We start from the raw sequence: 57,671 nt of genomic DNA, 5'->3' as shown, positions 1-57,671 counted from the left end.
CTTTATCAGGTATTGGTTACACTTAAGGATAGCAAAGGAGCATTACACAAAGTAAAACAGAAGTTCGGTTTTCGTACAGTGGAGCTACGAAAGAATGATGGCTTGTATGTTAATGACGCAAAAATTATCCTAAAGGGAAGCAATAGACATAGTTTTTGGCCTGAAACCGGCCGCACGCTGAGCCACAATGTGCATACACTGGATGCTAATCTTATGAAAGAGATGAATATGAATGCAGTTAGAATGTCTCATTACCCACCTGATCAGGATTTCCTTGATGTATGCGACTCTATAGGTCTGTATGTTCTAGATGAACTTACCGGATGGCAGCAAAAATACGATACAGAAGTTGGCAAGAAGCTAGTTAAAGAGCTGGTTGTAAGAGATGTTAATCACCCTTCTATCCTATTTTGGGACAATGGAAATGAAGGCGGCTGGAACACTGAGCTAGATAATGAATACAAATTGTATGACCCTCAAAACCGTACAGTTATTCATCCTTGGGAAAAGTTCAACGGAACAGACACTAAGCACTATCCTGATTATAATGCTATCGTTAAAACTTCAGCTAGCGGTCAGGAAGTATTTTTTACTACTGAATTTATGCATGGCCTCTATGACGGAGGTGCGGGAGCGGCCCTTGATGATTTCTGGTCGGAGATGTTAAAGCATCCTCATGCCGCCGGGGGGTTTATCTGGGCCTTCATCGATGAGGCAGTAATACGTACAGATAAGAATAATATTTATGATTCCGATGGAAATCACGGCCCTGACGGGATCGTCGGACCGCATAGAGAAAAAGAAGCTAGTTTTTTTACCATCAAGGAGATATGGTCGCCGATTTATGTAGCTCCGATGTCGATAGATACTTTCAATGGCACTATTCTGCTGGAAAACCGTTACTCGTTTACCAATCTGAACCAATGTACTTTCAAATGGAAATTGGTTAATTTTCCAAATGCAGGAAACAAATCAACTCAAGCATTGACGAAGTCCGCTGGAAATATTAAGCCTATAGATCTGAAACCCGGAGAGAAGGGCAACTTGCGTCTAACGCTGCCGGCAAACTGGAATAAAAACGAAGCATTTTATTTAACGGCATATGGACCAGACAATAAAGAGATTTTCAGCTGGAGTTGGCAAATTAGTCAGAAGCTGGTAACACCCGCCTTGCTGAGCGCAAATAATCAAAAGACTAAGATAAGCGTAAAAGACGCCGAAGGCATATTTGAGTTGAATTGTGATGGCATCGTTTACTATTTTGATAAAAGTACTGGATTTTTGCAAAAAGTGCTTAAGCCATCTGGAACTGTTTCGCTGTCCAATGGACCTATGCTTGCTGGAGTGAAATCCAGCTTGAGAAACTGGACTTCCAGGCAAATTAATGATCAATGGGTTATTAACGCTGAATATGGTGGTGAGGGATCACTGAATGCTAAATGGACATTTTCAACTGGTCAGCCGGTTAAACTGGAATACAATTACAGCCAAATGGGGGATTTCGATTACACGGGAATCACTTTCAATTATCCGGAAGAAAAAATAACTGGGATGAAGTGGCTGGGTAGAGGACCGTATCGTGTTTGGCAAAATAGGTTAAAAGGGCAGCAATTTGGTGTTTGGGAAAAAGCATATAACAACACCGTTACAGGGGAGACCTGGCAATTTCCAGAGTTTAAAGGTTACCATTCAGATGTCAATTGGGTAACCATTCAAAATGAGGAATCTAATTTCACGGTTTACTCGGGCAACAAAAACACCTATTTTCAAATGCTAAGACCTGCGAGAGAAAAAGATGCCTTAAGCAATAACAATGTGGAACCAGCCTTTCCAGATGCTTCTATAGGTTTTATGAACCACATTAGTGCGATTGGTACTAAGTTCCAGTCGGCTAAACAAATGGGGCCTCAAAGTCAAAAAGCACAACTAAAAGGTGAGAAAATAAGTGGAATACTTTGGTTTGATTTTACTAGATAGCCCAAATTATTCAAAATAAACACACGCAATGAAAACGAACAAATTTAAATTATTAGCTGTAATTGGTTTCGGACTATCACTGAGTTCTTTCATAGATCCAGCAGCAATCACGCTAAAAGTGCAAAGTGTGGCTGCCAATCTGCAAGCACCGACTGCAATGGCATTTCCTGGTAATGGACGCGTTTGGATCACCGAACAAACAGGAAAGATAAGGGTGATGAAAAATGGTAAACTCAGTGAAGTACCCCTGCTAGATCTTGGAAATCAGATGCCAAAGCTGAATAACGGGTATGAAGAACGCGGACTTCTTGGCATTGCATTACATCCGAAATTTAAAACAAACAAGAAGTTCTACGTCTTTTACAGCGTTCCTTCCTATGGAAAATTTAATCATAAAGATGTTATCGCTGAATATAAACTTGCTGCAAACGAAGAAAAGGTGGAAGAGAACAGTGAAAAGATTATTATAACAGCGGACAAACCAGATGGTAACCATAATGGCGGTTCGGTCCAGTTCGGTCCAGATGGCTATTTATATATTTCCTTTGGAGATGGAGGTGGACAAGGTGATAAACATGGTGAAACTGGCAATGGGCAAAATCTAAACACCCTGCTTGGAAAGATTCTACGTGTTGATATAAATACAGACTCTGCATATCGCATTCCTAAAGACAATCCTTTTGTTGGTAAACAAGGAACTAGAGGAGAAATATGGGCTTATGGCTTTCGCAATCCATACAGAATGTCGTTTGATAAGACATCAGGACAACTGTTCGTAGGAGATGTAGGCCAGGATACTTGGGAAGAAGTTGATATCATCAAGAAAGGTGGAAACTATGGCTGGCGACTTGTCGAGGGTAATCATTGTTATAATCCAGCGACAGGTTGCGATATCAAAGGAATTATCAAGCCTATTGCAGAATACAATCATAGAGAAGGCGTTTCCATCACAGGCGGTTACGTTTACAACGGAAAATCGATCCCCGTTTTAAAAGGTAAATACTTCTTCGCCGATTGGACAGGCCCAGCTTTTTACCTCAAGAAAATTGGGTCGAGTTGGCAAAGGGGTAGAGTGATTTTTAAGAATCTACCTGAGGGTATGAAAGTCACTGGATTTGCTGAAGACTCGATGGGTGAATTGTATATGCTAACTAATCCAGATACTGGCCCTGGTAACAAACAAGGTAACGTTTACAAAATTATCAAAAGCTAACTAGTAAAATTAGAAGGCCATATTGCTGACTTGACACTTAAGCAGGATCATCATCGGGATTTTCGAAATCAGCCTCTCCCTCAGATGATCCGCTTTTCTGCTCCTTTTGTTTGGAACCTTTATTCTCGCGGTCGATAGCGTCATCAAGTCGAGTGCCTTTGCCATCCGCGTATTCTGACTCACCTTTACTATAACCGGCGTTGTTTTTGTTGTTTTCAGTATTTTCTTCTTTGTGGTTTTGATCCTGGATTTCCATAATTTCAAAGTTTGTTATACAGCTAAAACAGGATAGCCAGGAATTTGTTTTTTCCTTATAAAGAATCGAGCGTCGCTTGGATTGTCTTTTCTAAGGCAGTTAACAGGGCATTTTTGTAAACTAGAAAGTTGTTCTGCGTTGATTCATCAGTTTCACTTTCTTTGAGGACCTTACGACCATCTTTTACTTTTTGTAATTCCACCTTATATAGTTCTTCAAAGGTTTCTGGTTCTTTGTTTTTCAGGATTCTTACCGTATGGGAATATTTCTCATGACCATCAACAAGAATTGCGAGATTCTTTTCATCGTAAGTATTGACCGTTTTAATCTTTGTTGCTAGCTGTTCAAGCTTTCCTCTTTCTTTTGCGTAACCCATAGTGGCAACGAATATACCAGTTCTCCAGAGAAATATGCTAAACGCCTATAAAGTCTTATTTTTGCCATAATACAGCAGTGTTTTATTTTTGTCAGTTTCGAGCGGCATCTTTGCTAAATACAGACTTGAAACCTCATTTAGTAATACCAAATGTTTAAAACTCTAGGCAAAATACTTTTCTCTACCCGAACTACGGGTATAATGCTGTTAATTTATGCTTTTTCCATGGCCATGGCCACATTTGTAGAAAACGATTATGGTACTCCTGTAGCAAAGGCGCTGATCTACGATTGTTGGTGGTTTGAATTGGTAATGCTTATCCTAATCTTAAACTTTGTTGGAAATATTAAGAGGTATCAGTTAACACAAAGAAAAAAGTGGCCTTTACTGGTTTTTCACATTGCATTTATCATTATTTTCATTGGAGGATACATTACAAGGTATGTTAGTTTTGAAGGTTCCATGCACATTCGTGAAGGTGAGGCAAGCAGCGATGTAATTTCAGATGCTACTTTCTTCAAGGTTCAGATTGCGAAAGGGGAGGACGTGCTAGCTTATGATGACGTTCGTGCTACACTGCTCTCAAACAGAATCCCAAGCTATTTAAAAGCATTTAAAAAGACTTTTGTTTCAGAGTACGATTACAAAGGAGAGCGAGTGAAATTGAAAGTTGTTGATTTTTATGCGAGAGCTCAGGATACATTAATGCGCAATACTTCGGGAACTGCAATATTACACATGGTGGTTTTGGAGAACGGAAAACGTGTAAATAAGTACATACCCACAGGAAATGTTCAGTTGATGCAAAATATGCTGGTTAGCTTTAATAAGCCTACTCCTGGAGCCATTAATATCGACAACACCACGGGGTCATTCCGCATCTCGTCTCCTTATGAAGGTAATTATATGATCATGGCCACACAAGAACGTAAGGTGGTAACAGGAGATGATGTTCCTCAACCTTTCAACCTTCGCAGTCTATATACCTACGGTAACCTGGCTTTTGTAGTTCCCGAACCAGCGGTTAATGGTAGTGTTGAATATTTTGAAGGTGATAAACGCACGCACCAGAATGATCTTGATCTGGTGAAGGTGGAAGTTACTACCCCAACTGCAGTAGACACCGTATCATTTTCCGGAGGTAAAGGGATGACTAATTTTCAGCACCAGAGCGAAGTTGGTGGGTTAAAAATCTCAATAGCATACGGCTCTAAAGTTTATAAAACACCTTTTGCTTTAAAGCTAGCTAAGTTTAAAATGGAGAAATATCCAGGCAGCAATAGTCCCGCCGCTTATTCATCTGATGTTATCATTGAAGACGGAAACACTCAAACTCCCTACAAGATCTTTATGAATCACGTATTGGATCACTCAGGTTATCGTTTCTTCCAATCCAGCTTCGATGAAGATGAAAAAGGAACCATTTTGTCTGTCAATCATGATGAATTGGGAACAAGAGTTACCTACATAGGGTACACGCTTTTATTTCTGGGGTTGTTCGTCACCTTATTTTGGAAAGGAACCCACTTTTCTAAATTGAACGAACAATTAAAATCCCTGTCGAAATCTAAAGCAGTTTTATTGTTGTTGTTCTTCCTTCCCGTGGGTGCGGCATTTAGTCAGGAAATCGATATGCATGGCAAAGACGGAACTGAGCACGTTCACAAGCCAGGCGAAGTACATGATCATGGTCCGGCGCAATCTGCTACAGCATCACCTGCGCGACCATTCAGACCAATGGAAAATCAGAACCCTGCAGATTTTGCATCAGCGCTTAAAATAGATATAGCGCATGCAGATAAGTTCGGGCACTTGCTCGTTCAAAATATTGACGGTAGGATCGAACCATTGAACACAATGGCATTAGAGATATTGAGGAAGTTGCATGGAAAAGATCGTTTCTATACACTCAATGCCAACCAGTTTTTTCTATCTATGTCTACTCGTCCTTTCAGCTGGATAAACGTGCCGATATTTAAGGTGAGCACGAAAGGCGGTAAAGATATCCTCAAATCCGTAAATGCAACTCCAGAAGGCTATACTTCCATGGTTAACCTGATTAGAATGCACGATGATGGCAGTGCCGAGTTTGTACTGAAAGACGAATACATGACAGCCTTCGCTAAAAAGGCATCAGAGCAGGATAGTCATGATAAAGATCTTATTGACCTGAATGATAAATTGGAGGCAATGGGACAATTGATCCGCGGACAATACCTGCGTGTGTTCCCTATAGTAGGCGACAAAAATAATACCTGGGAAGCAATGTCTACCATAAATATGGACAGTACAGCCACCCCAAATGCCTTTGATCGTTATGTTGGCGCCGTCAACCGGGGTCAGGCGACAGGAAACTGGCAGGCCGCAGATTCCGAACTTAAAAGCATTGGCGATGCACAACAGAAATATGGCAAGAACGTAGTGCCTTCCGCGACGAAGGTCGCTTTCGAAGTAAGCTATAACTCCTGGAATCTCTTTTTGAACCTCATGATTTGTTATGCGTTATTAGGAACATTAATACTCTCGCTGGCATTTTTAAAGCTCTTCAAAACCTCAAAAACCTTAAATAAAGTTGTCACATTTGTTTTAGTACTTATCGCAGTAGCTGCGCTATTACAAGCAATAGGCCTAGGTGTTCGATGGTATATTTCAGGTCACGAACCATGGAGTAATGGATATGAAGCTGTACTGTTTATCAGCTGGATTGGTGTACTTTCGGGCTTATTGATGTATAGAAATAGTAATGCATTTATCCCTGCTGCAGGTTGTTTGATTGCAGTAATATTGATGGGGTTTGCTCATGGAGGCTCTCAGATGAACCCTCAAATTACGATGCTGGTTCCAGTACTTAAATCGTACTGGTTGATGATTCACGTAGCCATTATTACATCCAGCTATGGTTTTTTTGGCCTGAGTGCACTGATCGGAACAGTAGTATTAATCCTATTTATTATTGACAGCGATAAGATCAGTTCCAAGGTAAAGGCCTCTGTAACTGAGCTGGCAATAGTTAATGAGATGTCGCTGACTATCGGGTTATTTCTTCTTACTGTAGGCACCTTTTTAGGCGGGATCTGGGCGAACGAAAGCTGGGGAAGGTATTGGAGCTGGGATCCAAAGGAAACCTGGGCATTTATCTCTGTGATTGTTTACGCATTTATTTTACACACCAGGCTGATACCCGGGTTACGAAGCAAATACATATTCAACTTGCTTTCCCTAATTGGATTTTCGACAATCATTATGACGTATTTCGGAGTAAACTACTATTTAACCGGTTTACACTCTTATGCACAAGGCGATCCTGTTCCAATTCCATCGTGGGTTTATGTAACGCTTGGTTCTGTATTTGTGTTGGCAGTTGTGTCTTATCTTCGGTTTAAAGCTCGAAGTAAGGATTCTAAAGCTTAATTCAACGTTCCAATAAGATATAGTACGAATCTTCCGGACAAATGATCTTAAAGCCTCCTGACTTGAACTCCAGGGGGATTTCTTTGATGGAATAACCTGCAGCATCCAGTTGCGTGGCTTTTTTAATAGATGAGTTTTGAACACTGATAACAGTTTTGATCAATGGCATTCCCAGCCATGGCATCTTACCAGTATTGAGAATCTTAAACCCATTCGTCTCTTTGTTATTTTTTTTAAAAGTGGATGCCTCTTCCTTCCAATCAGTAGGTCTAAAAATAGTCCCGACCTGTAAAAGTATCTTCTTGGAACTCTCGATATCTTTTCCATCCATGCTCACCAGTTCGATTGTCGCATATTCATTGCCTGATTCGATGCTCAGGTTTTTGCCGATATTGAAAACCGTCTTTGCTTTTAGAAAGCCCGAAACTGCTTTCGCTTTCGGTGTGTTTAATATAAATATTCCATTCCCATAATCGAGTTGCTGTTCTGAAGTGACAGAGGTAACGGTCTCATTCTTCGTATCGATTAACCTTACCAGATCGCCTTTGACGTTAGTTTTTTTTGCCTTAGCCTGGTAAGAAGTAGCAACTCCACCAGTAAGAAAAGTTAGTGGAGAAAGTTCTCTTTTACCTTCATTTGCCGGATCAGCAGATACAAAGTCCCTGTTTGGATCGAAAGATTGTTCTTCAAAAATTTCGGGAACTTCCCTATTGTATAGGCTCTTTAAACTGCGCTGTTCTGTTACTGATCTTGCCGATTTTACATACCCTAACCTATGAATGAGTGCATTTGCCGGGAACATTCCCATTTCTCCCGGGGTAGAGATACTCCATCTATTTAGAGGATGTTGACCGTCTAAATTTACAAAATTGAAGTATAACTGATTGGCAAAAGTAGGTGCGGTGGGGCTAAACCAGAAGAAGGCATCTAAACCAGTCAAGCCACCGTAAGAAGCAACAAGCAACGCCCCTTCCGTCTGATATTTGTTAGGTAGGTTCCAGGCACTCTCTGTTACCATCATTGGATGCCCCTCTACATGCTTGATATTAGTTGGTAGATTAGTAGGATTTTTTAGTGCAGAAGGCGCAGCGTAAAAGTCTAGTGGGTCAATGCGCCAGCCTTCATTTGTTGAACCATGATGCTCAGGATCAAAATACTTATTTACTGCCATTACATCTACGCCGCTATTCGTCCAGCGTTCTAAATCAAGCAGCCGGCTCTGAGAAGCTGTGCGCCAGTTATTTCCATTGATGAGTTGCTTGCAACTCAAATCCCTTCGATAATAGGTAGCCATGCCATCATAGAATGACCGTTGCTTCCAGGCTACAAATTCTGTCTGATCTTTTAGCCTTACCGAATCGTATCCCTTTGAAGAAATAGTTAGTTCATAGATAGGGTATAACCCAACTAATCTGTTGCCAAAGTCGTCACCTTTCTTTCCGGTGGCACTACCCCAATGAACCATCAAACTTTTAATTGATCCATATTTTTCTATCAGCCATTCTGCAAATTCGCCTCGAATTTTTTTGTCAAGCTCTGGTTTAATATTCGAGAATGTCCAGAAGAATGCGGAATCCTCATTTTCAATCTGGATGACTGCTAGCGCTGGTTCATCTTTCAGTGCGATACCTGTATAGGGATTTGGAAGTGTATAAAGTTGCTTAACCCATGCTTTGTAGGCCTCCTGAAGTTTTTCATCAAAATATAATACCGCCCAAAGATCATCCTGTCCTGAATAGCCATCAATACCCCATTCTTTAGGAACCCATCCACCCATATGGCCGTTGTGAGGCCAAAAAGGAGAGATGACCGTATAAATGCCTTGCTTCTTCATGGCGGCTACGCAACGCCAAATATTGTTAAGCTCTTTGCTATTGACATCTGTTAGCTTAGAATTCTTTCCAGTGGGATTTATGGCACCGTGGTATCTAACAAGATTCACCCCCGTTTTTGCGAGAAACTTAGCAAGAGTGTCTAACTGAAGGTCATTAAACTCTCCTGCCAGTCCTCCGCCATTACTGGCCCAAAAGCGGACTTCCTTTCCATTTCCGTTTAGAAAAGAGTTGCCATCAGCACTTAACTTGATAAAACCATTCTCACCGGCAGACTTTTCGTTTAAATAGCGCAGGTTTAATAGCCCGCTGTCCAGCGACTTATAATTGGGGTAATTGAAGGTCCACCAACTTTTATCTGGATTTTGTGCTTTGCTGACCACGCAGTAATTCAAGATAAAAATGATCAGTAGAATAACTTTTCTCATTAACTGATAGAATTATTTGATTTTTAAACTAAAGATAACACTAGTTATATTACATAAGAAATATAATCTATAACTTGTCCTCGACACTTACCAGACAATTAAAAATTCCAACCTTTAAAATGTATAATTTTCTTAAATATCTGATCATTACTTTCCTAATGGGACCCGTGTTTTGCTTTTCGCAATCTAGAGATTTACCAGCAGAAGTCATAGTTAACTTGGGCAAAATAAAGGCTCCTATGAAGCCTGTTTGGGCATGGTTTGGTTATGATGAACCGAACTATACGTACATGAAGGACGGCAAAAAGCTCTTAACTGAGCTTGCCGCTTTAAGTCCGGTTCCTGTATATGTCCGCACACACAGTCTGCTAGTTACCGGTGATGGTGTAGCTGCACTTAAATGGGGATCGACAAATGCGTACACAGAGGATGCTAGTGGAAAACCTATTTATGATTGGAAAATCATTGACAGTATTTTCGACACCTATGTGAAACGGGGGATGAAACCCTTCGCTCAAATAGGATTTATGCCTCAGGCTCTATCGACTCATCCGGATCCTTATAAACACTTCTGGAAGCCTGGAGATCCTTACGGCGATATCATGACTGGATGGACCTATCCACCTAAAGATTATAAAAAATGGGCAGATCTGGTTTACAACTGGGTCAAACACAGTGTGGAGCGGTATGGTAAAAAGGAAGTGGAGAGTTGGTATTGGGAAGTCTGGAATGAACCAAATGGTTATTGGAAGGGCACACAACAAGAGTTCTTTAAATTGTATGATTATGCGGCAGACGGTTTGAAACGCGCGCTCCCTACTGCAAAGATTGGAGGATTGAACATCGCTGGTACCTCAAGTAAAGGCTCACAGCAATGGGCAAATGCCTTTATTAAACATTGCCTTACTGATACCAATTACGCTACTGGAAAAATAGGCGCGCCATTAGACCTATTTAGCTTCCATGCTAAGGGCTCACCCAGGGTTGTTAACGGAGTGGTACAGATGAATGCGGCTCCGCAGCTGCGTGATATTGCTATGGGTTTCAAGATCGCAGCATCTTATCCCGAGACTAAAAATATACCCCTTATCATCGGTGAATCTGACCCGGAGGGTTGCGCGGCATGTGGCATGGCGACCAATAAAGAAAATGCCTATCGAAATGGAACCATGTATTCTAGCTATACAGCAGCAACTTTTGCGCGAAAGTATGAACTGGAAGATCAATATGGCATAAATTTCAGAGGTGCGGTTTCCTGGAGTTTTGAGTTTGAATACCAACCCTGGTTTTACGGCTTTCGCGATCTGGCCACTAATGGTGTGGATAAACCGGTGTTGAACGTATTTAGGATGTTTAGTAAAATGAGTGGAAATCGTGTAGATGCCAGCAGTAACAGAATGTATCCTTTAAAGTTGGTAATGGATTCAAGCGTTAGAGGTAAACAAACAGATATCGGCGTTTTGGCTTCAAAGGATAAGCATTCAGCCGCAGTTATGATATGGAATTATCATGACCTGGATATTAAAGGCAAGGCAGAAAAAGTGCAGATAAAGATCAATGACATTCCTTCGCGAAAGATTAGCCTGACACACTATCGAATTGACGACGAACATAGCAATTCGTATGAGGTCTGGAAAAAGATGGGCTCACCTCAAAACCCAACTAAAATCCAAGTAGTAGAACTAGAAAAAGCAGGGCAGTTGAAAATGATGGAAGGCACTAAGAAATTGACCTTAAAATCTGCTACCGCCACGCTGGATATAGCTCTTCCAAGACAGGGCGTATCTTTGATAAAAATAGACTGGTGATCCAACTATGCCCCAAATGATAAATTGAATACTACTCTTTGTCCCTCTGGGGTCAAGCATTCAAATCGCATAATTCCGTTAGTAGATGCTTTGAAAATATTTACTATATCACCCACACTGTTAACACGGTAACCATTCACACTTAGAATGATAGAGCCGCTCTGGAGACCAATCTGCGCTAAAAGACCATCAGCTTCAACTTTGCTTATTCCCAATCCGCTAGGTAACCCATAGCGTTGCTTAAATGCTGTTGACAGCGGTGCAAATGAAGCCCCTAGTTGTGAGGTTATAGCGTCAGCATCTGTCATTCGAGATGATTTTGGTGCGGCCTCCTGTGCTTGAAGGGTAACATTCGTTGTTGCGTTCTGTTGCCCACGTTTGTATTTCAACTTTACAGCGTCGCCCGGACTATGCCTTGCAATGCGCTCAGAAAGTTCTACAGAAGAACTAATTGTCGCGTCATCTATCCCCTGAATAATATCGCCTGCTTTTAAACCTCCTTGAGCAGCGGCGCTTCCTGGTTGAACACTGGTTATGTACGCACCCAGAACACTTCCTGGTTTGATTCCTTGTTGAATTAAAAACTGGTCTTCTGTAGAGGGCGAGGGAAAGCTTACACCCAGCAATCCACGCCTCACTTCGCCATATTTGATAAGGTCTTTGACAATTTTGTCTGCAAGATTAACAGGAATCGCAAATCCATAACCTTCATAGCTACCACTTTGAGAAGCTATAGCGGCATTGATGCCAATTAGCTGACCGCTTGTATTAACCAACGCCCCGCCGCTGTTGCCAGGGTTTATGGCTGCATCTGTCTGAATAAATGCCTCTACCGCCGAGCCCATTGTGGTCGCATTACCCAACTGTCGGTCTTGTCCCTCTTCTTTCTGACCAATAATTCCAATGCTCCTGCCTTTCGCGCTCACAATACCTGCGGTAACCGTGGTATTGAGTGAAAATGGATAGCCGGCAGCCAAAACCCACTCACCAACCTGTACCTGATCAGAATTACCAACTGTGATTGCCTTTAAGTCTTTTGCATCAATCTTTATTACTGCAAGATCTGTATTTGGATCTGCGCCGATTAACTTTGCTTCAAAAATTCGTTTATCAGTAAGAATTACTTGAATTGCAGTTGCACTATTAACCACATGATTATTGGTGATGATGTATCCATCAGCACTAAATATCACTCCCGAACCAGAGCCCATTACCGACTGTGGTTGGCGGGGACTATCATAATAAGGGTCATACCTGCCGCTCCCGGCAGCGCTTCTGCTGACCATAACTTTTATATGAACAATGGATTGCGTGACCAACGCCGCAGCATTTATAAACTCTGGGGCTTCCGCAGTTATTCTGCCCTTTGCGCTGGCAGCTGTAACACCGAAATTATTGTTACCATCGTCAGGAACAAACTGAGAGGTTGCAAATTTAAAAGTACCAAAACTTACCAAAGCTGCGACAACAGCTGTCATTGCAATTATTCCAAACTTATTCATACTAGTAAAACCCCTGAGAAATGGTTTTGTTTGAGCTTGACTTTGCTACCTTTGATGAGTAAGAGATTGTGCCAACAAGATATTAAACAAAGCAAATTAATGAATAAGACTATTGTTGATACCTACAAAAGATCTTTTAGCGGCTTAAGTCGCGAAACCTGGCTATTAAGCACAGTGATGATGTTCAACAGGTTTGGTAACATGGCCGTACCGTTTATGGGGCTTTATGTTACACAGAGTTTACATCGATCAGAAATTGATGCAGGCTTGATTATTATGCTGTTTGGTATCGGTTCAATAATGGGCTCTGCAATGGGAGGTAAATTAACCGACATGATTGGTTTTCGACCAGTGCAAATCTTATCGTCAATCATTGGTGGCTTACTTTTCATGCTCTTCTCTACCATCACTCACTTTTCAACGCTTTGCATACTAACAGTTGTCATCAGCTTTTTTTCTGAAGCCTTTAGACCTGCTAATTTTACCGCAGTAGCTAGCTATGCAAAGGAGGGAACCACTACGAGATCTTATTCTTTAAACAGGCTTGCCACTAACATCGGCTGGTCGGTTGGCATAAGCATGGCAGGAATTGTTGCATCCATAAACTATAAGCTCCTGTTTATTGTAGAAGGTACGGTAGGTATTCTTGTCGGTCTTTCCATCTTTTTCCTTCTGCCGATGGTTAGCGGCTTTATGAAAAAGGCCAAAGAAAACCGCAGTAATATGGTGATCATAAAGCCTTGGCAGGATACCTTTTACGTGAAGTTCATTCTGCTCACGACTGTATTCATCACCTGCGCTTTTCTAATGTTTAGAGTAGTTCCGGTTTTCTTTAAAGAAAAATGGCACATTGATGAATTTGCTATCGGAATAATTATGGGCTTAAATGGCGCTGTAATCGCATTATTTGAAATGATTCTTATTGATAAAATCGAAAAGAAGCGGTCACCAATATTTTTCATATCCATCGGGTCTATATTCTTTGCGATTTCCTATCTTATTTTGAGCGTTCCATTTATGTTTCATGTGGCTATGGCAGTACTGACAGTTTTGATTTTCACCATAGGGGAGATGTTCGTCCTCCCTTTTATAAACGCTGTAGTGATCAGTCGAAGCAATGAGCACAATAGGGGATTGTATGCCGCAGCGTATACTTTGAGCTGGTCCTTCGCTCAGGTAGTCGGCCCGTTTACTGGCTTTGCTATCGCTAAACACTTGGGGTACAACTGGCTGTGGGGAGGAATTGCACTTCTTTTAATGCTCTCCGCCCTTGGGTTCAATTTATTAAGCCGTCGAGTTTCCGCACCTCTACAAAACGTTAACATATAAATCAGTTATTGCCCAATTAATTATCCTGCGCAATATTGAATTGAGGTTGTTACTTTAGCTAACCTTAAAAATCATGATCTCCACAGCCAATGGCCAAACGTATTAATGAAATCGCAGACATCTCCTTTTCTGACCGTTTCTCTGCTCTAAAGAATCTACCCGCCTTATTCAGGCTGGTGTGGGCCAGTAGTCCTTCTAAAACAGTTTTAAGCTTTTGCCTGCGTATTGTTCGCTCAGCTATGCCGATAGCTTTACTATATGTAGGAAAGCTGATTATCGATGAAGTAGTCAAATTGAATCAGCAGGGTGGGAGCCAGCAGGAATTGTGGGAGCTAGTGTTCATTGAATTTCTGCTAGCGATGGTTACAGACGCCTTGAACCGAAGCATCATCCTTACGGATAGTTTATTAGGCGACCTCTTTTCTAACCATACTTCTATAAGAATCATGAATCATGCTGCAAAGCTTGATCTGGAACAATTTGAAGATTCTATATTTTATGATAAAATGGAGCGGGCCAGACAGCAAACGGTTGGCCGTAGTGCCCTATTGACCCAGGTAATGACACAGATTCAAGATTTAGTATCCATGCTCTTTTTACTTGCAGGAATAATCGCTTTCAATCCCTGGTTGATCGTATTACTGATCGTTGCTATTCTTCCATCGTTTCTTGGCGAATCACATTTCAACGGTCAAAACTATGCGCTCACAAGGAGTCAAACACCTCAGCGTCGTGAGTTGGATTATGTACGATTCCTAGGTGCCAGTGACGAGACAGCTAAAGAAGTAAAGATATTTGGTTTGTCTGACTTCATCATTACCAGATTCAAATCTATCTCAGGTAAGTTCTATAAAGACAATAGCAAATTGGCTGTAAAGCGTTCCCTTTGGGGCGTGCTATTCTCGGTAGTTGGAACGATAGGCTATTATGGGGCGTACGGACTGATCATTAATCAAACTATAACTGGCATTATCACAATTGGAACACTTACGTTTCTGGCAGGCTCCTTCCGGCAGTTGAGCAACCTTATGGAGGCGATGCTAAACAGGTTCACCATAGTGTCGCAGGGTGCGATCTACCTGAATGACTTCCTTGAGTTTTTCGAGATTAAGCCGAGGATCAGTATTACCGGAAAACCTTTACCATTTCCTAGCCCCATTAAACAGGGTTTCGTTTTTGAAGATGTAGGATTTAAGTACCATAATTCTGAGCTATGGGCAAACCGCCATCTTAGCTTCAACCTGCATCCGGGAGAGAAGCTCGCCTTAGTTGGAGAAAACGGCGCAGGGAAGACCACATTAGTAAAGCTCTTAGCTCGCCTATATGATCCTACTGAAGGTCGGATTCTGCTGGATGGCCATGACTTAAAACAATATGCGATTGAAGATCTTAGGTTTAATTTGGGAATTATATTTCAGGATTATCTGCGTTATCAAATGACCCTGTCACAGAATATCGCCGTTGGGAATATCATTGAGATCGATAACGAACACTTGATCAAAAGGGCGGCTAAGGAAAGTTTGGCTGATTCGGTGGCGAAGAAATTACCAGGTCATTATGAACAGTGGCTGGGCAGGCGTTTTAATAATGGGGTGGAATTGTCTGGTGGAGAATGGCAGAAGGTAGCTCTTGCCAGGGCTTATATGAAAGATGCGCAGTTGCTGATCTTAGATGAACCTACCGCGGCTCTTGATGCGAGTGCGGAATTTGAAGTATTTCAACGCTTTGCCGAGTTGGCTAAAGGGAAATCGGCGGTACTGATATCTCACCGCTTTTCGACAGCCAGACTTGCGGATCGGATATTGGTCTTGCAAAATGGGGAAATCTTGGAAATGGGAACGCATAAAGAACTGCTGGCTAGTAAAGGGAGGTACGCAGAATTGTTTCAACTGCAGGCGAGGGGGTATCAATAATGATTGTTGGTGAGGAAGAGATCAACAAATCTCTCAATGTGCTAATTGTAGATTACTTTCACCTAGTATCTGGCTCTTCAGTGAGGTATAGTAACAATATGGAATATTATAATAACTTTGAATATACTCTAATCATAAACTAACTTCAGGTTAGGATACCTTTTGGGTTTCAATACGTAAGTGATAAATCATGAAAAAGGAATACATTGATACTGAGGGGTTAGTTATTGGTAGGGAAAAGAAAGAAGAGCAACGGTTAAAGTTGCTGGAATCTGTAATCAACAATACAACTGATGCGATATTGATTACAGAAGCAGAACCTTTTGACCATCCAGGACCAAAAATCATTTATGTTAACGAGGCTTTTACTAGAATGACGGGTTATACTGCTGAAGAGATTGTAGGCAAGACTCCCAGGATTTTACAGGGACCTAAAACTGACAGAGCGGAACTGCGCAGAATGAGGGTGGCAATGGATAAATGGGAAACCTGCGACATCACGGTTATTAATTATAAAAAGAACGGTGAGGAATTTTGTATACAATTGACCATTACTCCAGTAGCAGATGAAACTGGTTGGTTTACACATTGGATTTCTGTAGAAAGGGATGTTACGGAGCGCATGAAGATCCAACATGAGTTGAAACAAATCTTCGAGCTGGCACCTGATGTCATTTGTACCATCGGTTCAGATGGCTATTTTAAGAAAATTAATCCAGCGATGTGCCAGTTATTGGAATATACAGAAGAAGAGCTTTTGGCTAGACCTTTCAAAAAAATTATTCATCCCGATGATCAGGTAAAGGTAATGACGCAATTGGAAATTTCTAATAAAGGAACCTCTACCTATTATTTTGAAAATAGATGCATTACCAAAACCGGAAAAATAAAATGGCTTGCCTGGACCTCTACTCCAGCAACAGAAGATGGACTTATCTTTACTGTAGCTAAAGACATTACTGATAAAAAAGAACTAGAGAATTTACTGCATAAAGCTACTAATTTAGCTGGTATTGGCGGCTGGGACCTTGACCTTGTAAATAATACGGTTTTTTGGTCTAATATGACTAAAAATATTTATGAAGTTGATGCTTCCTATCAACCGAACTTTAAAAATAGCCTACTTTTTTTTAATGGTAGACAAGCCCAAAATGCCATAGTCAAACACATCCAGCTTTCCATCAAGAAATGTTTATCATTTGATGTTGAAATGCAGATAACAACGGCAAAAGGTAATCTTAAATGGGTAAGGATAGTTGGAGAGCCTGAATTCGTTGCTAAGCAATGTACGCGTATTAGTGGAAGTTTTCAAGATATTGACGTTAGAAAAAATGCAGAAATTCTTGCCAAGGAAGCGTTAAAAGAAAAAAAGATTATTTTGGAAAGTATTGGGGATGCTTTTTTTGCTGTTGATCGAAATTGGATTGTTACTTATTGGAATAAGATGGCCGAAATTGTACTTCAACGGTCAAAGGCAGAGGTGATCGGTCGAAATCTTTGGGATATATTTTATGATGCAATTGACTCTGAATCTTTCAAAAATTATCACCTGGCAATTGCTACCCATCAACCGGTTCACTTTGAAGACTTTTACGAACCCTTGCATAGATGGTATGAAATTAGTGCTTACCCATCGGATAACGGTCTTTCTGTGTATTTTAAAGATGTTACAGAGCGTAGACTAAGTGAAAATCTTTTAATAGATTCAGAGAAAAGATATAGCGAACTATTTCAATATAGCCCTACACCGATATGGGTATACGACCAGGAAACGCTCGCATTTCTAGACGTTAATAATGCCGCAATTGAACATTATGGTTATACACGTGAGGAATTTTTAAGCATGACCATCAAAGATATTCGCCATGAAGGCAGTGTGAAAGTTCTGGATGAAGTTTTAGAAATGAATCGAGGAAAAAAAAACTTTATGAAGCAAGGGGTTTTTTCCCACCGAACAAAAGTAGGTAAATTGATAGAAGTAGATATACAAAGCAATCCCATAAGCTTTAAAGGTAGGCTTGCAAAAGTCATCATGGCCAATGATATCACCGAAAGATTGGCTTACATCAAAGCTATTGAGGAACAAAATGAGAAGCTACGAGAAATCTCCTGGCTCCAGTCGCACGTTGTTAGAGCCCCTTTGGCAAGAATTCTTGGCTTGGTTGGATTGCTGACCAACTGCGAGTTGGATGTACAAGAAAGTGTGCAACTGCTGGAACATTTGCAGAACTCGGCAAATGAGCTGGATAATGTGATTTTGGAGATTACCAGAAAGACAAAACATTAAGCTTGATTTTTCATAAGGCAATAATTTGCAATTGTAAATTTTTAAGTTACCCCATAATGATGACATCCATGAAATTTATATTAACGTTGCTTGTGGCAAGCCTGGTTGAGATGGATCTTTATATTAAACTAATCGCGATATGAGCAAATCTAATCTCCTATTTCTTCTTGTCTTTTTTCTGGGCTGCAAGAAAAAGCAAAATACCATAAAACCTGTTCTATCAGCAATAACCGAATCCGTATATGCCTCCGGTGTGTTAAAAAGTGAGGCGCAATACCAGGCCTTTTCTAGCGCGAACGGTGCCATCAAAGATATATACTTAAAGGAGGGAGCAAATGTGGAAATAGGCACTCCAATATTATCCATTATGAACGATCTACAGTTGCTAAATACCGAGAATGCGAAGCTTGCTGAACAATATGCCGCATTATCCAATAATCAGGGTAAACTTACGGATGCAAGAAGTCTGATCACAATGCAGTTGCGCAAAATGAAAAATGATTCGCTATTATTAAAGAGGCAACAGAACGTCTGGGAAAGTGGCGGTGGTACCAAGGTTGAACTGGAGCAAAGAGGATTGGATTATGAAGCCTCTAAAGTTGCCTATCAGACAGCTATGTCGAAGTTCGACGAACTGAGAAGACAACTTGATTTTGCAGCACTTCAATCGAAAAAGAACCTGCAGATTTCAAAGAAATTAGCAAGTGATTTTACACTGAAAAGTGAAATAAGTGGTGTTTTATATCAACTCTACAAAAAAGCAGGAGAGTCAGTTAACCCACAGATGCCATTGGCGTTGCTAGGAAGCAACAGAAAGTTCGTAATTGAAATGCAGGTTGACGAGAGAGATATTTTCAAGGTCGTGAAGGGGCAACTGGTTTTAGTAACGCTTGACAGCTATCCTGGGAAAGTATTTGAGGCAAACGTTACGACAATCTCACCTATGATGAACGAATCTTCTAAAACCTTTCTAGTGTCAGCTGCTTTTATAGATCCGCCAAAAGCGTTGTATCCGTTTATAAGTTTTGAGGCGAATATTATTATCCAAACCAAGCCAAAAGCAATGTTGATCCCGATTAGCTATCTTTTAAATGATTCAACGGTGCTCCTTAGCAACGGTAAAGTGACTAAAATTAAAATAGGGTTAAAAGATTATAAAATGGTAGAGGTACTCAATGGTATTTCAGCAACTGATGAGCTTGTAAATCCTATCCAATGAATCTAAAATTAATATTGGATATCGCTTTTTCGCTACTAAGGGCGCGCTGGTCGCAGACTTTGGTAGCGGCTATTGGGGTTACCTTCAGTATTACCATGTTTATTGCTTTGCTCAGTTTTATGTCTGGCCTAAACGATCTGCTGGATGGGCTAATGTTGAATAGAACACCACATGTACTTTTGTATAATGAAATCAAACCAGCGCTTCGGCAACCGGTTCAGCGATCTCTGAAGTACCAGAATAGTTATCATTTTATCAGTTCAATTAGGCCTAGTAAGTCATTGCCACAGATCCATAACAGCATTGCTATTATTGAAGCGTTACATCATGATAAAAGAGTGCATGGCGTTGCACCTAAAGTGTTTGTACAGGTTTTCTACAACGTGGGTACAGTCCATTTAACAGGAGAAATTAATGGTATTTCGCCAGCAGATGAGAACAAGTTGTTTTCATTTGCCGATTATGTAACTGAAGGAAACTATATGGACCTTAACATCATTCCAAATAGTATCATACTTGGAAAAGGTGCGGCAGAAACCATGTTGATTGCCCGGGGAGATGCGGTAGAGGTTACCACAGTCAGGGGCGATCGCTTACGACTCAAGGTAGTTGGCTTTTTCCAATCTGGAATCTCACAAATAGATAAACTGCAAAGCTACGTCTCAGTAGCAACGGCTCAAAAGTTACTTGGCGAACCAAGTAACTACATCACCGATATACAATTGAAGCTCCATGATATGAAGCAAGCGCCATTCTTGGCAAAGGAGTTCGAAAATCGTTATGACTTAGATGCACTAGATATCCAAACCGCAAACTCGCAGTTTGAAACTGGTAGTTTTGTGAGGACAATCATTTCTTATGCGGTCGGTATTACCTTATTGGTGGTTGCCGGATTTGGAATATATAATATTCTGAATATGATGATTTATGAAAAAATGGATTCTATCGCCATACTAAAAGCTACGGGTTTTTCTGGCAAAGATGTGAAGCTTATATTTTTGGCTATATCATTGTCCATTGGTGTATTTGGAGGAATTACCGGACTTATTTTCGGTTTTGGGTTATCAGAACTTATTGACCAAATGCCCTTTGAAACTGCTTCATTACCAACGGTAAAAACCTATCCCATACATTACGATCCGTTTTTCTATCTCATCGGGGGTGTTTTTTCTGTAGTTACGACCTATTTAGCAGGATCATTTCCGGCACGAAAGGCCAGTAAGGTAGATCCGGTCGAAATCATAAGAGGAAAGTAGCAATGAAAGATAAAATTTTAGAAGCGGTAAACATTAACAAATACTTTCACGATCCGATTGACATAAAGGTGTTGAAAGGTATCAGCTTTCATTTAGAGAGGGGCGAATTTGCATCTATTATCGGAAAATCCGGATGTGGTAAATCCACGCTGCTTTATATCCTTTCTACTATGGACACAGATTTTCAGGGAGATCTGCTAATAGATGGTATAAGCATGAGGAATAAAAAAGAGACGGAACTTGCGTTGGTGAGGAATGAAAAGATAGGTTTTGTATTTCAGTTTCATTATCTTTTGAATGAATTTTCTGTTCTTAGAAATGTAATGCTGCCTTGCGAAAAGTTGGGCAAAATCTCTCTGCAGGAGATTGAAAGCAAAGCTTATGAAAAGCTAAAGATCCTCGGTATTGCTGACGAAGCGTTAAAGAAGCCTAACCAATTGTCGGGCGGAGAGAAGCAGCGGGTTGCAATTGCCCGTGCGCTTATTAATGATCCTTTAATCATCATGGGAGATGAACCTACAGGAAATCTTGATCGGAAAAACGCTGAGGTCGTCTTTGATATCTTCGCAAGATTAGCGACAGAATATCAACAATCGTTATTGATTGTTACACACGATAATGATTTTGCCAACAAAACACATCGGATTATTGAAATGGAAGATGGGGTAATTACCTCAGATAAGTCCCGCAGATGCCAGGCTGTTACATTTAACGCGGTGCAATAATGCTTGCTGGGCCGCGACTATGTTCAAATCTTTCCCATCCCATATTTCTAAAGCCGGCTGTTGCAATGCCCTTCCAAAGGAAAAACTAAGGTTCCATGGCAGATCTGATCCGTAATCTCTATTCATCGCATTCAATCTGGCCGATGCAAGTTCAGCCGGTTGCCCACCTGATAGAAATGCAATTCCTGCAACTGTATCTGGTACAACATCTAAAAGACATTTAACAGTGGCTTCGGCTACAACAGCAACCGGGTCGTTGAACATAGCTTCTAGTCCCGGTAGTATCATATTCGGTTTCAAAAGGATCCCTTCCAGTGAAACACGTTGCTTATAAAGTTGTTCAAACACGACCTGAAGCAATCGACTTGTTACAGTCATACAGCGTAGCAGGGAGTGCCCGCCGTTCATCAAAACTTCAGGTTCTACAATGGGCACGAGCCCTACTTCTTGGCACATTGCAGCATAGCGGGCTAAGGAATGCGCATTGGCTTCTATACAGCCTTCACTTGGAATACGATCTCCAATAGTAATTACTGCCCGCCACTTTGCAAAACGCGCACCCATCTCACTATATTCGACCAATCTGCTGCGTAAACCGTCCAAGCCTTCTGTTACCTTTTCTTCTGGAAAGCCTGCCAGCTGTTTAGCACCAAGGTCAACTTTTATCCCAGGAATAATGCCTGCATCAGTTAGCACTTTTATAAATGGGGTGCCATCTGCTGTTTGCTGTCTGATGGTTTCGTCGAACAAGATTGCTCCGCTGATCCCTTCGTTAAGCTGAGGAGTGGTAACGAGTAGTTCCCGATACTTTCGTCGCATTTCTACAGTTTGCGGTATACCTAATGCCGCAAAACGTTTATTGCAGGTGCCAAAACTTTCGTCCATGGCTAACAATCCCTTATGACCATCCATAAGGGATTTTGCAGTTCTAATCAGCTGTTCAGATATCATTAACATTGTTCCATTTCCAATTTAATATTTCAGGCATATCCTCTCCATGTTTATTTATGAAGTGCTTATGCTGGATCAATTTATCCTTCATCATCTGTTTAAGATAGTCCCCCTTAGCGCCCAGGTTGGCGACACGGTCAACAACATCCTGCACTAAATTAAATCGGTCTAGTTCATTTTGCACCCGCATATCAAAGGGGGTGGTGATGGTGCCTTCCTCTTTGTACCCTCTAACGTGCAAATTGCGATTCTTGCGACGATAAGTTAGGCGATGCACCAACCAGGGATATCCATGAAACGCAAAAACAATATGTTTATCTTTTGTAAATAGCGAATCATAATCCTGATCACTCAAGCCGTGCGGATGTTCACTTGCAGATTGCAATTTCATCAGATCGACAACATTAACCACCCTTACCCTTAAATCTGGTAAATGTTCTCGCAGAATGGATACGGCTGCTAATACCTCTAGTGTTGGCGTGTCGCCGCAACTGGCCATCACTACATCTGGTTCTGATTCCTGATCATTACTAGCCCATTGCCAAATGCCAATACCTTCGGTGCAATGAATCACAGCCGCGTCAATAGTTAACCACTGAGGCAATGCATGTTTTCCTGCGACAACAACGTTTACATAATTCCTGCTTCGCAAACAATGGTCAAAAACTGAAAGCAGACAATTGGCATCAGGTGGTAAGTAAACGCGTACTATATCTGCTTTCTTATTGATTACATGGTCGATAAAACCGGGATCCTGGTGAGTGAAACCATTATGGTCCTGTTGCCAAACATGAGAGGACAGTAAGTAATTTAATGAGGCTATGCTACGCCTCCATGGCAATTCCTTAGTCACTTTTAACCACTTGGCGTGCTGACTAAACATGGAATCCACGATCCTAATAAAAGCTTCATAACTATTGAAAACCCCGTGTCTCCCTGTCAGCAGGTAACCTTCTAACCATCCTTGACACTGATGCTCGCTAAGCTGAGCATCCATTATCCTTCCTGATGGTGCCAAATATTCATCGTTCTCTGCTGTTTTGGCATCCCATTGGCGATTACTTGCTTTAAAAATGGCTCCCAATAAGTTGGAAAGCGTTTCGTCTGGTCCAAATACACGGAAATTCTCCTGGTTAAGATCGATAATATCTTTTAAAAAATTTCCTAAAACGGTGGTGTCTCCAGCCTGCACTGCACCTGCTGAGGTGATATCCAGGGCATGCCGCCTAAAATCGGGCATTTGAAGATCGCGTAACAGTAATCCACCGTTGGTATGCGGGTTAGCGCCCATGCGCCTGTTGCCTATCGGAGCCAATTCTGCAAGTTCCGATCTCAATGCACCATTTTCATTGAACAATTCTTCTGGTCTGTAGCTTTTCATCCAGCTTTCCAATTGGTCTAGATGTTCCGGATGTTTTGCGTCTACCAAAATCGGTACCTGGTGAGAGCGGAATGTTCCTTCATTAGGTAATCCATCAACTTCTTTGGGTCCAGTCCATCCTTTTGGTGATCTCAAAACAATCACTGGCCAACGAGGACGAGTATTATCGTTATTGTCTCTCGCATTTTGCTGATATTTCTTGATATCGTTGATAGCCTTATCAAATATTCCAGCCATTAGTTGGTGCATCGTTTCAGGATCGTCTCCCTCAACAAAATATGGCGTCCAACCACAACCCTCTAGAAACTTTTCTAATTCCTCATGTTCAATTCTTGCAAGAATAGTGGGGTTGCTTATTTTGTATCCGTTTAAGTGTAGTATGGGTAAAACTACTCCATCAGTAATTGGGTTTAAAAACTTATTTGAATGCCAGGCGGTTGCCAGTGGCCCAGTTTCGGCTTCCCCATCACCAATTACACAGGCTACAATGAGGTCTGGATTATCAAAAGCGGCACCAAAGGCATGACTAAGCGAATAACCCAGCTCACCACCTTCATGGATTGAGCCTGGGGTAGTAGGTGCTACATGACTGGAAATACCACCGGGGAACGAGAATTTAGTGAACAGTTTTTTCATCCCAGCTTCATCTTGCGTGAAATCTGGATAAACCTCACTCCAGGTACCTTCCAAATAAACATTTCCAACTATTGCAGGACCCCCGTGACCAGGACCTGCAACATAGAACATATCCAGATCATATTTCTTAATGATGCGGTTCAAATGCACATATATAAAATTTTGCCCGGGTGTTGTACCCCAGTGTCCAACCACCAGAGGTTTAACATGGAGGAGTTTTAAAGGCTCACGCAAAAGCGGATTATCATACAGATAAATCTGACCGACAGAAAGGTAGTTCGCTGCTCGCCAATAGGCATCCATCTTATGTAATAATTCTGGCGATAATGTTTCGACCTCAGGATTGATTAATATTGGTTCCATTGTATTTTATTTAATATTGTGATTTGTCAAGCTAAACCGAATTCCTTTAATTTGGCAACCGTAGTATCGTAATCACTATGGCTGATTCCCTTTATTCCAAAACCTTCAGCAATTCCAACAAACATAGGCTGATTATCTATGTAAAGAATTTCACTTGCATTCACCTGTGCGATATCCAATGCAAGGCTAAAAATATCGGCGTCTGGCTTTCTTAATTTTACAAAAGAGGAAGAAATAAAAAAGTCGATAAAGCTGTTAAGTTTAAATTTCTTTATCCTATAATTATTGAGTTCCCGGCCTTCATTGCTAACCACGGCAACTTTTAGACTATATTTCATTTTCAAATGAATAAAAAGTTTTATCATTTCAGGGTGAGATTGGGATTGCTCGTACATAAATGTTTTAAATTCATCTTTAGAGAAATTTCGCGGTTTATAAAATATTACGCGATCTAAGTAAGTATCGAGCGTCATTTTCCCCAATTCATAGGTTTCGAAATTTAGGTGGTGCCTTTCATCCATATCTTGATGATTGAGATGAAACAGTTTGGTTGCAGCCTGTCTTGAGTTCCGGTTCCATCCGTCAGTAAGCAAAACGCCGCCGATATCAAGAAATAGGGTAGATATGTGATTTTCTTCAGTCATGTTATTTTGCACATGGTTGTACTCATATGGAATAACAAACTAACATAGCTAAATGTTATCATTACTTTTGCGGTGAAGAACCATTATCCCCAATATTAGAAGCTACCTTTGGAAGGATTCTTCTACCACAAATCGATACTAATATTTATGGCCAGAGAAAGATTAAACAGCGGTAATGAACGCGGTATAGAGTTGCCAAAGGCAAAACTAAATAGGGAAACACTGGGCCATGTGTCCAGATTGCTCAGCTATCTGAAGCCCTACCGTGGAAAATTCATTGCTGCGCTGGTCTGCCTGTTCCTCACTAGCCTGGTCGGTCTTGCTTTTCCATCCTTCGTGGGTGCGCTGATCGATACTGCCCAGGGTAAGCGAACCGATGACTGGCTGCCTGCTACGATCCCCGGGATATTGGTGCTTGCCTTTGTGGTACTGGGGCTGCAGGCGCTTATTTCTTTTTTTCGTATTCTATGGTTTGTTACCGTGGGAGAAAGGGCGCTGGCTGACATTAGGCGGGACACCTATCTCAAGCTGATCACCCTGCCTATGAACTTCTTCGCGGGTCGAAGGGTGGGAGAGCTCAACAGCAGGATATCTGCTGACCTTTCACAGGTTCAAGATACGCTCACGACTACCATCGCAGAGATGATCAGACAGGCCGTGCTGCTGGTGGGCGGTATTGTATTCATGGCCATTATTTCTAAAAAGCTCATATTTGCACTGTTAGCGGTGTTGCCGATACTGATCGTGTCGGCAGTCTTTTTTGGCAGGTTCATCCGCAAGATCTCTCGGGAGGCACAAGACAAGCTCGCAGAGTCCAATACGATGGTCGAAGAGACCCTGATGGGGATCGCCAGCGTAAAGGCATTTGTCAATGAACCATTCGAGGTCAAGCGTTATGGTGGAGCCATTGGCGAGGTGGCAGCGATCGCCATCAGGGGAGCAAAATTCAGAGGAATGTTTTCCTCATTCATTGTACTGTGCATTTTTGGTGGGATATTGGGGGTGATTGGATACGGTTGCGTGCTGGTCAGCCACGGTGAGATTACCTTCGGCGAACTCTTAAAATTTTCACTCTACTCCATGTTCTTGGGTAGCTCTTTGGGCAGTTTTCCTGAGCTATTTGCTAATGTGCAGAAAACGGTTGGCGCAAGTGAACGGGTGTTGGAGATCCTTGCTGAAAAGGGAGAAAATGTGTCAACTAGTGAAATGGCGGATCCTATTGAGCAAAAGATTAGAGGTAACCTCTCCTTCAGCCATGTCAGTTTTTCCTACCCTTCGCGTGCCGAGGTTGAGGTATTGAGGGAGGTCTCATTTGAGGCTAGCGCAGGTCAGCGGGTGGCCATTGTTGGTCCGAGCGGATCTGGAAAATCCACCACTGCCGCATTGATATTACAGTTCTATAGTCCGCAGAGCGGAGAAATACTTTTTGACGGCAAGCTAGCAAGTCAATATTCACTGACTGATATTAGAAACCAGGTAGCTATTGTTCCCCAGGATGTCCTGCTGTTTGGTGGTACGATATTAGAAAACATTGCCTACGGAAAATTGAGCGCCAGTAGGGAAGAGGTTGTGTTAGCTGCGCAACGCGCGAATGCCCATCAGTTCATCATTTCTTTTCCCGAAGGATATGAGACGGTAGTTGGTGAACGCGGTGTCAAGCTTTCTGGTGGGCAACGCCAGCGGATTGCCATCGCCCGTGCATTGTTGAAGAACCCTTCGATATTGATACTGGACGAGGCTACCTCCTCGCTGGATTCCGAATCGGAACGCCTGGTGCAGGAAGCCCTGGAAGAGCTAATGAAGGGCCGTACCTCTATCATCATTGCGCACCGGCTTTCCACCATCCGGGAGGCAGATAGGATTTTGGTGTTGGAAAAGGGTCAGATCGTTGAATCGGGTACGCACCAAGAGCTCATCGCTAACGAGCAAGGGCTTTATAGGTACCTCAGCGGGCTGCAGTTCGATGTAGCTTAGTTGTAGATTAGGTTCCTGCACTAAACGCAAAAACCTTAGATCTCATCGAGGTTTTTGGTAATCAAACTGACCTGCCTTCCCATCTTTTTTTGAATAACCTCAAAATGATGTAGCTCACTCTCGCTGACCAACGAAATGGCATCGCCAAAGACATCTGCACGACCGGTTCTACCAATTCGGTGAATGTAATCTTTTGGTGATCGTGGCAATTCATAGTTAATTACGAAAGGAAGAAAGTTAATATCGATTCCCCTTGCCATTAAATCTGTAGACACTAACACCCTTAACTTCCCTGATTTAAAATGCGCTAAAGCTTCAGTTCTGGCTCCCTGACTTTTTTTACTGTGAATAGCTTTTGCGTCAATCTTATTTTTACGGAGTTTGTTAACAACAGCGTCTACCTGCTGTACGGAAGAAGCAAAAACCAGTACTTGTTTCATTTCGTGATGATTGATCAAGTAACGCAAAAAAGGTCCTTTTTTTTCTGCTGAAACAACATAAGCGACCTGTCTGATCAGATCTAATGAAGCCTCTTCAACTGCTATCTTAATCACCAGAGGCTCATGAAGCAAGACCTGATGAATTTGTTCAAGATCATCAGTCAGTGTTGCCGATAATAATATATTTTGACGTCTCTCAGGCAAAAGTGCTATGATTTTGTTGAGCTCATCTTTGAACCCCAAGTTAAGCATTTTATCTGCCTCATCTAATACGAGTGTTTCAATACCCGATAAGTGTACAGAATTTAAACTGACTAATTCCAATAACCTCCCGGGTGTAGCAACTAATATATTTATGCCTTGTAAAGCCATCATTTGTGGATTGATGGACACACCACCATACACAGCTATTATTTTAACAGATTGAGCTAGTGGCTCACTAAAAGTTTTAAAAACATCTTTGACCTGTTCAGCCAGCTCACGGGTGGGAACTAAAACCAGCACATTCGCATGGCGATTTTTCAACCCAATTGATCCTTCTAAATTCATTAATAGCGGTAAAACATAACTAGCGGTTTTCCCTGAGCCTGTTTTAGCAATAGCTAAAACGTCTTTTTTACTTAAAATGGCAGGTATGACAAGTTCCTGGATTGGTGTTGGGTCTGTGAAACTCTGATCTGCAAGTGTCTTTAATAAAATAGGGGATAAACCAAGGGAACTAAAGGGCATAGAAGTTAGTTTTAATAAGGCACCAAGATACAATTATATGTTTTGCTACCACCAATTCCCAGTGCCACTATATCGGCAATAAATAGTATATTCGAATTACCAAATGTACTTCAATGTTCAAATCGCTCGTTACGCTGCTGTTAGTATTCCCAGTTATCGCTTTTGGACAAAAAGGGGTCACTATTAAAGTAGAACAACTTGAAAAGCCAACCAGCTTGATTAAACTTACGGCTACGGAGCGGATCTATCATGAGATGATGATGACAGACGCTGACCTAAGTGTATTTGAAGTTGAAATCAAGCTGGTAAAGTAAAATTAGTCGTCAAAAATCAAGGCATTTTGCTCGAAGATCCAGATAGTCCCTGGGAAAAAGCTTTCCCAAAATTCACCAGTCAGCTGGATGCTTTTGCAGGCAAAGAACTCAGTAAAGTGGCAACGGCTAATTTCTCCACTACTACGTCTGTTTCCAGGGCTGCTTCACAGCTCACCTTAATGGAAGCAGTAAAGCCTTACTTCGCGTTTGTGATGATTTACATTAAATGCGGCATTCCCGAGATTACACTTGAAGGTACGCCTAAAGACTGGCGGATGGTGCTAGACAAAACGCGTTATTTAAAAAAATATGAATTGAGCTGGTGGATCGATGAAATAGAGCCGTTATTAAAAGAATTTGTCAAAGCATCTAACGGAAATGCAGACAAAGATTTTTGGAGGAATATGTTTAAATACCATACCTTGAAAGAATATGGAGCACCAAAAGTAATCGATGGCTGGATTGTTAAATTTTTCCCTTACACCAAAACAGGTAAGAGAAATACACTAAAATCTTTATCTGGTATGGATGGATTGCCTTCAGAAATGGTAAAGGTGGATCTGGATTTTCTTACTGTTTCTAATGAAGGTACGGAGACTACCCCCTTAGAAATGTGGGCGGGATTTACCGGGCTTGAGCAGAATAGCAAGACTTTTGCCCTGAAGCCTGCGATTGGCTGGATGATCAGAAAAAAGGATTCTGAAAATGACAAGCGCCTTGCGGAAAGAATAAAGAAAAACTATGCAGATGATCCATATTTCGGGATTAATATACAAGTGCAGACTGTTCCAAAGGAGATATTGGAATTAAAGGAAATTAAAAAACTGACCATCTCTTTTATTGATAAAATAAATATCCCCGACGAAATGGGAAAAATGAAGATAGAAGGTTTTGCAATGGACGGTAGCATCGATGAAGCAGGTATCAAAAGAATCTGTAAGTTACTGCCCAATACCCGGTTATGGATTAATAATAAGATATACACCGAATAAGCTCTAGGAATTGTACCAAATATATTAGCTTTTATTAAACCGAATGTCATTTATCATTTTTACCTTTATTTGTTAAAAATCTAATATGACTGAGATTGCAAACCTTAAAGAGAACGGCTTTGAATGGATAGACCTTGTCAATCCGGATGCCGAAGAGCTACTAAAGCTTGCAGATAAGTATAAACTCCATCCGGCATTGGTGAACGATTGTATGCAGCCAGATCACTTGCCGAAATATGAACGGATGCAGGACTACGCCTTTATCATATTCAGGATACACATAGACAACGATCTGCCTGAGGCCGATAGTATCCAAGAACTTACCAATAAAATTGCAGTATTCGTTTCAGATAAATTTATCATTACCATCCACAGGCGCAAACAGGTGCTTTTTGACGGACTACTTGATCAGATGAGGGCAAATGGGTGCAAGAATAGCAGGGAGCTACTTAACCTGTTGATCTTAGCCTGTCTGAATACCTATGAAAAACCGCTGAACAAAATCTCCAAGTCTGTAGACTATTTTGAAGAAATTGTCTTTTTAAGGCCAAAGAAAGTTCCGTTGTTAAAAGGATTATATTATATCAAGCGTAAAATAGACCTGCTGAGGAGGATGCTTATCCTGTCCTTCGAAATCATTGACTCTATTGACTCAGCAGCAGAAGGAAATGTAAATACGAGGGATACAAGAGATCAGTATGTAAAGCTTCAGAACATGTTCGATGCACTTTCAGAAAATATTCACCAATTGTTGAACATCTATTTTTCGGCTTCCTCGCAGCGCACTAATGATACCATGCGGGTGTTGACGATTTTTTCTGTTTTTTTTATGCCACTTACCTTTATTGTCGGCATCTATGGGATGAACTTTAATTACATGCCTGAACTGGGATGGAAATTGGGTTACCCGGGTGTGATGGGGTTGATGGCTATAGTCACTTTTCTAATCTTTATTTGGTTCAAGAGAAAAAGATGGCTTTAATTTAGATTGAACCGATCCTATGCAAGCTTTTTCCGCAACCATTTGCGCACTGGCTCATCATACCATTTCAATGCGGCATAGGCCAAAACGACTGCAGCTATCAAAATAAGTAATGCATATGGCCAGGCCTGTACCATCGTTATTCCCTTATTATTGCTGATCCATGCAACGTAAAAGTAGACCAGTGGGTAATGTATCATGTAAAGCGGGTAGGATATATTACCTAAGAATTTGCATATCCTGTTTTCTCTTTGAGTTTGCATCACGCCACTTGCGCCAAGATATACTATAAGAGGGAAAACAATAATAATGCAAACAGAATCATAGATTCCGTTCATCCAAACATGTTCGGCACCGCCAATGCGCGGCATATATAGTACAATAGCTACCAGAAGGCTGCACCATAAAAAGGCATTTTTAATTCGGGTCGGCTTCGCTACACGTGATAGTAATAGACCGGCAAAGAAAGGGTACATAGTACGGGTAAACCCAATGCGTACCTGCTCCAAATTCAATGTCCAGCCACCACTGACGTCGCCGTTAGTGATTGCCAGGTGTGTGAGTGCGATAGCAGCTATGCCTACCAGGATACTTAGCGCCAATATTGAAAATTTCCTGATCCAAACGGCATAAAGAATGTTGGCAATGTATTCAAAAAACAATGACCATCCCACGCTATTTAGCGGGTGCATCTCTGCCCAGCCACGTATATCAAGTGATAAGGGTACGGGAAGAATAGTATAACCGATCAGCATCACCAGTAGCATCTTCCAGAGAGGAATAGTATGAATAAGCGGCCATAGCGTAGAATCCGTAAAATAGAATCCGATAGCGCCAAGGGTCATCCCCAAAACCACCATTGGTTGAAGACGTTCAATACGGCGTTTCAAAAAAATACCAACCGTCGTTTTATTCCAGCGATCGTCGTAAGCATAACCGATTACGAAACCCGATAATAAAAAGAAAAAGTCGACAGCCAGGTAACCGTGATTAACGAATTTATCTAAATTACTTGTTGAGAATGGTTCGGCCAGGTGAAATGTTACCACGATTATGGCTGCAACACCGCGAAGACCGTCTAGTATGGGGTAGTGTGGCTTGGTGGCCATCTCGTTAATTAGGTCAGATCTCATGTAAGGGGTTATAAAAATTGCAATTTGTAAAAAATAGCTAACATTCAGTTATCCGACTGAATGTTAATTTAAAGTTGACAATAACCCGAGAATTTAACCTAAACAGTTGTCCCCTCAGCTACCTAATTTATGATCTAGGATAGTATTTTCTAAGCCATATGGACATCTGATCGTCGGGAATAACATCCCATTCTTTTTCGCCTGCGATCACTTTAAAGTGACCTACAAGCCGGTAAGGTTCATTATTAACGGAGTTATCAAAGAAATATCCCTGGTAAGCGATCTCTGCCGCTTCTTTAAGCAGCTCCATAGAACGCACATATCGTTTTCCAATTCGATCGGCCGGAACATGATGTCCACCTTCTTTAACTCTTAGCGCTACGCGGAACTTATTAATTTCAGGAGATTCCGTCCCAACGAAATAAAGGTAAACCTTGTAGCCTGCTTCAGCGGCTAAACGCATATCATCTAGGTTTGATTCGTGCGAAAACACAGTTTCAAACGAGAAACGTCGCTTAGCTGCAATAAATGCATGTCTGAGGAACCTTGCAATAATTTGCGCAACACGATCTAAACATTCTGCTATGGTCAAAGAAAGTTTGCGTCCAGAAATTTTAATAGATTTACTAAATTTTCTACCGAGAAGTCGTCGGACAATAACCCGGAAGTTTCACCAAATTTAACAAGATCCGCTAACTTACAGTTTACCTCGTAAGGATGAAAAAAGAACATATCAGTCTTTAAACTTTGTGCAATATCGTCTGCATTAATGTAAACCCCTAAGTCAAGTTTGAAGGTCTCATTTACTTCAGTTTCACGAATCCTTTTGATAACGGTACTTTTACCTGAACCATTTGGACCGGCAAAAACCCTAAGACGAAGTTGTGGTGTGATTTGTTCCGACAAGAGATGATAGAATTAAGCCTCTTGAAGCTTTTCGATTTGTTCGAACTTTCCATCCTGATATTCCTTCACTACCCAGCCCCCTTTAACAGTCACTACATAACCCATCAGTTCCATTGCATTCTTAGCAGCAGCTTTACCAGCACTTTTTGCTTTACTTACAACAATTCGCTTAGTTAGATAAGCAAACCCATCGCTTGTTCTTGATCTACTTGTTGATTTACTTGCCAATATAATTAAAGATACAAAAATAACATCTTGTTTTAAAACTTCAATTTTAATTTTAGCAGAAGCAAAATCATCAACTTTAACTTTTCCTATAGTCTAACACACTGCAAGGAAAATCTAAACATCTCAAAAAACGAAGATTTCATGTGGGTATTAATGTACATAGCTATAAGGCGATTTATATTATAGTTTAGCTTAAAGAACCCCATTGTATACAGACAAAAAAATAATGGCTATTAAAATTTATCTATATTCACTAAAATAATAACCAAATATGCGCTCACAATTTAAATCTTTAGCAACTGCCTTGCTGCTTCTCGCATTGGCAGTTCTTCAAACACAAGCTGCTTTTTCTCAACAAGGTAACCTGACTATAAAGGGAAATATCATATTAACCAAAGAATATGATAGAGACATTGATGAGTGTTTCTTTCACTATAAAAACATCTTAACAGGCAAGGCTGTAGTTACACCGATTAGAAGAGATTCAGCCGGAAACTTTTCTGTAAGTATGCAGTTTGATACCTATCAGCAGATCTACTTTAGCAAAGCAATCAATAACGACGGACAGGTCTTCTACAATACTGGTATGATCTATTTTTCATTTTTCGGTAGACCAGGACAGGTAATGGAATTGAATTATACGCAAAAGCCTAAAAAATTAACATTCGACGGGGGCTTCTCAGTAGAAAACAACCAGTATCAAGCCTATGTGCAAGCACAAGAATCTGGCGTTAAAAATTTGTATCAGGATGTAGAAAATAGCAAACTTACACCAGCACAGGTAAAAGAATGGGCACTATCCTCATTTAAAGAACAGTTGAGTTTTAATAAACAGTATTTTAAAACGCATCCTACCTCAAAATTCATTCAAGAGCAGGCTTACTATAACGCGCTGTATGGCACTCAACAGGCAGCTATTCAATTTAACAACTTGTCAATTAATAAGGTTACGGAAGCAATGATGGTCGATTTTTATAAATCTATGATTGAAACTAGCCAAGTCTCCAAGGATGGTCAAATCATTAATTTAAAAACAATTATGGACCCTAATCCATCACTCAAGACAGCTGCTGCTTTAGGTAATCGGGAATATAAAGATTTCGTATTTAGTTTCTTTTCTATTCTTGAGCGCAGCATGAAGCGTGACTCTGTAGAGACGGTTCTATTTAAGGATTTGGCAGCCTATTTAATCAAAAAATATCCGAACTTAAAATCAGCAGAAAAAGAAATTCTTTCTAAATTTTTGAACGAAAAATCAAATTACAGCGAGCAGGAATCAAAGGCTATGTTAGCTTTATCTAATACTTACAGCCCTGAGTTTCTCCAAGTCCGCGAGAATAAAAAAGAGGTTGCAAATTACTTGAATATTAAAGATCCCGCACTTCGTGACCTGGGTGCTACCATTGCGCTTTATAAAAAACTTGATTTAAATCACATAGACCACCTAGAACCAGCAATTGAGGATTATAAGTTGGGCGTTAAGAATGTTTATCTTAAAAATAAATTTCTTACGACCTACAAAGAGGAGATGTACAAATCACATCACAGTCGAATACCCTCCCTAGCGGTGCTAAATTCTTCTAAGGAACTTGAAGGGGAAGAACTTTTAGGGGATCTATTGAAGAGATACAAAGGAAAGGTAGTCTATCTTGATGCCTGGGCAACGTGGTGTGGACCTTGCATAGCCGGTATGGAGAGCTCGCAAAAACTCCGAGAGCAATTGAAAGGAAAAGATGTAGTATTTGTATATCTCTGCATGGACTCTCCAAATGAGGTAGGGTGGAAAAACCTGATTGCAGCGAAAATTATTGCTGTGGAGAATTATTTTTTGAATCCGACCCAATCAGCCATTGTTGGTAAATCATTAAATATTAAAAGTTTACCACACTATGCATTGGCTGATAAAAGTGGCATTGTGGTTAATACAAAAGCCCCATCACCCGGACAGACAGAAACCCTTAAATTGATTCATGATTTGTTGGCTCATTAAAAGTCGTTTACATGATGTTTAATTATAAATGATTGGAGGAATAGTGTTTAACTCTGTTTTTGTATGTTTCTAAGTTCAGCTCACCTTCGATGTCTCTCAGGCTTCACAGCTTTCATTCTTTTAAGCGGCTCGTGATTGGAATAGCCAAAGTCGTGCTGGCGCACTTTTCCCTTGGCACCTTCGATCCGTTAGAAGGGGGGGAGCAAAATCGGCCTCCATCAAATAATAACTAACAGTTTACAAACAGAGCTTCAATCAAGATCTGCCACATAGATCCGTATTTTATACATTGCCTATATTAATTTAGTTATCTTCATTCTAGAAAGAAACCACAATGAAAATCGTCACGCTCCTAATGCTGTTGATATTCACATCAGAAATGGTACATGCCCAGAAGTTTGATGCCTTGATCAACAGAGCCGAAGAATTGCAAAAAGCTGAAAAGTTGAGTGATGCACTCGATAACTACATTTAGCCCAACATCATTTAAATCTTACGATTTTTCTATTCTTTTTTATTAACTTATCTAGCCTTTTATCGGTACATGCTTTTTCTAGATTGAAATAGGAAACGCTGATAAAGCCTCCATTGATTTTGTGATAGGTAACTGTTTTATAGATGTAAAAACGATTTAAAAGAGAAGCGTTCTCGACTCTATGATATTCAGCAACATCATCAGAATTGCTAAGTGATTTAATCGCAGTATTATAAAAATCAATTGGGCTACAATTTGTGTCCGCAGAATACCTAGTATGGTATATCCAAGTACTGTCTGCATCATATTTAACCCAATCCGAACGCATTATTTTCATATTTGCATTTTGTTTTGCGATTGACTTCGAAGTTTCAGAATATACAGCAAAACCAATATATATAGAAGAATCTTTGTTTATGAGACAATAACTATAAAAATCCTGGACATTAACGGGGTTTTCGGGAAAACGGAACATTCCATCTACGTAATCGGAAAAGGCTTTCGGCTTAAGAATCTCAACCCCCATATTGTTGATTTCTTCAATCGTTGATTTGAACCACTTTTGACGTGTTTCAATGTCATTCTTCCAAGTGACCTGATTTAATATTGCCTGCCCCTTAGCTATTGACTGACAAGCTATTAATAGATATAGGGCCACCATTAGTCTTTTCATATATATATAAATACATTACCGCCCGATAAAAACTACCGGGATAGCCTAAGCCATCCCGTTTTTCATACCTTTAAGTTACCGCACACAAAAGTATGCTCAAAGGTAAAACATTTTCCAGACAGCCGGTATTCGCTCAATTAATTGGGATGATCAATCGATCGATATTTGCGAGCTTGGAAAAGGAGCACAATGCAGACCATTACAGCAAGCGCTGCAAATCATGGGAGCATTTAATGTGCATGCTTTACTGCATAATGAAGAAATGCGTTGGACGCAAAACAGCTGATGGCAAGAGCAAGGGTGGCATTAAGGTTCATACCATGCTGAATGCATATGAACAGGTGCCCCAGCTAATCCATTTTGCCGACGCGGTTACACATGACTATACCTTTCTTTCCAAATTGCACCTATAGCTCCATCAGATCGCTGTTTTCGACCGTGCTTATGTTGATTATTAGTAGTATGCCAAATGGACAGCAAGCTAGGTACACTTTATCTCGGTGGGGTATCTTTAAAGATGAAAAAATACAGATCAGCTATAAAGACGAACATAAAAATGGAAGAGCTCCTATTCCCACTCAGAGTTGTTAATTATGATGATGAATAGAAAAATGTCTTCCAGTTCCTGAACAATATCTTTGATATGACCGTAGAGCAGATCGGGCTGCTTTATAAATTAAGATGGCAGATCGAATTGCTCTTTACCATCATCAAAAAGGGCATCAGGGAGAAAATCTCTTTCTCCAATCTAGTATGCTTCGCCTGGCAACACCTGTTCAGCCATCATAAACTAACCGAACTGATCGAAAGATCAGAAAAGGAATGGCGCAGAAAATATCAGCAAAAACTAGTTTTTCAACCTTCTATATTTTGATGGATAGGGGCTGAGGATAAAGGTTAAGTAACGATTATGTATGAATTTAGACAGCTCATTATGATCAGAAACCACTTAACAAGGGTATTATGATAAAGACAAAAAGCGGAAAAGCCTTTAATCAGAAAGGCTCTGCTCGATTTAAATCATATTTAAGTTTTGTCAATAGCGACACGATAGGTAGGGTCTTCATATATGTTAACGTCAATAACATCGCCTGCATTTTTCAATAATACCTGGCAATCTTCACTTAAATGTTTTAAATGAAGCTTTTTTCCTACTTTATGATATCGTTCAGTAAGTTTGTTTAGAGTTTCAATAGCCGACATATCAGTAACTTTACAATCCTTAAAATCGATAATTACTTCATCAGGATCATCGGTTACATCAAATTTCTCTGAAAATGCAGTAACTGAACCAAAAAACAAAGGGCCATAAATTTCATAGTGTTTAATGCCTTTGTTGTCAATGTACTTTCTTGCCCTGATACGTTTAGCACTTTCCCATGCAAAGACCAGTGCAGATATAATTACCCCAATCAAAACTGCAAGAGCAAGATTGTGTAACCATACCGTAATAACTGCAACCAATATCCCAACAAAAACATCCTGTTTTGGCATTTTATTAAAAATCTTAAAGCTTACCCATTCGAAGGTTCCAACAGCAACCATGATCATTACTCCCGTAAGCGCTGCCATAGGTACCAGGCCAATTATTGGTGCTCCAAAAAGGATAATAAGAAGAATTGTTAAAGAAGCTACGATTCCGGATAACCTTGCTCTTGCTCCAGCTGATAAATTGACCAGAGTTTGAGCAATCATTGGACAACCTCCCATACCAAAGAAAAATCCATTTAGAATATTAGCACTTCCCTGAGCAATACATTCCCTATTACCATTACCCCTGGTACCGGTTATTTCATCAACAAGATTTAAGGTCAGTAAGCCTTCGGTTAAAGCAACGCCAGCCATGATGACCGCATAAGGTAATATAATCTGAAAAGTTTCTATCGTAAGTGGAATATTTGGAATGTGAAAAGGTGGAAAACCTCCGCTAACCGATGCAATGTCACTTACTGTTTTGGTATTAATCCCAAAACCCAGCACAATAAAAAACACCACAATAATTGCTACTAGAGAAGGTGGAACAGCTTTGGTTATTTTTGGAAAAAAGACAACAATTGCAATGGTTAATGCAACAAGTCCTGCCATGATCATAAGTGGTTGCCCGATTAGCCAGGTCTTCTCTCCATTAACTACAGTCTTAAATTGCTCAAGCTGTGCCATAAAAATAATAACAGCTAAACCATTTACAAAGCCATACATTACCGGCTGAGGAACTAGCCTTATAAACTTGGCCAATTTGAATAATCCAACCAGAATCTGAATAATGCCTGCTAATGCCACTGCTGCAAATACATATTCGATCCCATTTGACTTCATCAGAGCAATGATAACTACAACGACAGCTCCTGCACCACCAGAAATTAAGCCTGGCCGACCACCAAAAATAGAAGTAACAAGTCCCATAATAAAGGCTGCATATAATCCCACTAAAGGCGGAAAACCTGCTAGAATGGCAAAAGACAAAGATTCAGGCATCATGGTCATAGCCACAGTTATTCCAGCCAATATTTCGGTTTTGTAATTAACTTTTTGAGAAAAGTCAAAAAAACGTGCACGTGAAAACATTCTTAAGAAATTAAGTTTAAAAAAATAAAATTGTATAAGGATATTGCCCTAACTAGGAAAAGTAAGGTAGAAAATGATTCACTGAGTAATTCAGTGGTATGTCACAGGGTTATATGAAACTTTATCTAATTTTCTCATTTCGATTGGCGCAAAGGTAACAAAAAATATAAACAGGGCTATTTAATTTTAGTTTCCACCCTCTTGACAACTTGAGGACTCAGAGACTGCTGAAGGCGTATTTAGAGGGCAAAGGCATGCCTTTGCCCTCCGAGTATGCTCGAAGTTACCTAGTTGTTCGCTCGGAGCTCCGTTGGTTGTTTTATCAGTCTACCGAAAGATATTGTTTAAATAATTCCTTGTGTTCTCTGGTAAGATCTTCACTAAGAATAATTTTTAGGTCATCATGCCCATTTAAGAAAATTTTAAGTTTGTTTCTTCTTGGCCCTACTAACCGAGCCTTATAGATAGCGCTTAGCCTTACCACACCTGCCCGTCCCAAATTAATATACTCATCCTCGTTTAGGTGTTTCAAAGTAGCAGTGACCGTCTCATGGTATTTGCTTCGAATTCCATCGTTAAACATAATGAGGTTATCCCGGTCCTCGGACTTCATGTAGATCAATTCCGTAAAAATATGTTCTTTAAACATTTTTACCTTATGCTTAATCTCCGGTAGAGGAATCGGATCTTCCGTTATCATGAGTGGAATCGCCACTAGTTTAGGGGCTATCATTTCAGTTCCAATGTTTCCGAATAGTAAGGCGATGAAAACGTACGCAGCACAATGCTTTAGCCAACCGGAATCTAAAATCCAGATATGGGCGATGGCAAAATAAATGGTGATAAGAACAAAGATGAGCCCAAATGGAAATAATACTCCAAAAAGGAGCTGTAGGCTAGGTCTAAGTACCGGGAATTCTTTCCATGGTTTACGACTATTTAGTTTCGTAGTCACTTGCATGATAACGAAGGAAATAAGCATGCTACATACTGTTCCAATAAGTAAGGCTGCAAAATATCCCTTGGTGTTGATAATTTCCCAAGGACCTTTATCCTGACCAACACTTGCGAAAATATGAGCTAAAAATATTGATAGTGCCAAGCGGATTGCCAGACTTTTAGAGAGAAGAGTCATTATTTGAATTTGGTTAGGGGGTGATTCGTCGAGATTAATTTTCGCTAACATACCATAATTAAAGGTTAAAATATTTCTAATTTCTCGCTTTGCGATGCAAATCCCATTTGTAATAGAGATAATCTGTCAAAAATCGAAAATAAAAGTCTATTCGTATCCATTTTAGGTGCCTTGGTAAGGAAATAAGAGTTTTAATCAAAATATTGTGAAGGTCATCAAATACATTTGTTAAATAAAATAACCGATTATAAATTAACTCTTAAACAACAATGAAAGAACTACTACAACAAATTTTAAGTGTATTGGCTGAAATACTATTTCAGCAGAAACTTCAGCTCATACCAATTAAAGTACAGGGTCACCCAGACCGCTGGATCGATCAGCGCAATGCAATGCATATGTTAATGCGTACCGACCGGCAGCTTCGAAGATATGTGAGCGAAGGTCAGCTTATTTCTAAGAGAATCGGTCGTTCGCTTTGGTATCTGGAGAGCAGTATTTTGGGATTTATGGAAAGATCCGAAGAGTTCTAGCTTCTACAATACCGGACATTTTGCAGAAACGGCGGACATTCGCGGACATTTTCGATCAACATTAGTTTAACCGATTTAAACACCATACCCTTGTATGACACTAAACAATTAACAAAATGAAAATAGACCTACTACTAAAATTTGCGATTGTCCAGTAAGGCAGGCAGGATTGGGACAGTGTAGCCTAAGCTGAGCGCGAGCACTCATCTGGGTGAGATTGTAGTAGGATAAGTAGGGGAGTGTAGTGTTAGTTGCTTGCTGCGAAGCGAGCAGAAAAGTTCTTTGACGTGTTTATAATTTTTAATTGGTATTGTGTTTAACCTTCAATCCATTTCATCTCTATGACTATATCTAATCGAAGCCCATCGTTAAGATGAAAATCAGTCAATCCTGAAACGAATTTAATATACAACTAAATCTCCAGTGAAGCGATGACACCAATTCAAGTTTGTTGTCTACTGGTTTCACTAAAACAATAAAACTTCACATTTTTGTGAAGCTTCAGTGATCCAGGTAGATATCAAATGCCTTTGTGTCTGACAAAATTGGATAACGAGTAACGGAACTTTCTTTTTAATATAGAAATCCAAACAACCACAATGGGATTTTATTGCCAAGACCATATTCAAGGTCATCTGCAACTATATAAGCGTGCTCATGTCCCTGTATTTGTTTGCCAGATTTGCTCTTCCCACCTATCTCCATAAGATATTTCCCATTCACCATAAAATCTCCAACCTTTGGATAGGTTACGATAGCTCCGGAATTTTGGACTTGCGAAAGAAAAAATGTTTCCCTTAGATTGCCGGTGTCTGGTTTTCCATTAGCCAAAGCGGCAATAAGACTGGTATTATGCAAGTAGATCTTTTCAGGCTTGTTCATCAGGCTTGTTCCATGTGAGGCCGAGCGTAAATTATTGATCAGCTGCGATTGTTCCAGTATATGCAGCATTTCCAGCAAACGGATTCTAGAGGTGTTTACCTGTTCAGCAAGTTTGGTGATATTTGGTGTAAAAGGGACGGAAGTAGAAATGACATACAAAAGCTTCTTGAGTTTGGCTAGCGTAGCAACTTCAATAGCCTTTGCCTCAGGTAAATCATAATCGATAATTACATTGATTAACTGGTTGATTCGCATAAAATAGTCTGATTCACCTTCAATAAAAAAGGGATATGCACCATAATTGAAATAATCGTTAAGCGATTTTAATGGTGAGGGGATAATTTTATGTAAATGCGCCCCAATTTCGCCGTGGTTACTCAATAGGTCATCAAAACTATAAATTGGAAGCTCAACCGAATGCTTTAAGGATATATATTCTCTCAGCGACAATTCAGGTAAGTGATAGTTTAGCAAACGCCTGCTTAGGTCCACTCTTGATTGCTGTAAAGCCAGGATAGAAGACCCTGAAATCACCAATTTCATATCTGGCAAAAAATCATATATATTCTTTACCGCTGTTTGCCAGTCATCGTATTTATGAACTTCATCCAAAAAGAGATGCCTACCACCAAGCCCATAAAAACGCTCCGCAACTTCTACCAGATTGTTTTGTCTAAAGTATAAGTCATCCAACGAGGTATATAACGTTTGTTCTAAAGGTAAATTCGTCTGAATATATTGGAGCATCATAGTGGATTTACCCGTGCCACGTGCACCTTCTATACAAATACCCCTTGCGTTCCAGTTAATCTTGTAGCTAAGCCCTCTTCTAAACTCAGTTCTATTAGTATTAATTAAGCGCCTGAATTTGTTTATTAATGCTTCCATCGTTTCACCGAAGATACAAATTTAGTATATAAACGTATCATACAATATATGATATAGGGATTAATCGTTTCAAATGTTATACAAATCGTTAAAAAAGAGTGTTCAACTTATGGATGGTGTTAAAATCGATAAGTAGTTTTTTAATCCGAATAGATTCTAAAATTTCGACTACCTATTCACCTTTTATTCCCTGATCGCAAATACGATCTGTGCCTCCGTAAATTTGCATTTTTTCATAGCAATTATTTGAATTTCAGTTATTAATAATTGCCCGATTTTTCTACTTTAGAATGGCCAAAACACTATTTTTTGTTTGATTTATAATTTTTACCGAACAGCAATGATTTAAATTATACCATTTCCGAAAGTTGTAAGTGAAAGTTTATCTATGATAACACGGTATTAACAGCAATAAAACGTTCATTTTAAAAAATATAGTGTAAGTTTGGTTTACTTATTTTATTATATTATTAGAAGTTCTTAAGATTCTAATACTGCTCTTTAAAATTCTGCCCTATGAATGCTAATCCCCACCATATTATTGCTATTGGCGCCTCTGCGGGCGGCATGGAAGAGATCAATTCTTTTTTTGACAATACGCCTTTAGATGGTGTTTCTTACGTTATTGTACAGCATTTATCTTCTGATTTTAAAAGTAGGATGGTTGAATTACTTGCCAAACACAGCAAGCTTGTAGTTGTGGAAGCTAAAAATGGTATGCAGGTAAAAAGCAACCAGGTATATCTTATCCCCAGCGATAAGTTCATGACCATAAGTGATGATACGTTATATTTAGCAAGCAAAGAAAAAGCTCCAGGTCCTCACCTTACCATAAATACATTTTTTAATTCACTGGCGGCAGATTGCGGGACCAAGGCTATTGCCGTAGTGCTTTCGGGCTTAGGCAGTGATGGCACCCAAGGTATAAAGGCTATTAAAAAAGCAGGTGGAATGGTGATTGCCCGCAACCCGGAAACAGCAGAGTTTGCCAGCATGCCTTCTAACGCCATCGCTACAGGTATGGTAGATTTTATTTTGGAGCCTGAATTAATGCCGGGTACTATTGAAGATTATGTAAAACGCGAGCAGGAATTAACGCTTGATACTGCTGACGACCAAAAAAATCTAGAGGCTATTGTACATCTAATTAATGAACAGCTACCGCTTGATTTTTCCGATTACAAGCAAACTACCATATTAAGACGAATTAAAAGAAGGGCGGCCTACAATAATTTCAATAGATTAGAAAATTACATTGACTTTTTGAAGGCAACTCCCATAGAAATAGCCGCATTGGCTAAGGATTTTTTAATCAGTGTTACTTCATTTTTCAGAGATGAAGAAGCCTTTAACTTTATTGAACAAAAGGTATTGCCAGGCATCTTGGAAAAACTTGCCCCCGAGGAAGAATTAAAATTGTGGGTAGCGGGCTGCGCTACCGGCGAAGAAGCTTATTCACTCGCCATATTAATAGCTGAGCAATTAGGCGGCAAGCTTAAAGATACCGTTGTAAAGATATTCGCTACAGATATTGATACTGCCGCGTTAACGCAGGCTGGCAAAGGAATTTATAGCTTAAGCATTGCAAAGGACATATCCGCGGAGCGACTAGAGAATTATTTTATTAAAGAAGGGAAAAATTATAAGATCAGCCCGAAAATACGTAAAATGGTGATCTTTGCAAAGCACGACCTGGTGAAAAACCCCCCGTATTGCAATATGAATTTTATCAGTTGTCGCAACCTGCTGATCTACATGACACCTGTATTGCAAAAAAAGATATTTACCATGCTGCTTTTTGGGCTTAAAAAGGATGGATATCTATTTTTGGGTTCCAGCGAAAACCCGATGCCGATCATCAAAAATCTAGAAATTGCCCATAAAAAATATAAGATTTACAAGAATCTTGAAACAAAACCGCTTTTACAATTTGATGCGTTCTCATTACCAGAGCTTGTTGATCCGAAACGTAAAACTTCCTCCTTTTCTTATGAGGACACTTCCCAAAGTGCAAATAATTCTCAGGCAGAAAAGATGCACGATAGCTTAGCCGAAGACCTCGATTACCTGGCCGTTTGCATTGACGAAAACAACAATGTTGTTAAATCTTACGGGGATACGACAAAATATTTTTTACAAAAGCATTACACTTCAAATTTGGAAGCACTTTTGCCAAAGCCGATTGCAGTTGCGTTTAATACATTAAAAACCAGTGCCTTAAAAACTAGCAAAAAAACTACCCTCACCGGGATAAAAATTAAAAACAACCAATCTGTAATTAAAATAAGTCTCTCCGTACGTCCTTTAACCGGAAAGAAAGGTGAGCAAACATTATTATTGGTAACTTTTACTGAAGACAGATTATCCAACACTGAACATCAGGAAGATATGGTGTTTGATGAAAAAATTTACCATGGTGAATACACCATGAATCTTGAAGAAGAGTTGAAGGAACTAAAAGATAAGCTTCAGTCTGCTCATGAAAAGCTTGATGCTTCCAATGAAAATATGCAATCTTTTAATGAAGAGCTTCTTTCGGCCAATGAAGAAATGCAAAGCACCAATGAAGAAATGCAATCGGTAAACGAAGAACTGCATACCATTAATGCGGATTACCAACTAAAAAATAAAGAACTGCTGGAAATTAATGACGATTTAAATAATTATTTCAGAAGTAACATTAACGGCCAGTTATTTATTAATAATGAGTTGCAGTTAATGAAATTTTCGCCGGGTACGGTAAAGCAGATCAACCTGCTTGAATCTGATGTAGGCAGGCCGCTCAGTAATATATCAACCAATATAAAGTTTGAAACAATATTAAACGACATTAAAAAAGTGCTGGCCGATGGTAGTGTTGTTACCAAAGAAATTGAAACTAACGATGGCAAATGGTACCAGGTAATGACGATGCCGTATATACGGCAGGCAGATAATAAGAAAGATGGTGCCATTCTTACATTTAATGATATTACCGAATTAAAAAAGATACAGCAGGAACTAAATGTAAGTAATAAAATGCTGGGTATAGCCATGGATTCGGCAGCAATGGGAACGTGGTCTATAGACCTCCAAACGCGTGAATTTATTCCATCACAACGATTTAGGGAAATATTTGGTTTTCATCCAGATGAGCAAATGACTTGTGAGGCGGCTGTCGCCCAAATTGACAGTCAATATCAAACTTTAGTGACCGATGCCATTGAAGCCAATATTAGCAAGGGTGTAAAATGTGACATAGAATATCCGTTGCGGGATTTTCATGATGGAAAACTTCGTTGGGTAAGAGCTAATGGAGATATTTCCAAAGATTTGGAAGATAAGCCCGCTTATTTTACGGGCGTTGTACATGATATCACGATTCATAAGCAGGATGAGATTCGGAAAAATGACTTTATCGCGATGGTCAGTCATGAGTTGAGAACGCCGCTAACATCACTCCAGGGATATATACAGCTTTTAAAGATCCGGGCAAAAAAGGACGAAGACATTTTTAGTATTGTTAAATTGGATAAGGCACATACGCAGGTAAAGAAAATGACCGCCCTGATCAATAGCTTTTTAAATGTTTCAAGCTTTGAAGCTGGCAAAATTTATTTGAATGAGGAGACTTTCGAAATGAATGCCCTCCTGAATGAAGTAATGGAAGAGGTTACACTGATAACCGCAACAAGCCACAACATTACAGTATTGCCCAGCCCAACGGTATCTGTTAAGGCGGATAGGGATAAGATAGGCCAGGTGATCAACAACTTTCTAAGTAATTCGGTAAAGTATTCGCCACATGGAAAAAATATTGAAATTTCTTGTAAAGAAGTAAATGGCACCGTTCAAGTAAGTGTAAAAGATGAGGGCATCGGTATTAAACTACAGGATCAGGAAAAGTTATTTGATCGTTACTACCGGATAGAAAATATGGATACCAAAAAAAATTCAGGTTTTGGCCTCGGGCTTTACTTATCAGCCGAAATCATTCAACGGCATAATGGTAAAGTATGGATAGAAAGTGAGAAAGATAAAGGGTCAACTTTTTACTTTAGTTTACCTCTTAATTAATTTTTCGGCTTGGATCTTCCAGCGATTAACCGGTCAAACTTAATATCGTGGTTCGTTACTAAGTTTTAAGCGCAGCTGCCAAATTTTTTAGTTTATCCGGAATTTTGTCGAGAGGGATAACGAAATCAATATTACCCGAATGCTGAGCACTGAGCGGCATATAGTTTACTTCAGCAGACATATCCTGAGCAAAGGTTTTTCCTCCGTTCGCTTTAATTTGCTTACAGCCCTCGGTACCATCATGATCGTATCCTGAAAGGACAATGCCGATTGCTCGATCGCCCATTACCGCAGCTAAAGAGGTAAAAAATAAATCAATTTGTTTGTTTCTGCCTGAGCGAGGGGAGATGACTTTGAAGTTATAGTTCTCCATTAAAAGGTCTGAGTTCGCAGGAATTACGTAAACGTTATTGGCCTGGATCAGCATTGAATCAGAAGCGACCTTTACAGCCATTTCTGTATGACGCGCCAGTATTTCAGCTAGCTGACTATGGGCTATTGGGTTCATGTGAGAAATAATGACAAAGGCCATACCTGTATTTGCAGGCATGACATTCAAAAGTGCCTTATATGCGTTAAGTGCCCCAGCAGAGCCACCAATACCAACAATGAGGGTAGGATATAATGCTCCCATATCTATGAAAGGTACACCTTTTGTTGACTATTCACCTTTATCTTGTTTAATTAATTTTTGACCCTCGGACACATTTTTGCCGATCTTGTTTTTCTCATTTGCGACCGCTATAGATTTATCATCCATTGGCACCAATTTTATTCCATCATCACTCAAAATTAATTTGTGGACATCACTGTCGTGGCCGGTGCCACGTGACTTGACAATGAAAAGCCCTCGAATGCGTTTTTTGCTTAAATCTTCCTCTAATTCTCTCACTACGATCCAGGTGTCTATTAGTGAAGATACTCCAATTTCTCCGCTCGTATCATTTTGTGCGGCGGAAGAAACGAGACTCGTAAAAAAGCTGGTGATGCCATTTGATTTTAACAGATCAATCATTCGGGTAATCATTGAGCGGATTTCACGTTGGTCACCCTCTCCAATAAGACTAGTAAGGGGATCTATGACCACTGTATTCGGCTTAAATTCTGCAATGAGTTTATATAAATCGAGTAGATGCATCTCTAAACCAAAAAAGGTAGGCCTCGTAGATACAATTTTTAAGAGTCCTTTTTTTATCATTGGCTCAAAATGAATGTTTATAGAACTCATATTTTGAACGAGCTGCCCTGCCGATTCTTCATAGGATAGGAAAAGACAGCGTTCTCCACGTTTACAACTTGCTACTGCGAACGCAGCTGCAAGGCTTGTTTTTCCAGTACCTGCTGTACCTGATGCAAGTACCGTACTACCTTTGGCAAAACCCGATTTAACACCCCTGAACATTTTGTCTAACGAGGGAATACCTGTCGAAACTTTATGAGTTGTGCCCGGTTGATCAAGCCCTGCAGAGGTGATGGGAATTACTGAAAGTCCCTCCTTATCAATTACGAAAGGATATTCGTTTGTTCCATGTTTTGAACCACGATATTTAACTATACGGATTCTGCGGATAGCAATTTGTTCCTTAACCCTGTTGTCCAGTAAAATGATGCAGTCGGAAATGTACTGTTCCAGACCATGACGGGTAAAAGTTTCCTGTAACGGCTCGCCGGTAACGATGGCAGTAACCTGTTTTTCTTTCAGCCACCTGAAAAGTCTTTTTATCTCTAAGCGAAGAATACCGACATCTGTGATGCCGGCAAAAATAGATTCAATAGAATCTAAAACAACCCGTTTTGCACCAATGGAATCAATTGCATGCTCCAAACGAACGAATAACCCTTCAAGGTTAAAGTCAATCTCATGAACATCTTTTCGCTCCAAAAGCACATGTTCTATCAAAATTTTCCTTTGTGATACAAGCCCTTGCAGATCTAGGTTAAGAGAAGCCACGTCTGTATAAAGTTCTTCTTGTGTTTCTTCAAAAGACATGAATACGCCCGGCTCTTTGAATTTGATTGCGCCATTGATTAAAAAATCAAGTCCCAAAAGGGTTTTTCCCGAACCTGCACCTCCACTAACTAAAGTGGTTCTGTTTTTCGGAAGCCCGCCTTCTGTAATTTCATCGAAGCCTTTGATGCCCGTAAGGCACTTTTGTAATTGCTTAGGATGATCAGTGCTTTTTTTCATGTTTTGTTTTGCTTAAGCCGGTTTGTCTTATTCAGTGTAGTGTTCCTATATTTCGTTAACTTCAAAACGACCCTATTTATAATAGGAAAACTTGATGAGGCATTGAATATAAATGAACATGACTCAGAATAAACAATTACGACATGGGTTTGTGTCAATTGAATTGATTTAAAGCATAATATTCCGAATGTTGTAAAAAAAATACTTGAAATTATATTAGGAAAAATTTGGCATAAAAGCTATGATCAGCAGGGCAGAGGCGGCAATAATGAATAAAAATTAAGTTAAAATGCTTCTGTAATCTTCCCTAAAAACAGTTACAGAAATATTCTTTTAACGCCGTTATGAATACTTTTATTTTGAATTCTGCGCTGAATTTTTTTCTGCATACTTTTTTTATCCTATCTAAATTTACAGCCATTTTTATAACCTTAAACTATCGACCTAATATTGGGGAGTATTACAAAGAGATAAAATAAAGGAAAAGACCCGATACAAAATGTGATTTTATATCGGGTCTTAAAATATCAAAAGAAAAGATACTTAAAAGCTATACCTTAATCCAAACTGCATTTGGAAACGTGATGCAAAAAAATCTTTTGCGTAAGTACTGGTATTTACCTGTTCAAAGTTGTACGTTGGGTAGGCTGTGGCAGTACCTACAGCTACAGATTTTAAGCCAATGCTAGCCATCGAGTTATAAGTGTTAGGCGAAAAATACTGTACTCCCCAGTCCTTATTCAATAAATTAGTTAAGTTTACGATATCATAGGTAAAGGTAAGAGTCTGCTTTTTAGCACCATTACCAGCTACAATAATATCTTGAGAGAAACGGAAGTCGGACTGTACGTTCCAAGGTGTACGTGCACCGTTACGCTCAGTAAATTTTCCTCTTCTGGTTTTCAAATATTTATCTCCATCAATGTAAGCATCAAAAGCGGCTATTTGGCTTGCAGCGGTTTCCACAATGGTTGCCTGGGCATCTTTACGGTCAACAATAAATTTAGCAGTTTCTCCCGCGTTGGGGATGTACATTAAACTTACATTTTGTCCAGTTCCATTAATGGTTGTATTTAGCAGACCATAAGAATATGGAGAACCCGATTGCGCGCTAAAAAACAAGGAGAAATTAGCGACATATTTGTTTTGACTATCCCATGAATGTTTAAAGTTAACCGTTGATACAATGCGGTTACGGATATCAAAGTTAGAGTAGGCCAATTTGGGCATATTGGGGTTTAACGACTGGTTTAACTGCCAGTTAGATTCCATTGAATTACGAATACCATTGGTAATATCTTTAGATTGACCATAGGTATAAGCAGCCATAACATCTAAACTAAAAGGAAAAGCTTTGCTTATCTGTCCGGTTATGCTGTAACGGTAGCCCTGACTGGTATTAGACAACAAGTAAGCATTGCTGTATTTTGGGTTGATTAGCTGATTGCCATTTACTTTTTGATAGATTGGCTGTTTTTGGTTTACATCATATGGATAATAGATTGCATTGTCTAAAATGTTAACCTGTTGAAATTTTAGATCATTAATCACTTTAGTGTAAATTCCTTCTACAGAGAATTTCCATTGGTTTTGGGTTTTATAATCAAATGCTAAGCTTGTTCTCCAGGTTTTAGGCATTTTAAAATTATTGTCGATTAGGTCGACCTGGGTTTTACCAGTCGCATCGTTTACATTAATACCTTGTTTACTTACAAATCCTGCTTCACCATTACCGGATAAAGCATCTTTAATTGGATCTGTACCTGCTACCGGTATAACAGGTGATGTACCAGTATAAGTGTATTTTTTATCGAAGGCACCATAGGTAACTCCATTATTATAATAGGCATAACCTAACCAGGCAAAAGGAACCCGACCGGTAAATAAACCGCTACCGCCTCTAAGTATTAACTTCTGATCGCCATTGACATCGTAAGTAAATCCTACACGCGGAGAGATCTGTACCTGACTTAGGAAATCATTTTTAATGTCTTTTGGTTGGGTATAAGTATTTGTTGTACCATAATTAATATCAACAGGTGCATTGATAGTTTTATCACTCAAGGGTTGTTTGTTTGGTAGATTGGCCAAGTCAAACCGGATTCCGTAAGTTAATTTAAACTTGTCTGTGATCCGGAATTGATCTTCTCCATATAAACTGAACATATTCAATTTAAATTCTGCTGGAGGATTGTCTATAATGTAATCTCTGGTGTTGTTGTTATAGCTAAAATTGGTACGAACACGGTTTGGTTTGTTTGCAAGGAAATCTGGTACGTTGCTATAGGCTACGCGACCATTCCAGGCATTCACAAAACCATAGGTAATGTTGTACAATTCATTGTGTGTACCAATTGTAAAGGTATGTTTACCATTGGTAAAAGTATAGTTATCGGTAAATTCAAAAGTCTTTTGTTTCATATTGAATATACTTGCTTCCCGGTCAGTACCCAAAAAAATTGTCCCCCCATGTCCGGCAATTTCAATTTGTGGGATAGCAGTATTAGAAGTCGGATCTCTGAAATCGTGAATGTTTGAATAACCAATCACTAAGTTATTTGATGTATTATTTGAAAGTCTGCTTTTTAACTCGGCAACAGTTGAACTCTGGTTATTAGTTTGTTTATAATCAATGCCACCGAACCTGAAATTGGACTGGTCACGTTCTAAATTTGTAGCTTCAGAACGGATGGTGTTGTTTCGGATGGTTAACTGGTTTTTTTCGTTGATGTTCCAATCTAAACGGTTAAAAAATTTGTTAGATTTTGCATAGATATTATAGTCTCCAGTTGATCCGGCATCAATACCGTAATTGGCTATCATGTAATTACTAATCAAATTTGCCTCATTGGCGGTAATTACTTTCATATCTAACGACCCTGCTCCCAGTATTACAGGGTCCTGGCGACGGGTAAGCTCTTCATTGGTAAAAAAGAATAATTTGCCTTTAATAATTGGAAAACCCAACCTAAATCCGGTTTGATAATCGTGAAAAGCCGATGGCTCTTTAGAGTTATCTCCAATTTTATTTCTGCCAACTAAAGAGGCATTACGTCCATAACCATACACTGATCCAGAAACATCATTTGTTCCTGAACGGGTTACTGCGTTTATACTACCACCAGTAAAGTTCCCGATTTTCACATCGTAGGGGGCTAGCAAAACTTGTACGTCTTGAATGGCATCAATAGATACTGGATTGGTACGGGTACTGCTACCAGGCATACCCGAACTACCACTTTGACCACCTAATGACGGACTAAATCCAATGGCATCGTTGTTAATTGCTCCGTCAATAGTTACGTTATTATATCGAAAGTTAGTGCCTACAAAAGAATTGTCCTTACTGCCCTGAGGGGTTAAACGGGTAACATCAGTTAAGCTTCGGCTTACGGTTGGTAAGGTTTTGATTTGTTCTTCGCCAATTTGGGTTCCAGCTCCAGTTTTGGCTGTACCACGGGTTGCGGCTATCACTATTTCACCCAATCGTATGCCTTCATCCTGTAAAATAAAGTCAAGCCGTTGGTCGGAACCTAAGCTTAAGTTTATATTATTCTTTTCTTCTTTCGCATAACCAATATATGTTACGGTTACCTTGTATGGGCCACCAGGGTTTAAGTTATTTACCCAGTATGCGCCATCTGCACTCGTAACTGCACTAAATTTTGTCCCTGTTGGCAAGTGTATAATTGATACGTTTGCTCCTGGAACGGCAATACCTTTGGCATCGCGTACTTTTCCGTTGATACTCGAGGTGGTAACCTGAGCATTTACACTAAATCCTGCACATAGCAAAAACATGAGGATAAGATACCTTAAGTTGATAGTAAAAATTTTCTTCATTTCGTTGATCTTATTTTTATACAAAAAAAGAGAGACAACATGAAGTTTATATTAAATAAATGTTAATACGTACCTGAGTTAACATGAAATTAAAACAAGATTAAAGCGAGATTAAAGCGGAATTAAATTGTATCGTAAAAGACTTTAGCTAATGGTAGTTAATGGGTAGAAAAGTAAAAGACTATGCATTTTTACCCTGATATCCTATGAAAGTCCGTTAACATAATATTAAATTTATATTAACAACGGATTTTTATATTCTAATGCCCATTTTTTTTTAAAATAAGTTATGGGTTAGACTGTGCCAAGCCAACCGCAGGAAATTAACAGGGATTAAAATTTCGGAAAGACAACAATAAAAGTACTTCCTTCACCTTTTTCGGAAACTACATTAAGTGTACCTTTAAACAAGGTGATGATTTTATAAGCCATATATAGCCCCATACCCATTCCTTTACGGTGGATTTCTGTGGACGAGGTGTAAAAGGGTTTAAATATTTCTTCCTGTTCGATTTTTGATATACCAACACCTTTATCTTTGAATAAAAGCCGAATTTCGCTTTCGCTTACTTCAAACTCACAGTTTACGGGTTTATTATTAGAAAATTTAAAAGCATTTGATATGATATTATTCAATGCAATATGTACTTGGGTAGGGTTTGCTTTTATAAGTAATTCCTTTTCCTCTTCGGGCAGTTTTTTTATAGTGACCAGCAACTCCAATTTTTCTGGTTTACATTTCCATTCGTCCTGTAAAGTCCAAATTAATTCATCAATGCGAAGCGGAACGGCTTGAGAAGAACTAAATTCCAGATCTGCCTGGGCAAGATCGAGCAGTCCGGCGATGATCTGATCCATTTTTTCTACCTCGTGTAAAACTGAGGCCAAGGCTTCTTTATAGACGAATATTTCTCTTTCTTTTGATAAAGCTAATTCTGCGGCTATAGCAATCCTGGTTATTGGTACCCTAAGTTCATGTGAGGCGTTGGCAACAAATGTTTTTTGTAATACAAAGGCGTTTTCTAGGTGTTCCATAAGATTATTGAAATTTCTTGTGAGCAAGTTTATTTCATCCTTATTTTTTCCCTTTTTAATACGAAGGTGCAGATTGTTGGATTTAATTTGCTGTACATCAGCTATAAAATGATCTAAAGGAGATAATATAAGTTTAACTATCCATCTTCCAAACAATAGCAGGCCTAACAAGATAACTATAAATATGAAAGCCATAATTTTAAGCAACCTGTTCATCCTGTAATTGTTGGTTTCATCAGCTGCCGAAGCCAAGATCACAAAATCTCCTTGGTTATCTTTATAAAAAATACCTACGACTTGTCTTTTGCCATCCTTGTATCTTAATTTTCCGTGTTTTCTTACTTGCTCAATGATATTGGCACTCCAGTATTGCTGATCATCACCAATGAATTCGGCCTTATTATTTGAATTGTAAATTCTGATTACCTCGCTATCCAACTTTTTTAAATAAGTTCCTCTAGCTTTAATTAGAGAGCTCGTTGTGATTTCATCCGCATCTAGGTACAGTTTAGCAGTAACCATAGTCCGGTCAGTAAGTCGCTCAAAGAAATCAGCTTCAACAAATTTAAGGAAGATAAAATAAACGGAGCTTAATATAAACAATAAGATTACCGCGAAGGTCACGGTAAAGGATAATGACAAGCGGTCCTTTATTTTCATGTTTTATTTAAGGATATACCCCATATTTATGATGGTATGTATAAGTTTTCTAGAGAACTCCTTTTCAATTTTTTTTCGCAAAAAATTGATGTAAACGTCTATTACATTGGTTCCGATATCAAAGCTGATGTCCCATACCTTTTCTGCAATATATTGTCTGGATAAGAGACGGTTTGGGTTGCGTAGAAAGAGCTCAAGCAAGGTGAATTCTTTCGCTGTAAGCTGAATTTGAATACCTCCTCTGTAAATCTCTTTACTTAATAAGTTTAATGTGACATCTTCAAACTGGAGCAACTGTATTTCTTTTTTATCAATATCTTGGCGCCGTCTTCTTAATAAGGCTTCTATTCTAGCTAATAATTCTTTAAAATGGAAGGGTTTAATTAGATAATCATCGGCCCCGGCGTTTAAACCTGTTACTTTATCATCAATAGAACCCAAAGCGGTAAGCATGAGAATGGGTGTATCGCTTTGTCTATTTCTCAACTGTTTACAGATTTCCAATCCGGTAACCCCGGGCATCATAACATCTAATATGATTAGATCAAAATATACTGTTTTAAAAAGTTGCAAAGCTTCATCTCCATTGTGTATCATGCTTACTTCAAAATTTTGTTCCTGAAGTCCGTCTCTAATGAGTTTGGCAATTTTGACATCGTCTTCAACCAATGCTATTTTGATCATAAACAAATGTAGTTATTCCTTCAGTAATACCTGATTACGATATTTTAGATAAATCTCTGGAAGATGCCAATGACAAATCTGTCAGGTGTCTCATCCTGAAATTATTTGTCTTTTACTTTGATGATAGGATTTAATGATCTTGGTCAATTCCAACGTTTGAGTTCACATTGTCTTCAGATTGAACATTCGGCTCTTTTTCCGTTAATGTTAATACGGATGTAAATGGGAGCAAGACCCTTAGTGTATTTTTTTTGCATTTTCATGTAGAAGAGCAGGTTAAAATTTGTTTTTGTAATATGAACATTAAAAGCTAAACAAATAGCTTTACAGTATAACGTTTACAAAATGAACAGCTGTAACTAATTATAATACAATTAGTTACAGATTATTCGGTGAGTTATAAAATATTTAAAAACTACTCACCGAATCACTCAGCAAAGTTTTGTGAAAACATGCTAATTTTGGCAATTCCCTAAAAGAAAAAACCCTGCTTATCGTGCGATTGCAGGGTTTTGTGTAGTTTTGATATTAAATCTTGTGATCCCGCTGGGATTTACACCTAGTGTAAAAATCAGCGTTTAAATAGTACTTGAGGCTATTTTGTAATTCTACTCATCGAATTACTCACTATTTTTTTAATACGTTTTAGCTGCAATTGCTAGCGGTAAATATAAGAACATTTTATCACAATTAACACTGTGTTTGAGATTGTCAAAGCTAATTAGAGCATCCACTTAATGGTTTCTATTCATTATGTAGGAAGTACCCTATTTTTACTATTTTTGAATATATCACAACTGGATATTATTGTTTTGGGAGAGAGCTACAATTTAACAAGGAAATTGGTCGCAATAAAGCGGGAATTTTAAAGAGAAGTTCCACTTATGACATCTGACTTTTTTAGAATGTTCAATCCTCATTAAATGCAAAAGTAATTATTTAAACAGATGAATAAAAAGGTATTAAAATCGATGTTAGCTTTCATTGTAATCATTGCAATTGTAGTTAGTTTTTTGTTTCTCAACGAATACTGGAAAGAAGAAAAGCTATTTATACACAAAACAGGGTATAACAAAAAAGCTATTTTAAATTCAACTTGGAACATGTCAAGTAAAGAAGTGGAAAGAGCAAACAAGCTCAAGTTAAAGAAAGGCTTAACTTTCGTCTTTTTTGAACCTGGGCTAAATAAATTACTCAATGAAAAGAGAATTACTGCAAAAAAAATAGATGATTTCAATCTTTGGACATTTACTTCAGAATTGACATATGATTTTTTTGATGATAGATTATTTAGATATTCATTTATTGGAGAATTAGCTGAACCTAATAGTTTTGATAGCATCGCTGTGAACAACCTAAAAAATAGATATGGTAAAATGATTAAAGATACAAATCAATTTGGAGGAAATTTCCTTAAAGATTCAGTTTCAGTAGAATACAGTCAGTTCAACATCGAAAACAGCAAAAATGAAACCGAACATCGATTCCTAATTAAAGTGACATATTTACCTATTTTTAACGAAATTGTTAGAGAATCTGAAAATGAACAAAATTCGATTTTAAATTGAAATCTAACGCAAAGATTAGGAAAGCATGAAGGAAATTGGGAGAATAAGGGATTTAGATGACGAGATTTTTGAAGAGTTTCAAAAATATTTTTTGAAAATTAAGACATCTGATTTTGTCAAGAAATATCCCTATACAAATATCCTATTAAGTTTATTCGACACTAGCGGAACATTTATAAAAAATTCAATATACGACAGTTGCGAAACTGATGATTATTTCGCTGTAAAAATCTTATATAGATGTCTAATTGAGCACTACGTGAAATTCAAATTTATATTCGTAAAGTGGGGATTAACCAAAAGTGACGATTTTGCCTATGATTTTCAAGAATATGGCCACGCAAGAGAAGTCCTAGATTCACTTAGAGCAAAAATATCAGAGCATCAACTATTTGATCCAACCTATACATTCAAAGATTGGGATGATTTTCTAAAGGAACACCCTAAGTTTAAAAATAAAACACGTAAAGAAGTTGAAGATGAGACGAAAAAATACACTTTTAAAAATATAGTAAGTTATTTAAATGGCCAGTTCAAGGCAGGTGATACAGATTTATCCAATACTTTGGGAAAATTCATAATTGATTATTCAAATCTCTCATCTTTTGTTCATGGGGGCATGAAATCCTGTCAAGAAATGATGTCAATGAATAGCAAAGAAAAAAGGCAAACCGAATATATTCGTATGTGTGGACTATCTTTTCAACTAAGTAATTCAATTAAACTTTTCAGTTTGATTATGTATATTCAAACCGATAAGGATGCATTCAGTCCTCACTATCTCAAAGTAGATAACATTCTAAAAAAAATAAATAACGCACCATAGGCCAGACATTAACGTCGGATGTTAAAAGTGCCGACATATTAAATTGTTTACCAAGCCCTTCAGCAAGCAGTCAATCCAATAAACTTGAACAACACAAAAAATGGACAACTATAAAACAGTAAGCACTTCTGCAAATTCAGCCCGACTTGTTGACCCCATTATAATTGAAGAAAACAGTTCGACAAGGAAAGTTCTGCTCGTTGATTTAAATATTACAAAAAAAGAAGTAGGCGAAACAGTCGGTCTTACTATAGTACACCAAAGGAAAAAACTTAACGATCAATGGGAGGATATTGAAAATATTTCTCTTAGTTCCTTAAAGGGAGGCGAAGGTGTTAAACTTAAATTAGATAGCAAAAACACCAGAACTATTTATGACGAACTCACCAAACTTTATGCACTCATTGAAAAAGAAGGTGTTCAATATGGATTAAAAGAATTTACCGTTGCTAATGCAGATGAAAT

The 57,671-nt window shown here is 39.3% G+C and carries 45 protein-coding genes (1 of these 45 running past the window's edge); 24 read left to right on the top strand and 21 right to left on the bottom strand.

The window, feature by feature from the left end; all coding sequences use genetic code 11:
• Together ACHFIZ_RS13295 and ACHFIZ_RS13290 are read left to right on the top strand one after the other, a co-directional pair.
• Positions 1-1,977, top strand: partial view of a glycoside hydrolase family 2 TIM barrel-domain containing protein gene (locus tag ACHFIZ_RS13295; protein WP_410886632.1) — the 3' portion only. The gene continues 774 nt to the left of window position 1, outside the view; the window shows 1,977 of its 2,751 coding nt (coding positions 775-2,751); its start codon lies off the left edge, out of view; it ends in the stop codon at positions 1,975-1,977.
• 28 nt (positions 1,978-2,005) lie between these two features.
• Positions 2,006-3,190, top strand: coding sequence for a PQQ-dependent sugar dehydrogenase (locus ACHFIZ_RS13290; RefSeq protein WP_410886630.1), 1,185 nt, complete (start codon positions 2,006-2,008; stop codon positions 3,188-3,190).
• 37 nt (positions 3,191-3,227) lie between these two features.
• On the opposite strand, the gene ACHFIZ_RS13285 is transcribed toward ACHFIZ_RS13290, so the two are convergent.
• Positions 3,228-3,446 carry a hypothetical protein gene (locus ACHFIZ_RS13285; RefSeq protein ID WP_410886628.1) on the bottom strand — a complete coding sequence of 73 codons (219 nt, stop codon included), beginning with the start codon at positions 3,444-3,446 and terminating at the stop codon, positions 3,228-3,230.
• Positions 3,447-3,501: 55 nt separating this feature from the next.
• Positions 3,502-3,822, bottom strand: a complete 321-nt coding sequence (locus ACHFIZ_RS13280) for a hypothetical protein (RefSeq protein ID WP_410886626.1) — start codon at positions 3,820-3,822, stop codon at positions 3,502-3,504.
• Between the two features lie 150 nt (positions 3,823-3,972).
• Here ACHFIZ_RS13280 and ccsB point away from each other — a divergent pair, with 150 nt between their 5' ends.
• On the top strand, positions 3,973-7,233 hold the full coding sequence (ccsB, locus tag ACHFIZ_RS13275; protein ID WP_410886624.1) for a c-type cytochrome biogenesis protein CcsB: 3,261 nt from the start codon (positions 3,973-3,975) through the stop codon (positions 7,231-7,233).
• Position 7,234: 1 nt separating this feature from the next.
• On the opposite strand, the gene ACHFIZ_RS13270 is transcribed toward ccsB, so the two are convergent.
• Positions 7,235-9,493: a hypothetical protein gene (locus ACHFIZ_RS13270; protein WP_410886622.1), complete on the bottom strand. Its 2,259-nt coding sequence runs from the start codon at positions 9,491-9,493 to the stop codon at positions 7,235-7,237.
• Positions 9,494-9,612: 119 nt separating this feature from the next.
• Between ACHFIZ_RS13270 and ACHFIZ_RS13265 the strand changes: the two genes are divergently transcribed.
• A complete protein-coding gene (locus ACHFIZ_RS13265) occupies positions 9,613-11,301 on the top strand; it encodes a GH39 family glycosyl hydrolase (protein WP_410886620.1) in 1,689 nt (562 codons plus the stop codon).
• Between the two features lie 5 nt (positions 11,302-11,306).
• Here ACHFIZ_RS13265 and ACHFIZ_RS13260 read toward each other — a convergent pair whose 3' ends face one another.
• Positions 11,307-12,803, bottom strand: coding sequence for a trypsin-like peptidase domain-containing protein (locus ACHFIZ_RS13260; protein ID WP_410886618.1), 1,497 nt, complete (start codon positions 12,801-12,803; stop codon positions 11,307-11,309).
• A 99-nt stretch (positions 12,804-12,902) separates the two neighbouring features.
• On the opposite strand from ACHFIZ_RS13260, the gene ACHFIZ_RS13255 reads away from it, so the two are divergent.
• From ACHFIZ_RS13255 to ACHFIZ_RS13230, 6 genes are all read left to right on the top strand, one after another.
• Positions 12,903-14,132, top strand: coding sequence for an MFS transporter (locus ACHFIZ_RS13255; RefSeq protein ID WP_410886616.1), 1,230 nt, complete (start codon positions 12,903-12,905; stop codon positions 14,130-14,132).
• An 89-nt stretch (positions 14,133-14,221) separates the two neighbouring features.
• The gene (locus tag ACHFIZ_RS13250) at positions 14,222-16,045 is read left to right on the top strand and encodes an ABC transporter ATP-binding protein (RefSeq protein ID WP_410886614.1); all 1,824 of its coding nucleotides are present in this window, start codon (positions 14,222-14,224) and stop codon (positions 16,043-16,045) included.
• A 190-nt stretch (positions 16,046-16,235) separates the two neighbouring features.
• Positions 16,236-18,332: a PAS domain S-box protein gene (locus ACHFIZ_RS13245; protein WP_410886612.1), complete on the top strand. Its 2,097-nt coding sequence runs from the start codon at positions 16,236-16,238 to the stop codon at positions 18,330-18,332.
• Positions 18,333-18,471: 139 nt separating this feature from the next.
• Positions 18,472-19,551 (top strand): efflux RND transporter periplasmic adaptor subunit, encoded by a 1,080-nt coding sequence (locus ACHFIZ_RS13240; protein ID WP_410886610.1) that lies wholly within the window; start codon positions 18,472-18,474, stop codon positions 19,549-19,551.
• A complete protein-coding gene (locus ACHFIZ_RS13235) occupies positions 19,548-20,807 on the top strand; it encodes an ABC transporter permease (protein ID WP_410886608.1) in 1,260 nt (419 codons plus the stop codon). The genes ACHFIZ_RS13240 and ACHFIZ_RS13235 overlap by 4 nt, the downstream gene beginning before the upstream one ends.
• A 2-nt stretch (positions 20,808-20,809) precedes the next feature.
• Positions 20,810-21,532 (top strand): ABC transporter ATP-binding protein, encoded by a 723-nt coding sequence (locus tag ACHFIZ_RS13230; protein WP_410886606.1) that lies wholly within the window; start codon positions 20,810-20,812, stop codon positions 21,530-21,532.
• On the opposite strand, the gene ACHFIZ_RS13225 is transcribed toward ACHFIZ_RS13230, so the two are convergent.
• From ACHFIZ_RS13225 to ACHFIZ_RS13215, 3 genes are read right to left on the bottom strand one after another with little or no spacing between them, the layout of a single operon-like run.
• Positions 21,482-22,483 (bottom strand): class I fructose-bisphosphate aldolase, encoded by a 1,002-nt coding sequence (locus ACHFIZ_RS13225; RefSeq protein ID WP_410886604.1) that lies wholly within the window; start codon positions 22,481-22,483, stop codon positions 21,482-21,484. The genes ACHFIZ_RS13230 and ACHFIZ_RS13225 overlap by 51 nt on opposite strands.
• Positions 22,473-24,863, bottom strand: a complete 2,391-nt coding sequence (locus ACHFIZ_RS13220) for a phosphoketolase (RefSeq protein WP_410886602.1) — start codon at positions 24,861-24,863, stop codon at positions 22,473-22,475. The genes ACHFIZ_RS13225 and ACHFIZ_RS13220 overlap by 11 nt, the downstream gene beginning before the upstream one ends.
• Positions 24,864-24,889: 26 nt before the next feature.
• Positions 24,890-25,507 carry an HAD family hydrolase gene (locus tag ACHFIZ_RS13215; RefSeq protein WP_410886600.1) on the bottom strand — a complete coding sequence of 206 codons (618 nt, stop codon included), beginning with the start codon at positions 25,505-25,507 and terminating at the stop codon, positions 24,890-24,892.
• A 147-nt stretch (positions 25,508-25,654) separates the two neighbouring features.
• Here ACHFIZ_RS13215 and ACHFIZ_RS13210 point away from each other — a divergent pair, with 147 nt between their 5' ends.
• Positions 25,655-27,481: an ABC transporter ATP-binding protein gene (locus ACHFIZ_RS13210; RefSeq protein WP_410886598.1), complete on the top strand. Its 1,827-nt coding sequence runs from the start codon at positions 25,655-25,657 to the stop codon at positions 27,479-27,481.
• A gap of 35 nt (positions 27,482-27,516) precedes the next feature.
• Here the strand turns inward: ACHFIZ_RS13210 and ACHFIZ_RS13205 are convergent, their stop codons facing one another.
• Entirely contained in the window at positions 27,517-28,650 is a 1,134-nt protein-coding gene (locus tag ACHFIZ_RS13205) for a DEAD/DEAH box helicase (RefSeq protein ID WP_410886596.1), read from the bottom strand.
• 113 nt (positions 28,651-28,763) lie between these two features.
• On the opposite strand from ACHFIZ_RS13205, the gene ACHFIZ_RS13200 reads away from it, so the two are divergent.
• The 3 genes from ACHFIZ_RS13200 to ACHFIZ_RS13190 all read left to right on the top strand — a co-directional run bounded on the left by ACHFIZ_RS13200 (position 28,764) and on the right by ACHFIZ_RS13190 (position 30,938).
• On the top strand, positions 28,764-28,964 hold the full coding sequence (locus ACHFIZ_RS13200; RefSeq protein ID WP_410886594.1) for a hypothetical protein: 201 nt from the start codon (positions 28,764-28,766) through the stop codon (positions 28,962-28,964).
• 26 nt (positions 28,965-28,990) lie between these two features.
• Complete coding sequence (locus ACHFIZ_RS13195; RefSeq protein WP_410886592.1) at positions 28,991-29,956, top strand: DUF4419 domain-containing protein; 966 nt, start codon at positions 28,991-28,993, stop codon at positions 29,954-29,956.
• An 85-nt stretch (positions 29,957-30,041) separates the two neighbouring features.
• Positions 30,042-30,938 (top strand): CorA family divalent cation transporter, encoded by an 897-nt coding sequence (locus ACHFIZ_RS13190; protein ID WP_410886590.1) that lies wholly within the window; start codon positions 30,042-30,044, stop codon positions 30,936-30,938.
• Positions 30,939-30,955: 17 nt separating this feature from the next.
• Here ACHFIZ_RS13190 and ACHFIZ_RS13185 read toward each other — a convergent pair whose 3' ends face one another.
• The 4 genes from ACHFIZ_RS13185 to ACHFIZ_RS13170 form a co-directional block, all read right to left on the bottom strand.
• A complete protein-coding gene (locus ACHFIZ_RS13185) occupies positions 30,956-32,071 on the bottom strand; it encodes an acyltransferase family protein (RefSeq protein ID WP_410886588.1) in 1,116 nt (371 codons plus the stop codon).
• Between the two features lie 127 nt (positions 32,072-32,198).
• Positions 32,199-32,663, bottom strand: a complete 465-nt coding sequence (locus tag ACHFIZ_RS13180; protein ID WP_410886586.1) for a hypothetical protein — start codon at positions 32,661-32,663, stop codon at positions 32,199-32,201.
• Positions 32,660-32,977: a hypothetical protein gene (locus ACHFIZ_RS13175; protein ID WP_410886584.1), complete on the bottom strand. Its 318-nt coding sequence runs from the start codon at positions 32,975-32,977 to the stop codon at positions 32,660-32,662. Before ACHFIZ_RS13175 ends, ACHFIZ_RS13180 begins: the two co-directional genes overlap by 4 nt.
• Before the next feature lie 12 nt (positions 32,978-32,989).
• Complete coding sequence (locus ACHFIZ_RS13170; RefSeq protein ID WP_410886582.1) at positions 32,990-33,205, bottom strand: hypothetical protein; 216 nt, start codon at positions 33,203-33,205, stop codon at positions 32,990-32,992.
• Between the two features lie 271 nt (positions 33,206-33,476).
• Here ACHFIZ_RS13170 and ACHFIZ_RS13165 point away from each other — a divergent pair, with 271 nt between their 5' ends.
• Both ACHFIZ_RS13165 and ACHFIZ_RS13160 read left to right on the top strand, forming a co-directional pair.
• Positions 33,477-35,195 (top strand): TlpA family protein disulfide reductase, encoded by a 1,719-nt coding sequence (locus ACHFIZ_RS13165; RefSeq protein WP_410886580.1) that lies wholly within the window; start codon positions 33,477-33,479, stop codon positions 35,193-35,195.
• A 334-nt stretch (positions 35,196-35,529) separates the two neighbouring features.
• Entirely contained in the window at positions 35,530-35,670 is a 141-nt protein-coding gene (locus ACHFIZ_RS13160) for a hypothetical protein (protein ID WP_410886578.1), read from the top strand.
• Between the two features lie 7 nt (positions 35,671-35,677).
• Here the strand turns inward: ACHFIZ_RS13160 and ACHFIZ_RS13155 are convergent, their stop codons facing one another.
• Entirely contained in the window at positions 35,678-36,343 is a 666-nt protein-coding gene (locus ACHFIZ_RS13155) for a hypothetical protein (protein WP_410886576.1), read from the bottom strand.
• Between the two features lie 92 nt (positions 36,344-36,435).
• On the opposite strand from ACHFIZ_RS13155, the gene ACHFIZ_RS13150 reads away from it, so the two are divergent.
• The 3 genes from ACHFIZ_RS13150 to ACHFIZ_RS13140 are packed head-to-tail and all read left to right on the top strand — an operon-like array spanning position 36,436 to position 37,217.
• Positions 36,436-36,756, top strand: coding sequence for a DUF4372 domain-containing protein (locus ACHFIZ_RS13150; protein WP_410886574.1), 321 nt, complete (start codon positions 36,436-36,438; stop codon positions 36,754-36,756).
• A 56-nt stretch (positions 36,757-36,812) separates the two neighbouring features.
• A complete protein-coding gene (locus ACHFIZ_RS13145) occupies positions 36,813-36,950 on the top strand; it encodes a hypothetical protein (RefSeq protein ID WP_410886572.1) in 138 nt (45 codons plus the stop codon).
• Positions 36,951-36,986: 36 nt separating this feature from the next.
• Positions 36,987-37,217, top strand: coding sequence for a hypothetical protein (locus ACHFIZ_RS13140; RefSeq protein ID WP_410886570.1), 231 nt, complete (start codon positions 36,987-36,989; stop codon positions 37,215-37,217).
• 152 nt (positions 37,218-37,369) lie between these two features.
• Here the strand turns inward: ACHFIZ_RS13140 and ACHFIZ_RS13135 are convergent, their stop codons facing one another.
• Both ACHFIZ_RS13135 and ACHFIZ_RS13130 read right to left on the bottom strand, forming a co-directional pair.
• Complete coding sequence (locus ACHFIZ_RS13135; RefSeq protein ID WP_410886568.1) at positions 37,370-38,908, bottom strand: SulP family inorganic anion transporter; 1,539 nt, start codon at positions 38,906-38,908, stop codon at positions 37,370-37,372.
• A 322-nt stretch (positions 38,909-39,230) separates the two neighbouring features.
• Positions 39,231-40,043 carry a hypothetical protein gene (locus ACHFIZ_RS13130; protein ID WP_410886566.1) on the bottom strand — a complete coding sequence of 271 codons (813 nt, stop codon included), beginning with the start codon at positions 40,041-40,043 and terminating at the stop codon, positions 39,231-39,233.
• Between the two features lie 269 nt (positions 40,044-40,312).
• Between ACHFIZ_RS13130 and ACHFIZ_RS13125 the strand changes: the two genes are divergently transcribed.
• Complete coding sequence (locus ACHFIZ_RS13125; protein WP_410886564.1) at positions 40,313-40,576, top strand: hypothetical protein; 264 nt, start codon at positions 40,313-40,315, stop codon at positions 40,574-40,576.
• Between the two features lie 573 nt (positions 40,577-41,149).
• On the opposite strand, the gene ACHFIZ_RS13120 is transcribed toward ACHFIZ_RS13125, so the two are convergent.
• Positions 41,150-42,346: an ATP-binding protein gene (locus ACHFIZ_RS13120; protein WP_410886562.1), complete on the bottom strand. Its 1,197-nt coding sequence runs from the start codon at positions 42,344-42,346 to the stop codon at positions 41,150-41,152.
• 516 nt (positions 42,347-42,862) lie between these two features.
• Between ACHFIZ_RS13120 and ACHFIZ_RS13115 the strand changes: the two genes are divergently transcribed.
• Positions 42,863-46,402 (top strand): chemotaxis protein CheB, encoded by a 3,540-nt coding sequence (locus ACHFIZ_RS13115; protein WP_410886560.1) that lies wholly within the window; start codon positions 42,863-42,865, stop codon positions 46,400-46,402.
• 58 nt (positions 46,403-46,460) lie between these two features.
• Here the strand turns inward: ACHFIZ_RS13115 and ACHFIZ_RS13110 are convergent, their stop codons facing one another.
• The 5 genes from ACHFIZ_RS13110 to ACHFIZ_RS13090 form a co-directional block, all read right to left on the bottom strand.
• Positions 46,461-47,036, bottom strand: coding sequence for a chemotaxis protein CheB (locus ACHFIZ_RS13110; RefSeq protein WP_410886558.1), 576 nt, complete (start codon positions 47,034-47,036; stop codon positions 46,461-46,463).
• Positions 47,037-47,063: 27 nt separating this feature from the next.
• Positions 47,064-48,590, bottom strand: a complete 1,527-nt coding sequence (kaiC, locus tag ACHFIZ_RS13105; RefSeq protein WP_410886556.1) for a circadian clock protein KaiC — start codon at positions 48,588-48,590, stop codon at positions 47,064-47,066.
• 543 nt (positions 48,591-49,133) lie between these two features.
• Complete coding sequence (locus tag ACHFIZ_RS13100; protein WP_410886554.1) at positions 49,134-52,433, bottom strand: carboxypeptidase regulatory-like domain-containing protein; 3,300 nt, start codon at positions 52,431-52,433, stop codon at positions 49,134-49,136.
• A gap of 333 nt (positions 52,434-52,766) precedes the next feature.
• Entirely contained in the window at positions 52,767-54,128 is a 1,362-nt protein-coding gene (locus ACHFIZ_RS13095; RefSeq protein ID WP_410886552.1) for a sensor histidine kinase, read from the bottom strand.
• Between the two features lie 3 nt (positions 54,129-54,131).
• Positions 54,132-54,812, bottom strand: coding sequence for a response regulator transcription factor (locus ACHFIZ_RS13090; RefSeq protein WP_410886550.1), 681 nt, complete (start codon positions 54,810-54,812; stop codon positions 54,132-54,134).
• 947 nt (positions 54,813-55,759) lie between these two features.
• On the opposite strand from ACHFIZ_RS13090, the gene ACHFIZ_RS13085 reads away from it, so the two are divergent.
• The 3 genes from ACHFIZ_RS13085 to ACHFIZ_RS13075 all read left to right on the top strand — a co-directional run.
• Entirely contained in the window at positions 55,760-56,380 is a 621-nt protein-coding gene (locus tag ACHFIZ_RS13085; protein WP_410886548.1) for a hypothetical protein, read from the top strand.
• Between the two features lie 25 nt (positions 56,381-56,405).
• Positions 56,406-57,206, top strand: a complete 801-nt coding sequence (locus tag ACHFIZ_RS13080; RefSeq protein ID WP_410886546.1) for a DUF5677 domain-containing protein — start codon at positions 56,406-56,408, stop codon at positions 57,204-57,206.
• Between the two features lie 100 nt (positions 57,207-57,306).
• A partial coding sequence (locus ACHFIZ_RS13075) for a hypothetical protein (protein ID WP_410886544.1) occupies positions 57,307-57,671 on the top strand: 365 nt, incomplete at its 3' end.

Source organism: Pedobacter sp. JCM 36344, from assembly GCF_046546555.1.
In the GTDB taxonomy this organism is placed as follows: Bacteria; Bacteroidota; Bacteroidia; order Sphingobacteriales; family Sphingobacteriaceae; genus Pedobacter.
Note: the sequence above shows the minus strand (reverse complement) of the source record. Positions and strands in the feature narration are given on the sequence as shown.

Excerpts from the sequence above, each read along its gene's own strand:
- ACHFIZ_RS13290 (WP_410886630.1), top strand. The coding sequence starts at position 2,006 with ATGAAAACGAACAAATTTAAATTATTAGCTGTAATTGGTTTCGGACTA.
- ACHFIZ_RS13285 (WP_410886628.1), bottom strand. The coding sequence starts at position 3,446 with ATGGAAATCCAGGATCAAAACCACAAAGAAGAAAATACTGAAAACAAC.
- ACHFIZ_RS13280 (WP_410886626.1), bottom strand. The coding sequence starts at position 3,822 with ATGGGTTACGCAAAAGAAAGAGGAAAGCTTGAACAGCTAGCAACAAAG.
- ccsB (WP_410886624.1), top strand. The coding sequence starts at position 3,973 with ATGTTTAAAACTCTAGGCAAAATACTTTTCTCTACCCGAACTACGGGT.
- ACHFIZ_RS13270 (WP_410886622.1), bottom strand. The coding sequence starts at position 9,493 with ATGAGAAAAGTTATTCTACTGATCATTTTTATCTTGAATTACTGCGTG.
- ACHFIZ_RS13265 (WP_410886620.1), top strand. The coding sequence starts at position 9,613 with ATGTATAATTTTCTTAAATATCTGATCATTACTTTCCTAATGGGACCC.
- ACHFIZ_RS13260 (WP_410886618.1), bottom strand. The coding sequence starts at position 12,803 with ATGAATAAGTTTGGAATAATTGCAATGACAGCTGTTGTCGCAGCTTTG.
- ACHFIZ_RS13255 (WP_410886616.1), top strand. The coding sequence starts at position 12,903 with ATGAATAAGACTATTGTTGATACCTACAAAAGATCTTTTAGCGGCTTA.
- ACHFIZ_RS13250 (WP_410886614.1), top strand. The coding sequence starts at position 14,222 with ATGGCCAAACGTATTAATGAAATCGCAGACATCTCCTTTTCTGACCGT.
- ACHFIZ_RS13245 (WP_410886612.1), top strand. The coding sequence starts at position 16,236 with ATGAAAAAGGAATACATTGATACTGAGGGGTTAGTTATTGGTAGGGAA.
- ACHFIZ_RS13240 (WP_410886610.1), top strand. The coding sequence starts at position 18,472 with ATGAGCAAATCTAATCTCCTATTTCTTCTTGTCTTTTTTCTGGGCTGC.
- ACHFIZ_RS13235 (WP_410886608.1), top strand. The coding sequence starts at position 19,548 with ATGAATCTAAAATTAATATTGGATATCGCTTTTTCGCTACTAAGGGCG.
- ACHFIZ_RS13230 (WP_410886606.1), top strand. The coding sequence starts at position 20,810 with ATGAAAGATAAAATTTTAGAAGCGGTAAACATTAACAAATACTTTCAC.
- ACHFIZ_RS13225 (WP_410886604.1), bottom strand. The coding sequence starts at position 22,483 with ATGATATCTGAACAGCTGATTAGAACTGCAAAATCCCTTATGGATGGT.
- ACHFIZ_RS13220 (WP_410886602.1), bottom strand. The coding sequence starts at position 24,863 with ATGGAACCAATATTAATCAATCCTGAGGTCGAAACATTATCGCCAGAA.
- ACHFIZ_RS13215 (WP_410886600.1), bottom strand. The coding sequence starts at position 25,507 with ATGACTGAAGAAAATCACATATCTACCCTATTTCTTGATATCGGCGGC.
- ACHFIZ_RS13210 (WP_410886598.1), top strand. The coding sequence starts at position 25,655 with ATGGCCAGAGAAAGATTAAACAGCGGTAATGAACGCGGTATAGAGTTG.
- ACHFIZ_RS13205 (WP_410886596.1), bottom strand. The coding sequence starts at position 28,650 with ATGCCCTTTAGTTCCCTTGGTTTATCCCCTATTTTATTAAAGACACTT.
- ACHFIZ_RS13200 (WP_410886594.1), top strand. The coding sequence starts at position 28,764 with ATGTTCAAATCGCTCGTTACGCTGCTGTTAGTATTCCCAGTTATCGCT.
- ACHFIZ_RS13190 (WP_410886590.1), top strand. The coding sequence starts at position 30,042 with ATGACTGAGATTGCAAACCTTAAAGAGAACGGCTTTGAATGGATAGAC.
- ACHFIZ_RS13185 (WP_410886588.1), bottom strand. The coding sequence starts at position 32,071 with ATGAGATCTGACCTAATTAACGAGATGGCCACCAAGCCACACTACCCC.
- ACHFIZ_RS13165 (WP_410886580.1), top strand. The coding sequence starts at position 33,477 with ATGCGCTCACAATTTAAATCTTTAGCAACTGCCTTGCTGCTTCTCGCA.
- ACHFIZ_RS13160 (WP_410886578.1), top strand. The coding sequence starts at position 35,530 with ATGAAAATCGTCACGCTCCTAATGCTGTTGATATTCACATCAGAAATG.
- ACHFIZ_RS13155 (WP_410886576.1), bottom strand. The coding sequence starts at position 36,343 with ATGAAAAGACTAATGGTGGCCCTATATCTATTAATAGCTTGTCAGTCA.
- ACHFIZ_RS13150 (WP_410886574.1), top strand. The coding sequence starts at position 36,436 with ATGCTCAAAGGTAAAACATTTTCCAGACAGCCGGTATTCGCTCAATTA.
- ACHFIZ_RS13145 (WP_410886572.1), top strand. The coding sequence starts at position 36,813 with ATGGACAGCAAGCTAGGTACACTTTATCTCGGTGGGGTATCTTTAAAG.
- ACHFIZ_RS13140 (WP_410886570.1), top strand. The coding sequence starts at position 36,987 with ATGACCGTAGAGCAGATCGGGCTGCTTTATAAATTAAGATGGCAGATC.
- ACHFIZ_RS13135 (WP_410886568.1), bottom strand. The coding sequence starts at position 38,908 with ATGTTTTCACGTGCACGTTTTTTTGACTTTTCTCAAAAAGTTAATTAC.
- ACHFIZ_RS13130 (WP_410886566.1), bottom strand. The coding sequence starts at position 40,043 with ATGACTCTTCTCTCTAAAAGTCTGGCAATCCGCTTGGCACTATCAATA.
- ACHFIZ_RS13125 (WP_410886564.1), top strand. The coding sequence starts at position 40,313 with ATGAAAGAACTACTACAACAAATTTTAAGTGTATTGGCTGAAATACTA.
- ACHFIZ_RS13120 (WP_410886562.1), bottom strand. The coding sequence starts at position 42,346 with ATGGAAGCATTAATAAACAAATTCAGGCGCTTAATTAATACTAATAGA.
- ACHFIZ_RS13115 (WP_410886560.1), top strand. The coding sequence starts at position 42,863 with ATGAATGCTAATCCCCACCATATTATTGCTATTGGCGCCTCTGCGGGC.
- ACHFIZ_RS13110 (WP_410886558.1), bottom strand. The coding sequence starts at position 47,036 with ATGGGAGCATTATATCCTACCCTCATTGTTGGTATTGGTGGCTCTGCT.
- kaiC (WP_410886556.1), bottom strand. The coding sequence starts at position 48,590 with ATGAAAAAAAGCACTGATCATCCTAAGCAATTACAAAAGTGCCTTACG.
- ACHFIZ_RS13100 (WP_410886554.1), bottom strand. The coding sequence starts at position 52,433 with ATGAAGAAAATTTTTACTATCAACTTAAGGTATCTTATCCTCATGTTT.
- ACHFIZ_RS13095 (WP_410886552.1), bottom strand. The coding sequence starts at position 54,128 with ATGAAAATAAAGGACCGCTTGTCATTATCCTTTACCGTGACCTTCGCG.
- ACHFIZ_RS13090 (WP_410886550.1), bottom strand. The coding sequence starts at position 54,812 with ATGATCAAAATAGCATTGGTTGAAGACGATGTCAAAATTGCCAAACTC.
- ACHFIZ_RS13085 (WP_410886548.1), top strand. The coding sequence starts at position 55,760 with ATGAATAAAAAGGTATTAAAATCGATGTTAGCTTTCATTGTAATCATT.
- ACHFIZ_RS13080 (WP_410886546.1), top strand. The coding sequence starts at position 56,406 with ATGAAGGAAATTGGGAGAATAAGGGATTTAGATGACGAGATTTTTGAA.